This window comes from Sinorhizobium meliloti (genome assembly GCF_017876815.1).
GTDB lineage: Bacteria > Pseudomonadota > Alphaproteobacteria > Rhizobiales > Rhizobiaceae > Sinorhizobium > Sinorhizobium meliloti.
Window position 1 is genome coordinate 2449924 of sequence record NZ_JAGIOS010000001.1, and the last position, 55077, is coordinate 2505000.

A 55077-nucleotide genomic window follows, 5' to 3' on the forward strand; every position below is an offset into this window, starting at 1 on the left:
GCTTTCGAGGTCCGGATTGTTGCCCACAAGTGCCAGCTGCAGCTTGAACCGGGTCAGGATCGTCCTCAAGTCGTGGCTGACGCCGGTCAGCATCGCGGTGCGCTGTTCGATCTGGCGCTCGATCCGCTCGCGCATCAGGATGAAGGCGAGACCGGCCCGCCGGATTTCATTGGCACCCCGCGGTGCGAAATCGTCGATCTTCTGTCCCTTGCCGAAGCTCTCCGCTGCGCTTGCCAGCGCCAGGATCGGCCTGATCTGCCCGCGCAGGAAGAGAATCGCGATCGTCAGCAAGACGAGCGATGCGCCGACCATCCAGACGAGAAAGATGTGTGTGTTCGATGCATAGGCCTGATTGCGGCGGGCATAGACCCTGAGAATGCGGTCGTCTTCAAGCTTGATGCGGATTTCCACGATCTTCGAATTGCCGACGGTATCGATCCAGAAGGGACGCCGGATCTGGTCCGAAATCTCCTCGCTGAGGATCTGGTCGAGGATTTCGAAGAAGGGCTTGGGACGCGGCGGCGGCAGCTCTCCGCCCGGCTCGACGGTTATGTTGAGGTCGAGCTGATCGCGGGCGATGCGGACGATCTGGTCGATATCGCCCTCGCGCGGGAAGGTCGTGATCAGGTCGACGATGGCGGCGATGTCGTTGGTCACCGCCGAGGAGAGGCGCTGGGTGACGAGTTGCCAGTGCCGCTCCATGAACACGAAGGCGACCACGGACTGTAGCAGCACCATCGGGATGACGACGATCAGAATCGAGCGCGCGTAAAGACCCATCGGCAGCCGGCGCCGCAGCCAGCGGACCACGCGCTTCCAGCCGCCGTCCGCGGGTGTCGTTCCTTCGCGCTTCAAACCGTCAAAGCTTGCCATGGCCCTTGATCCGGCCCTCGTTTCTGGCCCATCGTCAGTCAACGCTCAGCCGGTAACCGATGCCGCGAACGGTCTGCAGCCATACGGGGTTGGAAGGATCGTCCTCGATTTTACGCCTTAGCCGGTTTATCTGCACGTCGATCGTGCGCTCGCCGACCTCGGCGTCGTCGCCGATCAGCTCGTGGCGCGGAATGGTTTCGCCGGCGCGCTGCGAAAACAGCGTCATGATCTCCTGCTCACGGTCGGTGAGGCGAATATGGTCGGCCCCGCGGCGCAGTTCCTTGCGCACTACCGAGAAGGTGTAGGGCCCGAAAATAACCTGATCGACCTTGTGTGTCTGTGTCGGCTGGTTGCGGCGCAGGATGTTGTTGATGCGGAGCACGAGTTCGCGCGGCTCGAAAGGCTTCGGCAGGTAGTCGTCGGCGCCCGCCTCCAGCCCTTCGATGCGCGAATTCGCCTCCGCCAGGGCCGTCAGCATGATGATCGGCACGGACTTGATCTGCCTGAGACTTTGCGTCAGAGCGATGCCGCTTTCCCCCGGCATCATCACGTCGACGACCAGAAGATCGAAATCGATGCCTATCAGCTTTCGCCGGGCCTCGTCGGCATCGGCTGCCGTCGTTACGCGAAATCCCTGTTCGACCAGATAGCGGTTGAGCAGGTCGCGGATGCGCCGGTCATCGTCGACGACCAGAAGATGCGCCGCATCGTCGGAGACTGTCGCCTTTGCTATCATCATTCGGTACCCTCATTGCCGGTCAAGCCGGAAAGGCTGCGCCAAAAATGCCGGAGACCGTGCAGCACATGCGCCGCGGTCACCCATTCTCATTCAAGGGGCTACCCGTTTTGCCACGAACGACGAGCCGACGTCCAATCAGACGCGCACAGGTCGCGTAACATTTTGAATCGTTGTGTGACTCTCGGGCGCCTTCCCTGCAGTGCCGCACGTCCGGCGGACGCGCAATGGCCGCTGTAGCACTTAAGCCGCTGCATGTTTTTCTCCTTCAATGGGCGAGGATCAAACGAAACATGCAGTGGATCAGCCCGCAACGTCATTCATCATATTGGCGAGAAACCGCTTCACGGTTTCCCGCGCACCCGGTCCGGCCTTTGCCAATGCATCGGCTATGCGGCGGGACTGTGGCTCGGCAAGCGCCCGCGCCAGGGCCTGGCCGTCCGGTGTCGTGTAGAGCATGCGCTGCCGCCGGTCTTCGGGACCGGTCACCTGCCGGATATAGCCGGAATCGATCAACTGCTTGAGGACGCGGGCAAGGCTCTGCTTGGTGATCTTCAGCGTTTCAAGAAGATCCGCGACCGTCATGCCGGGTTCGCGGTTGACGAAATGCACGACGCGATGATGCGCGCGGCCGAATCCGCTCTTCTCGAGAATGGCGTCCGGGTCGCCGGTGAAGTCGCGATAGGCAAAGAAAAGCAGCTCGATGATCTCGAAATCTATCGTGTCCACATCTTCGCCAGCGCTGTCGCTTATGCTCTTGTCCCTGATCTGGCCGACCACGCGGTCATATCCTTTCAATCGAAATGCCGTTCGAAACATACCGCAATATATGTCAGTTTGGTTGACATATTTCCATCGAGTCGCAGGCATCCAGATCGAAGACGTGCAAATTTACGCATATCGCGCCTCGGCGATACGCAGAAAAGGCGGCCGCAGCCGCCTTTTGCCTTGCGATGGATGTCGCCTGAAGGCTCACGCCTGCTTGCCGACGAACTGCCCGACAATGCCGTTGAGAACGCCGCCGCCGATGAGGGCGCCGATGGCCTGCATGGCCAGACCGGTCGCGGCGGCCTCTCCGCCAAGCATCTGGATCAGGAACCCGCCGCCGAGGCCGCCGATGGCTCCGACGATCGTGCGTGCCACGACTCCGAATGCCTGCTGCTTCAGCATGGCGCTGGCCGCGTTTCCGCCAGCTGCCCCCGCAATCAACTGGGTAATGATAGGCACTAATGCTTCCATCGATCCCTCCGTCCTGCGACCCCTCATCCAGAGCCGCGACATACCGGACAACCCGGCACGGGAAGGTTGAAGCCGAAGGGGAGATTTGTCAATTTTGCCACCACTGGTGTCGGCCACAGGTGACGATCCGGAAGCGGGGCTGGGGGATAGTCGTTTGAGTTGTTTCGGGAATTCGTTTCGGGGCGCGCGAGAGGGCACGAGGAGCCGCAAAGCCACACCACTCGTGCCCTCTACTCTCGACGCGTTTTGGACGGGTGATTCGCCGTGACGCAGCGTTTTGCAATTGACGCTGCGCCACCATGCCTTTTCCCTTTTCGCCTGACGCTCAGCGATAGACGTAGACGACCCTTCTTGTGCCCGGATCGACAAGGACGGGCTGCCCATTGATGGTCACGTACTGATACTCGTAATCAGGAATGGGCTGGACGGCCACCGTGTTCGGCAGCGTGGCACCGACCACGGCTTCGCCCTCTACATAGACGGTGTCGACCGGATTCTCGGTGATATAGGTGCGCACCGTGGGAGGCGGAGTCACCGCTTCGACCTCCTCGACCGGACCCACCAGTTCGAGCGGTTCGGACGGCGCCACCACGGTCTCGCCCTCATAGGCGACCGTAGGGACCGAGAGTTCCGTGCGGCGCTCCTGGATAATGGCGGTCGTGCCGCCCATGTCCGTCGCCAGGTAACGGGCGTAAGCCCAGCCGCGCAGGCCGTTGACGTCTATGCGGCACCAGTTGCTTCCCTCCATGCAGCCATCGAGCACGGCAGCGCTGCCGCGTGTGGCGACGCCGACCGCAGGGTATTGGGGGCCCGGTCCGGCACGCACATTAAGGTCCGTCAGCGTCGTTGCGCTCATTTCGGCATAGGCTGCGGGAATGGCGGCGAGCATCGCACCGGCTGCCAAAGCCGCTCTGAGCGAGGCCGCTTTGAACAGAGTCGGAGAGAGAGTCTTCATCATCTTGCTCCTCTTTCATTTGCAGGCCAGAACGCGCCGCGCCTCAGGGATGTTCCCCCCGTGACATCACGAAATGTGAGGATGAAACATATTGCCGTCGTCAAGCGTTGCCCGGGCTGACGGAAGCTGACGAAGTCTTCCCTATATTGTTCGCCGGCAATGCGCGGCCGATTTATCGATTTCTGCCCGACACAGGCTGGCTCCAGCCGGGAGTGACGAGATGCAAGGTGAGTTATCGGACGATGCCAAGCTTGCTGCCAAGCGGTTGCGTCCGCTGGTGGTGGTCGTCGTGACAGCGAAGCTCGTGGTTTCGGTGCTGCTGCTCGCGACGGTGCAATATTCGCCGCCGGCTTCGGAAATCGTGGCACTGCGCTGATTTGCGCTGTCATACCGCTCGCTTATCGCTATAGCTGGGAAAACGGCCTGGATCGGGAAGGGCTTCTCACTTCCAGGCCACCTCACGAGCAAGAGCGAGGCATGGTCCGATGTTACAGGCAGGCATTATCCCGGTAACGCATTTCGAGCAGAACTGTACGGTCCTGTTCGATAGCGAGACCAAGGAAGGCGTGGTCGTCGATCCCGGCGGCGACGTCGACATCATCCTGCAGACGATCCGCGAAAACGGCATCGCGTTGAAGGCTATCTGGCTCACACACGGCCATATCGATCACGCCGGCGGCGCCAAGGAATTGAAAGAAGCACTGGGGCTCGACATTGTCGGACCCCACAAGGACGACCTGCCGCTGCTCGAACGGCTGGAGGATCAGGCGGAGCGCTTCGGCCTCGCGATGAAGGTTCAGAACGTCGTGCCGGACCGCTGGCTTGAAGAGGGCGATACCGTCTCCTTCGGCGACCACGTTTTCGAGGTCTTGCATTGCCCCGGCCATGCGCCCGGTCATGTGGTCTATTTCAACCGGGCACAAAATTTCGCCCATGTCGGCGACGTGCTTTTTCACGGCTCAATCGGCCGTACCGACCTGCCGGGCGGCAATCATCAGCAGCTTCTGGATTCGATCCGGGACAAGATACTGCCACTCGGGGACAATGTGGGCTTCATCTGCGGCCACGGCCCGGGCGGGCAGATCGGCGAAGAGCGGCGCACCAATCCGTTTCTGCGCGGTCTTTGACCGGTGCGAAAATGAAAAGGGCGCATGACTTCTCCAGTCATGCGCCCTTTCGGTTCGTACGCGGCGGCTTTCAGCCGGCGTTGCAGAAATGGCTGCGGCCGTCATAGCCGACGAAGGTTCCGCTGTCCGGATTGAACGAGCGATAGCGCTGCGAACAATAGCGATACCAAGCCGGTGTCCAGGGCTCGAGGCCGTAGGTCTCGACCGCCACCGGACGATAGACGGGCCGATAAACCGGGCGCGGACGATAGACGGGGCGGGGCTCGTAATAGTCGGGCTCCGGATCGATATAGACCCGCTCGCCGTAATAGCGCGGCGGCGGCGGCGAGGCGATCGCGCTACCGATGAGCGCGCCCGCGGCCAAGCCAACTGCGCCCGCTACCCATGCATCGTCGTTATTGCGATGGCGGTGCCCTGCCTGGGCGGTGCCGAAGGTCGGGATAACGATGGCGGCCGCGGCGACCGACAGGACGGCTGCTTTGATGAATTTGTTCATGGGCTTCAATCCTATGCATGCGACCGGATGGTTTCCGGATTTCATGATGAACAAAGTCTATATAAGCCAAACTGAACGGAGCCTGAACGAAAAAACCCGGCAAAACTGCCGGGCTCGAACTTAACTTTCAGCAGAGAACAGCGTTAGCCGACGATCTGCAGGTTGACCGCCTTCGGTCCCTTGCCGCGGCGATCCGGCTCGGTGTCGAAGGACACCTTCTGGTTTTCCGTGAGACCGCTCAGGCCCGAGGCCTGCACGGCAGAAATATGAACGAAGATGTCCGCGCCACCGTTTTCAGGCTTGATGAAGCCAAAGCCCTTGTCTGTGTTGAAGAATTTTACAGTGCCAGTCTCGGCCATGCGTCAGGTCCTTTTCTCTCCACCCGCGTTGCGGGCAGCATTGCAGTTTTGCCCGATATGGGCGTGGGGGCAGTTCTCGACAATTGAGGAAAGGGTCCTGGTTATCGCGACCAGCCGCAGGAAGGAATAACAGCCTCCCCCCGTTGGCCGCCCGGAGTGGGTTGCGTCTCCGGCCCGCTTTTATTCAAGATCTTCCCGTGTTCGCAGATTGCCCGAACACAGTAAGAGTGATGGGTTTATTTTGAATTGGCAAGCAAAACTTTTCTGACGAGGTATTGCGTCTTCTCATTGCTCAAAAAGAGGTCAGTTGGTCGTTTTGACTCGCGTATTCAAAAAGCATTGCAAGCTGTTGAATTCAAAGCTTTTCGACCAAAGATTGGGGCGCGGCAGGATCATTTGCGCCAAATTCCGTCGCTCATGGGTATGCCGCAACTTTGTGCAGCCTGGTTTCCCGGTCCAAGCGCCTGATATCGCTTGTCGTTCACGCAGCGCACTGGTCCGAGGGACCATTGCCTTCATGCCTACAGAAAAACTGCAGGATATATTGCCGGCTCAAGCGAAATTCGCCGTTCCAAGCAAAATTGAGGGGTTTCGGAGAGTATTAGTAGTATTAACCCGGGCGCCAAGCGCGCGGAGAAATTGCACGGAACGGCTAGCAGAAGCCGCTGTTCAGACAGCAGCTTGCGCGGCTTCGCGACGTTTCTTCGTCAGTTCCGGCACGAGCTCGACCGCAAGCATCGCCAGGAAGATGACGGCGCAGCCGACGTAGCCGACCGGAGTGATGGTCTCGCCGAGCAGCAGCACCCCGAACAGGGCGGCGAAGAGCGCTTCGCTCGAGAGGAAGATGGCAGCCTGCGGCGCCGTCGTATAGCGTTGGCCTACGACCTGGCAGATGAAAGCGATGCCGCTTGAAAAAATGCCGGCGTAGAGGATCTGCGGGAGGGCGCCGTTGATCGCATCGAGGCTCAGCGGCTCGAACAGGCCGGCCAGTACGCATCCGGCAACGGCGCAGACGGCGAACTGCGTCATCGACAGGAGCATCGGCCGGCCCGTGGCCGGAGCGAACAAGCCGACCAACATCAGCTGAACCGCCCAGAACAGGGCGCAGACGATCGTCAGCATGTCTCCGCCGGTCAGCGCCGAGAGCGCGCCGCCGCTCAGGAGAAAGATGCCGAAAGCCGCGAGCAGGGCGGCCGGCCAGATGACCCAGTGCGGCCGGCGGCGCAGGAACACGACAGTCAGTACCGGCACGAATACCACGTAGAGCCCGGTCAGGAAGCCGGAATTGGTGACGGTGGTGGTGAGCAGGCCGTATTGTTGCGTGACGGCTCCGCCGAAAAGCGCCAGTCCGACGAAGACGAAGTTGCGCATGGCGTTTCGCGGCAAGGGCGTAGCGGCCTGCTTCTTTTCAAGGAGCGCCAAGGGCAGTGCCACGAGTGTCGCGATCGCAAAGCGCAGGCCGATGAACCAGAGCGGTCCGATCGCGTCCATCGCCGTCGACTGCGCTACGAAGCCCGCACCCCAGATTGCACCGGAGAACAAGAGGAAGAGATTGGCTTGAATGCGAGTCACCGCTTGGCTCCGGGGTCGTGGTCCTGCTCACGGGAGGCGCGCGATCTTCGCGCCATATTCCGCGACTTTCGAGAATCACCCCGAAGCCATGTTGCTCAGGTGATTGCGACCTCGCTCTATCAGTTGCGATTTTTGCGGGCAAGCCGCTCCGTGTTGCCGTCAGGCCCGACAGCCGTTCCCCAGCGGGCTCATTGCGTCGGAGCTTTGGAGACCCTGAGCACTGCGCCGTCCTCCTCGTCGGTGACCATGATCAGAGCCCCGTCGGAAGCGACGATGACGTCGCGGATGCGGCCGAATTCTCCGTCGAACAACCGTTCCTCGTTGGTGACGGCGCCGGTCTCGTCGCGGTCCAGGCGGGCAAGCAACTGGTACTTCAGTGCAGCGATCAAAAGGTCGCCGTTCCACTCCGGAAACATGCTGCCGCGGTACACGGCGATCGCGCCGGGCGCAATCGATGGGTCCCAATAGAAGAGCGGCTGCTCAAGACCTTCCTTCGCGGTGCCTTCGCCGATCTCGACTCCGGAGTAATCCTTGCCGAAGGTGATCACCGGCCAGCCGTAATTTTTGCCCGGCTGCGGATTGTTCACCTCGTCGCCGCCGCGCGCGCCGTGCTCGACGGTCAAGAGCTTGCCGCCTTCGGGGTCGAAGGTGATTCCTTGGGGGTTGCGGTGCCCTATGGACCAGATTTCCGCCAGCCCGCCGGTGCCGCCGCGATAGGGATTGGAGGCGGGAATGCTGCCGTCGGCGTTGATGTGGAGGATCGAGCCGGCGTGGTCGCGGGAGTCCTGGGCGCGTTCGCCTTCGCCGCGATCGCCGATGCCGAAGAACAGGCTGCCGTCCTTGTCGATGGCGATGCGCGACCCGAAGTGCTGCCCCTTCCGGGTGAACTTGTTCATCCGGAAGATCTCCTTCACTTCCGTCAGGCTCTGCTCGTCCTGCGAAAGAGCCGCCCGCACGAGGACGGTGCCGTAGCCGCCATCACCGCGGACGGAGAGAGTGAGATAGAGTGTCCTGTTCGTTGCGAATTGCCGATCGAGGGCGACGTCCAGAAGGCCGCCCTGGCCGTGTGCGGCCGCTGTGGGCACCCCCTTGATCGCAGCCGACAGCTTGCCGTCGCGCAGGATGCGCAGCCGGCCCGGTCGTTCGGTGACGATCAGCGCCCCGTCGGGCATGGCTTCGACCGCCCAGGGATGCTCCAGTCCGGAGGCAAGCGTCTCGACGAGGACGGTTCCTGTCTGCGTGGGAAATTCCCGCGTCTCCTGCGCGGCGGCAGGGGACGAGGCGAAGGCGAGAAAGAGCGAGACTGCAGCCGCCATCGGGAATGGAAATACTGTTGCTATGTCCCTTGAGCCGCCAGCATTCCAGCGCGTGTGCCGCATCGCATTCCTCCGGTCCGTCCGTCTGCGAAAATGCATCGTGCCGTCTCGGAGGTCCGAACGCGCGAGCAACGCACAAACTGGAGCGGCACGCACCGGCCTTCAAGTCAAATCGGATCAAAACGGCTTTATCGCACCGACCCTGTGGTGAGCGGTCCCGGCGCTTCTCGGATCGCCTCGAGGCGCGTCGGCTGGGGTTCGCGTTCCGTCGCGGGAGGATGTCGTGCTTCGTTTCTCTGGAGCAGGTACTGCGCGACCTCGTCCTTGGCCTTCATGTAGAAGCCTTTACCGACGAGCATCAGGCCGGCAAGGGCGAAAAGGGCGACAATCGCCACGACGACCGTCTGGATCGCCGACAGTCGTGCGAAGAGGTCGGCGCTCGGCTGCGACCCGTTATCGTTGTCAGCCATGGCGCCCGGCCTCGGACTGGACGTGAGCCGTCGCGGGCTGCTGCCCGATGTCGGCTTGCGTAGTCACCTGCGTCATCAATCCGAGGACCATCACGATGCAGGCCGCAAGTGCGGCGAGCGCGATATAGAACCCCCAGCGTGCCTCGTTGCGGCGGGTGCGCGAGGCGGCGACTTCATCATCGAGAAACATAGCATACCCCCAAGATGCCGATGCATCCGCATCGCGAATTGGCGCTTGGAAATCGGCTCTTGCGGGACGGAATTGCGGCGCGCTGAGACAGTTGTTGTGGCGAAAAAAAGGCACGCTCGGCCGCGAAAAAAGCGCCGGAGTGTCCGGGCGGAGGCGCGTCGACCGGTGTGCGTCGGCAGCCGCTCGGCCGCATGAGGTCATCCGGTTTCGATCGATCGCTTTGATCGCACCTATGAAACTTTGTCATGGTGACGCATTTTGCGCTGCCTTGCCGCCGTTTTTCGCCTGAAGCGCTTGCAAGACCGGGCGTCTTTCGACATAGACCTAACCGCTATGGAACCCTGGTTTTCCGTTCCCTAGCGTCTCACGCCGTCTCGAAACGATCAGGAAACACACCATGGCCTTCCTTGCCGATGCCCTTTCCCGTGTAAAGCCTTCCGCCACCATCGCTGTTTCGCAGAAAGCCCGCGAGTTGAAAGCGAAAGGCCGCGATGTCATCGGCCTCGGCGCAGGGGAGCCGGACTTCGACACGCCTGACAACATCAAGAAGGCCGCGATCGACGCGATCGATCGCGGCGAGACGAAGTACACGCCGGTCTCCGGCATTCCGGAACTGCGCGAAGCCATCGCGAAGAAATTCAAGCGCGAGAACAATCTCGACTACACCGCGGCGCAGACGATCGTCGGCACCGGCGGAAAGCAGATTCTCTTCAACGCCTTCATGGCGACGCTCAACCCGGGCGACGAAGTGGTGATTCCGGCACCGTACTGGGTCTCCTATCCGGAAATGGTGGCGCTGTGCGGCGGCACACCCGTCTTCGTCCCGACCAGGCAGGAAAACAATTTCAAGCTCAAGGCCGAGGATCTCGACCGCGCGATCACGCCGAAGACCAAGTGGTTCGTCTTCAACTCGCCGTCCAACCCCTCGGGTGCGGCCTATTCGCATGAGGAGCTCAAGGCGCTCACGGACGTTCTCATGAAGCATCCGCATGTCTGGGTCCTGACGGACGACATGTACGAGCACCTGACCTATGGCGACTTCAGGTTCGCGACCCCGGTCGAAGTGGAGCCCGGCCTCTACGAGCGCACGCTGACGATGAACGGCGTCTCCAAGGCCTATGCGATGACCGGCTGGCGCATCGGCTACGCGGCCGGGCCGCTTCATCTCATCAAGGCGATGGACATGATCCAGGGCCAGCAGACTTCGGGCGCCGCCTCGATCGCGCAGTGGGCGGCCGTCGAGGCGCTCAACGGTCCGCAGGACTTCATCGGGCGCAACAAGGAGATCTTCCAGGGCCGCCGCGATCTCGTCGTCTCGATGCTGAACCAGGCCAAGGGCATTTCCTGCCCGACGCCGGAGGGCGCCTTCTACGTCTATCCGTCCTGCGCCGGCCTGATCGGCAAGACCGCGCCTTCGGGCAAGGTGATCGAAACGGATGAGGATTTCGTCTCCGAGCTTTTGGAGACCGAAGGCGTGGCTGTGGTCCACGGCTCGGCCTTCGGCCTCGGCCCGAACTTCCGCATCTCCTACGCGACTTCCGAGGCGCTGCTGGAGGAGGCTTGCCGCCGCATCCAGCGCTTCTGCGCCGCCTGCAGATAATTCTCCTGCAGACCGACATGAAGAAGCCCGCCGTCACCGGCGGGCTTCTTCATGTTCAGAGCTTGATTCAGCGATCTGCCAGTCCGATTCAAGCAGCAGTCCTACCCCATTGAAACAGAATCATTTTCGCTTCCGGATCACTTCGACGACGGCGGAGATGTCGTCGCCGTGGCCGCCACTGTCGACGCGGTCGCCCGCCAGCCGCAACATGGGTCGCATGAAATCGGGGGCGACGCCCTGTTCTTCGCTTGCCCTAACGATGTTCTCGAGCGCGATCTTCTGCATGGCGATGTTGGAGACGACATCGCGGCCGTGCATGCCGCTGTCGATCTTGCCGGCGAGGTCGGGCAGGGTACCGCTCATCGCCTCGATCCAGGGCAGGAGCAGCGGCAGGAAGTCGACGGCCTTGCCTCCGGCGCTGGTCACCAGCGCGCTCGCATGCAGGAAGCCCGAGAAGAGCCCGTACATGCCTGATAGCAGCGCTATGTCGTAGAGCGAAGCCAAACCCTCGTCCTCACCGAGGTGACGGCTTTCGGCAAGGGCTTCGAGGGCTAAACTGTGCCTATCGAATAGCGCACGCGAGCCGCTGTAAAGGATCAGGGCGCCGGCCCCGCCGATCATCGGCGGGATCGCCATGATCCCCCCGTCGAGATAGATCGCTCCCCTTGCCGCCAGCCACGTGCCGAGTTCCCTGGCGTCACCCGGCGTGCCGTTCGTCAGGTTGAGGAGGTCACGGCCGGCAAGCGCCTCCTGCGCCTGTTCCAGGACCGCACGTGCGGCGGGGTAATCGACGAGGCAGAGGATGGTGAGCTCGCTCGCCGCAATTGCTTCGGCCGGGCTTTCCGCGATCTTCGCACCGGCGCCGGCAAGCGGCTCGGCGCGCGATCGCGTCCGGTTCCAGACTGTGACGGTATGGCCGTTCTTGAGAAGCGTTCGTGCAAGTGCCGTACCCATGGCGCCCAAGCCGAGAATTGAAATGCTGCTCATTGATTGTACCTTTCTCGAAATCATTCAGGCGCCGGTCGAGAGCTTCTGGCCGAGACCGCCGTCCACGGCGAGTTTCGCCCCGGTCGTGAAGGTCGCCTCGAAGGCGAGGAAGAGCACGGCGCGCGCCACTTCATCCGCGGTGCCGTTGCGCTTCATCGGCGTGATGTTGTCGCCGAGCGTCTTGAACTCGGCGCGCTCGGCTTCGGTGATGCCGGCGACGCCCTTGGTCGGCGTATCGATGAAGCCGGGGCTGACGCTGTTGACCCGGATACCGCGCGGCAGAAGCTCGGCGGCGAGCACGGATGCGAAGGAGACGAGTGCCGCCTTGCTTGCGCTGTAGACGCTCATGCCCGGATGGCCGCCCTCGTCGGCGACGGAGGAGGTGAAGACGATCGATCCGCCTTCGCGGATCAGAGGCGTCAGCCGCTGCACGGTGAAGAAGGCGCCCTTGGTGTTGACGGCAAACTGGCGGTCATAGGAAGCCTCGCTCACCTGATCGAAGGGCTCCAGTTCCGAGACGCCGGCATTGATGTGCAGGAGATCGATCGCTCCGAGCGTCTGACCGGCGGCCGCACCGAGCACGGCGATTTCGTTGAGATCGGCGATGTCCGAGCGCAGTGCATGCACGCGCGGGCCGAACTCCTCCCTGATGCGGGCGATGTTGCTCTCGTTGCGGCCCGTGAGCAGTACCTCGGCGCCGCCCTCTACAAGCCGTCTCACGGTCGCCAGGCCCATGCCGTGGGTCCCGCCGATGACGATCGCCTTCTTTCCCTGATAGTTGCCCATGTCCGTTTCCTTTCGGTTCAACAATGATGATGAATAGATGCACTTGTGGACGAACTTGTGCTAGATGGCTCTGTGTGGACCTATCGTCCATGTTTGTGGATGATGGAAAGCCATGGCCAATCTCAACGACTTCACGTTCTTCGTTCACGTCGTGGACCACGGGGGGTTCGCGCCCGCCGCGCGCGCGTTGAACCTGCCGAAATCGACGCTCAGCAAGCGCGTGGCCGAACTCGAAAAGGATCTCGGCGTGCGGTTGATCAACCGCACGTCGCGTCATTTCGCGGTGACCGAATCCGGCAAGGATTTTTACCGCCACGCGGCGGCGATGATGATCGAGGCGGAAGCGGCGGAGAATGTCGTCAGGGGCAGACTTGCCGAACCGAGCGGCACGGTGAGGATCACGGCTTCGGTGCCGACCGCGCAGCTGTCGCTGGCGCCGCTCTTGCCGCAGCTCGCACTTGCCTATCCGAAGCTGCGCGTGACGCTGCATGCGACGGACCGCTTCGTCGATGTCATCCAGGAAGGCTTCGATCTTGCCGTGCGAGACCATTTCGCACCGCTGCCGGATTCCGGCCTCGTCCAGCGCCGCATCGGATTCCAGGCTAAGCTGATCGTCGCCTCACCGCTCTATTTGCAAGGGAACGGCACTCCCGAACGCCCGGAGGATCTCGATCATCATGATGGACTGCTCACGTCGCTGGCGTCCGAAGGCTGGGTGATGGAGCGCGCCGATGGGTCGACCGTGTCGGTCTCGCCGAGGCCGCGTTTCGTGGCCGACGAATCCCGCGTCCTGCGAGAAGCAGCTCTCGCGGGTCTCGGCATCACCACCTTGCCCGGCAAGCTTTGTCAGCAGGAGATCGAAAGCGGCACGCTTATCCGCATTCTTCCCGAGTGGACCGCCGGCAAGGTGATGACGACGATCTTGATGCCGCACCGGCGCGGGCAGCTTCCCTCCGTGCGGGCAACGGTCGATTTCATCGCCGAGCGTCTCGTCGACGGCTGATGCAGGAAGGCCCGCACGAGGCGGGCCTTGAGAACAACTCAGCGCTCGGCGAGTGCCGGTTCGCCTTTCTTCTCGCGAATGAGATTCAGGAAGCGGCGGAAGAGATAATGGCTGTCCTGCGGGCCTGGCGATGCTTCCGGGTGATGCTGGACGGAGAAGACCGGTCTGCCGTCGACGCGCAAGCCGCAATTGGTGCCGTCGAAGAGCGAGATGTGAGTCTGTTCAACACCTTGCGGAAGCGAGTTCGCATCGACCGCGAAGCCGTGGTTCATCGAAACGATCTCGACCTTGCCGGTGGTGTGGTCCTTGACCGGGTGGTTGGCGCCGTGGTGTCCCTGGTGCATCTTCTCGGTCCTGGCACCGAGCGCCAGTGCCAGCATCTGGTGGCCGAGGCATATGCCGAAGACCGGGATATCCGTCTTGAGAAGGTCCTGGATGACCGGCACGGCATATTCGCCCGTCGCGGCCGGGTCGCCCGGGCCGTTCGACAGGAAGATGCCGTCCGGCTTGAGCGCCAGGACTTCCTCGGCGCTCGTCTGGGCGGGGACGACGGTGACACGGCAGTTCAGGCCGGCGAAGAGGCGGAGGATGTTGCGCTTGACGCCGTAGTCGAGAGCCACGACGTGATAAGCGGCGTCGGTCTCGCCCAGCGTCGAGTAGCCCTCGTTCCAGACCCAGGGCTTCTCGTTCCAGCGGTAGGACTGGCCGGAAGTGGCGACCTTGGCGAGATCGAGGCCCTCGAGGCCGCTCCAGGCCTTTGCCTCGGCTTTCAGCGCCTCGACGTCGAAGACGCCTGCCGGGTCGTGGGCGATGACGGCGTTAGGCATGCCGTTTTCGCGGATCCAGGCCGTCAGCGCCCGGGTGTCGATGCCGCAGAGCCCGATGATGCCGCGCGCCTTCAGCCAGGCGTCGAGGTGCTTGGCTGCGCGGTAGTTGGAAGGCTCGGTGATGTCGGCCTTGAAGATGACGCCGACGGCACCGTGGCGGGCGGCAGGCGTCAGATCCTCGATGTCCTCGTCATTGGCGCCGATATTGCCGATATGCGGAAAGGTGAACGTGACGATCTGCCCGAGATAGGAGGGGTCGGTCAGGATTTCCTGGTAACCGGTCAACGCCGTGTTGAAACAGACCTCGGCCTGAACCGTCCCGGTCGCGCCGATGCCCTTGCCTTCGATCACCGTGCCGTCGGCCAGAACGAGCAGGGCAGTGGGTTTCTGGATTGTCCATGCGGGTGTCGCGGTCATCGTCTCTATCCCGTTGTGGCCGAAAGCGAGGCTTGAAAGCCGGTCGGTTCAGGGCCATTTCAGATCGCATGCGGCATGGCGCGCGGAAACCCCGCGGGAGAAAGTTCATGCCGATGTACGTGCAGGTGCCGGAAAATAGCCAAAGGCTCTGGCAAGGTCAACCAGCCGCTGTGAATTGTATGGAAATAAAATGCCTTATAATTCAATCGGTTGCCAAAGACGTTTGATTGTACCTGCCGCACTGGTTTAAGACGATGACAAAAGAACGCATCGAACCGGCCCCGCAGATAAAGCCCTGGGGTCGGTTTCGACATGGAGTTAAGACATGCGCGAGCATTTCGCCAATGCACTGAAAGAAGCCCTCAAGGCCAAGGATACCCGGCGCGTCTCGACCGTCCGGCTCATCCAGGCCGCGATCAAGGACCGCGACATCGCCAATCGCGGCCACGGCAAGGACCCGGTCGGCGACGACGAGATCCTGCAGATCCTTGCGAAGATGATCAAGCAGCGCGAGGAATCGGCCCGCGTCTATGACGAGGGCGGGCGGCCGGAGCTTGCCGAGCAGGAGCGGCAGGAAATCGCCATCATCAACCAGTTCCTGCCGGAGCAGCTTTCCGAGGAAAAGGTCAAGGAAGTCTGCGCCAAGACCGTCGCGGAAATCGGTGCGCACGGGCTGCGCGACATGGGCAAGTGCATGAACGCCCTGAAAGAGCGCTATCCGGGCAAGATGGACTTCGGCAAGGCCTCCGGGGTGGTCAAAGACCTCCTGAAGTAAGCCGCAGCGCCCGCTTCGGCGGGCGCGCCTTCCCTGGGCGGCTGACGGCAAACGACCCGCGCCGCGCCGGCCGACAAGCGTTACCCCTTGGCTTTAGCGCATGCCTGTGAATAGCGGGCAAGGCGCAGGCTGCCTGTGGCTTCCTTCGGCCATGCCGCTTATATGGAGGTTTGCGTGCATGTCGTTGCCCGAAGCCGCTGCACGGGCTCGGGCGACATGCAGTAGAGGTAACCATGCGCTTTTCACCGTCCTTTCTCGATGAGATACGCGACCGCGTCCCCATTTCGGACGTGATCGGCAAGCGCGTCACCTGGGACCGACGCAAGACCAATGTTTCGCGCGGCGATTATTGGGCCTGCTGCCCGTTCCACGGCGAGAAATCGCCGAGCTTCCACTGCGAGGATCGCAAGGGCCGCTATCATTGCTTCGGCTGCGGCGTTTCCGGCGATCATTTCCGCTTCCTGACCGAGCTCGAGGGCCTGAGTTTTCCGGAGGCCGTGCAGCAGATCGCCGATCTGGCGGGCGTCCCGATGCCGCAGCCGGATCCGCAGGCCGAGCAGCGCGAGCGCGAACGTACGAGCCTGCTCGACGTCATGGAACTGGCGACGCAGTTTTTTCAGGATCAGCTTCAGACGGCGAACGGGGCAAAGGCGCGCGCCTATCTGCGCGAGCGCGGACTGACCGGCCGCACGATCGAGACGTTCCGTCTCGGTTTTGCACCCGACAGCCGCAATGCGCTGAAGGAGTTTCTGGCCGGCAAGGGGATCGGCAAGGAGCAGATCGAAGCCTGCGGCCTCGTCGTGCACGGCGACGGCATTCCGGTCTCCTACGACCGCTTCCGCGACAGGATCATGTTCCCGATCCCGTCCGCGCGAGAAAAGGTGATCGCCTTCGGCGGGCGCGCCATGTCGCCGGACGCCCCGGCCAAATATCTGAACTCCAACGAGACCGAGCTCTTTCACAAGGGCAATGTGCTCTTCAATTTCGCCCGCGCCCGGCGGGCCTCGCAGGGTGCCGATGGCGCAGGCACGATCATTGCCGTCGAAGGCTATATGGACGTGATCGCGCTTCATCAGGCGGGGATAGAAAATGCCGTTGCGCCGCTCGGTACGGCGCTTACCGAAAATCAGCTCGATCTCTTATGGAAGATGACGACCCAGCCGGTGCTCTGCTTCGACGGCGACGGCGCCGGTGTCCGCGCCGCCCATCGGGCCGTCGATCTCGCGCTGCCCCATTTGAAGCCGGGCCGGTCCGTGCGCTTTGCCCTGTTGCCGGAGGGCAAGGACCCGGACGATGTGGTGCGCCATGACGGACGCGAGCCCTTCGACAAGGTGCTCGCCAATGCCCGCTCGCTGGCCGACATGGTCTGGCAGCGCGAGGTGCAGGGCGGGGATTTCGACACGCCGGAAAAGCGCGCCGAACTCGAAGCGCGGCTGCGGCAGGTGACCTCGGTAATCGCCGACGAGAGCGTGCGCCGCCACTATGGGCAGGACATGCGCGACCGCCTGAATGCGTTTCTCCAGGGGAGCGCGCCGTTCAGAGGCGAAAGGCGGCCGTTCGAGCGGGGCGGGAGGCAGGCGGGCAGGCAGGGCGGCAGGGGCTGGTCGCCGGCTCCCAATCCGGTCATGGGCGCGGCCGTGGAGGCTGGGACCGCCGGTAGTTCCAAACTCAATCAGATGCTGAAGGCCGGCGGCTCGCTTCGCCCGCCGGTACTTCGCGAGAGCGTGCTTGCATTGACGATCGTCAATCATCCGCAATTGCTGTTCGACGAGTATGACGAGATCGCCACGATCGAGTTCGACCACCGTGATCTGCAGCGCTGCTGGGCTGCGGTTCTGAACGCCGCGGCGGCCAACGGATTGCGGCTGACGCGGGAAACCCTGATGGAGCAGCTCGAGGCGGAGGGTTTCTCGGCGCTGATCGGCGCCCTGGACCAGCAGGTGCGCTATGCGCGGCTCTGGACGGCAACGGCGGCGGCGGCTCCGGAGGATGCGCGCGAAGGTTATCTCCAGGCCCTGACGCTTCATCGGCGGACGAAGGCGCTGCTCTGGCAGAAGCGGGAGCTCGAGCGGGAGATCGCGGAAGCCACGGCCTCCGAAGACGTGGAGCAGGGTCAGCGGCTCGTGCGCGCCATGGAGGAGGTGCAGCTCGAGCTGCACCGGATGGACAAGCTCGAAGCGATCATCGAAGGCTTCGGCGTGCTTTCCGGCCGCGTCAAGGGGCCGGCGGCTCGGTAGCCGATACTCTCACGACGGGCAGGTTGAGCAGCGGCCCGAGCGGGTTTGCCTTCGATCAGCCTCGACTCCATACTGCGTGCTCCCGATGAAAGCGATTCCATGCCCGAAAGCCACAACACCGGCCGCCTGTTCGAAACGGAAGGCGTCAGCAATCCCCTCGATCTCCTGAAGCGTATCTACGGTTATTCCACCTTCCGCGGCCAGCAGCAGGCGGTCGTCGACCATGTGGTTGCCGGTGGCGATGCCGTCGTGCTCTTTCCGACGGGGGCGGGAAAATCGCTCTGCTTCCAGATCCCGGCGCTCTGCCGCCGGGGCGTCGGCATCGTCGTTTCGCCGCTGATCGCCCTGATGCGCGATCAGGTGGAAGCGCTGAAGCAGCTCGGCATCCGGGCCGCGGCACTCAACTCTTCATTGACGCGGGACGAGGCGATTGCGGTCCGCCGCGCACTTTCGAGAGACGAACTCGATCTCCTCTACGTGACGCCGGAGCGCGCCGTCACCGATGGCTTCGCCGAAATGATCGCCGATGCCGATATCGCCCTTTTCGCGATCGACGAGGCCCATTGCGTATCGCAATGGGGACATGACTTCCGCCCGGAATATCGCGGCCTCGGCTGCCTCGCCGAGCGCTTTCCCGGTGTGCCGCGGATCGCGCTTACCGCCACCGCGGATCCCCACACGCGCGACGATATGATCGAGCGGCTGGGACTCGGCGGGGCGCGCGTTTTCGCCTCCAGCTTCGACCGCCCGAATATCGCCTATGAGATCGTGGAACGCGATCAGCCTCGCCAGCAATTGCTGCGCTTCCTGTCGCGCTTCAAGGATGCAAGCGGCATCGTCTATTGCCTGTCGCGCGCGAAGGTCGAGGACACGGCGGAATGGCTCGATGCACAGGGCATCCGTGCGCTTCCCTATCATGCCGGCATGGAGCGGGCGGCGCGCGACGCGCATCAGGATGCATTCCTCAAGGAGGAAAACCTGTGCCTCGTCGCAACCGTCGCTTTCGGCATGGGAATCGACAAGCCGGATGTGCGCTACGTCGCCCATCTCGATCTCCCGGGCTCGGTCGAGGCCTACTACCAGGAGACGGGGAGGGCGGGTCGCGATGGTCTGCCTTCTGAAGTGTGGATGGCCTATGGCATGGCGGATGTCATCCAGCGCCGGCGGATGATCGACGAGGGCGGAGCGCCCGAGGAAATCAAACGCATCGAGCGGGCGAAACTCAATTCGCTGCTTGCCATTTGCGAGACGGCAGGCTGCCGGCGCCAGGCCATCCTCGCGCATTTCGGGGAGGCTCATCCGGGCGGCTGCGGTCATTGCGACACCTGCCTGAAGCCGGTCGAGACCTGGGACGGCACGGAAGCGGCGATCAAGGCCCTTGCCGCCGTCTACCGCACCGGAGAGCGCTTCGGAACCGGCCATCTGATCGATGTGCTTACCGGCAGCGTCAACGAGAAGACGGAGCGCTTCGGCCATGTCGACATGCCGGTCTTCGGGGCCGGCAAGGACCTGCCGGCGCGCACCTGGCAGTCGATCTTCCGGCAATTGCTCGCCGCAGGGCTGATCTCCGTGGACCACGCCGCCTTCGGAGCGTTGAAGCTCGAGCCTGAGGCCCGCAGCGTCTTTCGCCGCGAACGGCAGGTGCTCTTCCGCAAGGACCGTCCGAGTTCCGGCAAGGCCAAAACCGCACGCGGGTCGAAGCCGGCCAGCGAACGATCGGACCTCGCGGGATCCGATCTCGAACTGTTCGAGCGGCTCCGGTCCGAGCGCCTGTCTCTCGCCCGCGAGATGGACGTGCCGCCTTATGTCGTCTTTCCGGATACGACCCTGATTGCGCTTGCCAAACGGCGTCCGCGCGATTTCGAGGAGCTGCTCGACGTTCCCGGCATCGGCGAGAGCAAGCGGGAGAGATATGGCGAAGCGTTTCTCGCTGTGATCGAGGCGTTCGAGGGCTAATGTCGAATGATCATCCGCCCCTCATCCCGCTGCCGCGACCTTCTCCCCGCAAGCGGGGCGAAGGAGAATCGGCATCAGCACGTGGCGTCGAAACAAATTCCATGAGCGGTGCCATCGTGTTAGTCCTCTACAGCGCCGCGCGTCTTATCAGGCGCGCAAAGGTCGCTGTAGCACTTTGATCTGCTGTGTCCTTTAATCGGATACGATTAAAGGAAACATGCAGTAGACGGTGATGTCCTTTGATCGCGAGCACCCAGCCATGACCACGGCCTTCCTCTCCCATCTCCGTTCGGAACTCGAAGACCTCAAGCAGGCCGGGCTCTACAAGTCCGAGCGTGTCATCACCTCCAAGCAGTCGGGCGAGATCGAAGTCGCTTCCGGCGGGCGTGTCCTGAATTTCTGCGCCAACAACTATCTCGGCCTCGCCGACAGCGAGGAGCTTGCGCAAGCCGCGAAGAGCGCGCTCGACCGTTACGGCTACGGCATGGCCTCGGTGCGTTTCATCTGCGGCACGCAGGAGGAGCACAAGGAGCTCGAAGCGCGCATATCCTCCTTCCTCGGCATGGAGGACACGATTCTCTATTCCTCCTGTTTCGACGCGAATGGCGGTTTGTTCGAGACGCTGCTGGGCGAGGACGACGCGATCATCTCCGACGCGCTGAACCATGCCTCGATCATCGATGGCGTGCGCCTCTCCAAGGCCAGGCGCTTCCGTTATGCCAACAACGACATGGCAGCACTGGAAGAAGAGCTGAAGAAGGCGGAAGGCAGCCGTTTCAAGATGATCGCCACCGACGGCGTCTTCTCGATGGACGGCATCATCGCCAATCTCCAGGGCGTTTGCGATCTCGCCGAGAAATACGGCGCAATGGTCATGGTGGACGACAGCCATGCGGTCGGCTTCGTCGGCAAGCATGGGCGCGGCTCCGCCGAACATTGCGGCGTCGAAGGACGGGTCGATATCATTACCGGCACGCTCGGCAAGGCGCTTGGCGGCGCTTCGGGCGGGTATACGTCGGCGAAGGCCGATGTCGTCGAGTGGTTGCGCCAGCGCTCGCGGCCCTATCTGTTTTCCAATACGCTCGCGCCCGTCATCGCCGCCGCTTCTCTCAAGGTTTTCGAGCTGATCGAAAACGGCGACGCTCTGCGCAACCGCCTTTACGCAAACGCGGCGCTCTTCCGGAGCGAGATGTCCGGCCTCGGCTTCACGCTTGCCGGCGAGGGCCATCCGATCATTCCGGTCATGCTTGGGGATGCGGCGCTCGCACAGGAGATGGCGGCGCGCATGCTGAAGAAGGGCGTCTACGTCGTCGGCTTCTCCTTCCCGGTGGTGCCGAAAGGGCAGGCCCGCATCCGCACGCAGATGTCCGCCGCGCACAGCGAAGCGGATGTCCGCCGTGCCATCGCGGTCTTCGAGGAGGTGGGCCGCGAACTGGGCGTGATCTAATTGGCACAGGCAGGATCGAGCGATGACCAACATGATGAAGGCACTGGTCAAGACGAAGCCGGAGGTAGGGCTCTGGATGGAGCGCGTGCCGGTGCCGGAAATCGGGCCGAACGACGTCCTGATCCGCGTCAGGAAATCGGCGATCTGCGGCACCGACGTCCACATCTGGAACTGGGATCAATGGGCGGAGAAGACGATCCCAGTGCCGATGGTCGTCGGACACGAATTCATGGGCGAGGTCGTCGAGGTCGGGCCGGCCGTCAGCAAGCATCATGTCGGCGAGCGGGTTTCCGGAGAAGGTCACATCGTCTGCGGCAAATGCCGCAATTGCCGCGCGGGCAGGGGGCATCTCTGCCGCAACACGCTCGGCGTCGGCGTCAACCGCCCCGGATCCTTCGCCGAGTTCGTCTGCCTTCCCGAATATAATGTCGTGTCGATCCCCGACGACGTGCCGGACGAGATCGCCGCAATCTTCGATCCCTTCGGCAACGCCGTGCATACGGCGCTCTCCTTCGATCTCGTCGGCGAGGACGTTCTGGTCACCGGTGCCGGGCCGATCGGCATCATGGGGGCGATGGTGGCCAAGCGTTGCGGTGCCCGCAAGGTGGTGATCACCGACATCAATCCCGTTCGTCTCGATCTCGCGCGCAAGCTCGGCATCGACCACGTCGTCGACGCGTCGAAGGAAAATCTTGCCGACGTCATGCGGGTGATCGGCATGACCGAGGGCTTCGATGTGGGGCTGGAAATGTCGGGCGCGGCGCCCGCTTTCCGCGACATGATCGACAAGATGAACAATGGCGGCAAGATTGCGATCCTCGGCATTGCGCCGGCGGGCTTCGAGATCGACTGGAACAAGGTCATCTTCAAGATGCTCAACCTCAAGGGCATCTACGGTCGCGAAATGTTCGAGACCTGGTACAAGATGATCGCCTTCGTCCAGGGCGGGCTCGACCTCTCGCCGATAATCACCCACCGTATCGGCATCGACGATTTTCGCGACGGCTTCGAGGCGATGCGCTCGGGCAATTCCGGCAAGGTGGTGATGGACTGGTAGACGGAGCCGCAGCCGCGATCGATTGCCAGGGCATTCTTCCGGAAAAACCGTGCAACCCTTGTCTTTCTTTGGGGCGCTCCTACATGTTGAGCGAAAGCTGATAAACAGCGCAAAAACCCGTCCATGAGCGTTTTTTGCCGATTTAGGCGGTTTTTCGCCGGAAACGCTTGACGGGATGAAAAATTCTGGGAATCACCATTTCAAGCAGAAATGGCGACATGGTACGGCGGATAGGAAATCATGCCAGGGACGTTTCAGTGGCAGGACTTGTCGAAGCTTGCCCGTTCATCGCTGTCGTGGTTAATCAGGAATTAAATATCATCCCGTTACGTCAGGGGAAATAATCGGTGGCGGGTACGCGGCGTGCCCGGACCTCCGAGTGGCATTGATTACCGGGCGCCGGCCGGTTGCGACAAGGAAAGCGACGAATAAATGGCAACAAAAGTCAAAGAAAACGAAGAAGCCGACGTTGAACGTGAAGGTGCACCGGACGGTCCGCTTCTCGATCTTTCCGACGATGCTGTCAAGAAGATGATCAAGGCCGCCAAGAAGCGCGGCTATGTGACCATGGACGAGCTCAACTCCGTTCTGCCCTCCGAAGAAGTGACTTCCGAGCAGATCGAAGATACGATGTCCATGCTTTCCGACATGGGCATCAACGTCATCGAGGACGAGGAAGCCGAGGAGGCTGCCGCCAGCGACGACGATGACGGCGCCGACGAGGGCGAAAGCGAAGGCGGCGAACTCGCGCCTGCTAGCGGCACCGCACTTGCAGCCAGCAAGAAGAAGGAGCCGACCGATCGCACCGACGATCCGGTGCGCATGTATCTGCGCGAGATGGGCTCCGTGGAGCTTCTCTCGCGCGAAGGCGAAATCGCCATCGCCAAGCGTATCGAGGCCGGCCGCGAAACGATGATTGCCGGGCTCTGTGAGAGCCCGCTTACCTTCCAGGCGTTGATCATCTGGCGCGACGAGTTGAACGAGGGCCAGACGCTGCTGCGCGAGATCATCGATCTCGAGACGACCTATTCCGGCCCCGAGGCAAAGGCTGCACCGCAGTTCCAGAGCCCGGAAAAGATCGAAGCCGACCGCAAGGCGGCGGAAGAGAAGGAAAAGGTCCGCAGGACCCGAACTGCGGCGAACGACGACGACATCACCAATGTCGGCGGCGAAGGCCAGGCACCCGAGGAAGAGGAGGAGGACGACGACGAGTCGAACCTCTCGCTCGCCGCGATGGAAGCGGAACTGCGCCCGCAGGTGATGGAGACGCTCGACGTCATCGCCGAAACCTACAAGAAGCTCCGCAAGCTGCAGGACCAGCAGGTGGAAGCGCGCCTTGCCGCGACCGGCACTCTGTCGCCGGCGCAGGAGCGCCGCTACAAGGAGCTGAAGGACGAGCTGATCAAGGCCGTGAAGTCGCTGTCGCTCAACCAGAACCGCATCGACGCCCTGGTTGAGCAGCTCTACGACATCTCCAAGCGCCTGACGCAGAACGAGGGCCGCCTCCTGCGCCTGGCCGAATCCTATGGCGTCAAGCGTGAGGCGTTCCTGGAGCAGTATTCCGGCGCCGAGCTCGATCCGAACTGGATGAAGTCGATCAGCAATCTCGCCGGCAAAGGCTGGAAGGAGTTTGCCAGGGCCGAGAACCAGACGATCCGCGACATCCGCCAGGAGATCCAGAACCTTGCGACGGAGACCGGCATTTCCATCGCCGAGTTTCGCCGCATCGTATCCATGGTGCAGAAGGGCGAGCGTGAAGCGCGTATCGCCAAGAAGGAGATGGTCGAGGCCAACCTTCGTCTGGTGATCTCGATTGCCAAGAAGTACACGAACCGCGGTCTGCAGTTCCTCGATCTGATCCAGGAAGGCAACATCGGTCTCATGAAGGCGGTCGACAAGTTCGAGTATCGCCGCGGCTACAAGTTCTCGACCTATGCCACATGGTGGATCCGGCAGGCGATCACCCGTTCGATCGCCGACCAGGCCCGCACGATCCGCATTCCGGTGCACATGATCGAGACGATCAACAAGATCGTCCGCACCTCGCGCCAGATGCTGCACGAGATCGGCCGCGAGCCGACGCCCGAGGAACTGGCGGAAAAGCTCGCAATGCCGCTCGAGAAGGTGCGCAAGGTCCTGAAGATCGCCAAGGAGCCGATCTCGCTCGAAACGCCGGTCGGCGACGAGGAAGATTCGCATCTCGGGGATTTCATCGAGGACAAGAATGCGTTGTTGCCGATCGATGCGGCCATTCAGGCGAATCTGCGCGAGACGACCACGCGCGTGCTCGCCTCGCTCACGCCCCGCGAGGAGCGCGTGCTGCGCATGCGTTTCGGCATCGGCATGAACACCGACCATACGCTGGAAGAAGTCGGCCAGCAGTTCTCGGTTACCCGCGAACGCATCCGGCAGATCGAAGCGAAGGCGCTGCGCAAGCTCAAGCATCCAAGCCGTTCGCGCAAGTTGCGCTCGTTCCTGGACAGCTGATCCCTGGACCTTTTCATCGACGACAAAGCCGGGCCCAGTGCCCGGCTTTGTTATTTCGGCTCTACTCCCGGCGCAAAACCGTACGTCATTTTCCTCGAATTGCTTTATACTTTGCGTCCCGAGGCCGCACATGAATGCGTGAATGCGCGCCGGCCTTTTTCAGATACAGGGCATCTTGAGCGCCTTCGGCCGAAGGCGGGATGCTTTGCGGGAGGTGTGAGATGACGACTTACGTTCTGCTTCTCAATTGGACTGAGCTCGGTATCAGAAATGTGCGCGAGTCCCCGAAGCGGCTCGATGCGGCAAGGAGGCAGCTCGAGGAGATGGGCGGTTCCTTCAAGGACTTCTACCTGACGATGGGCGAACACGACATGGTTGCGATCTGCGAAGCGCCTGACGACGCAGTCGCCGCGCGGTTCGCTATCACGCTCGGCATGAACGGCAATGTGCGTACGCGTACGCTGAAGGCCTTCCCAGAGGCCGCTTACCGCGAACTGATCGGCACGCTCTGATAGAGCGCCTCCGGATCGCCCCTCATCCGCCTGCCGGCACCTTCTCCCCGCAAGCGGGGCGAAGGGGACTCGCGGCGCCTGCCGCATATATTCTCCCCCACAAGGGGGGAGACGACAAGCGGCTTGACCTTCACCTATCCCAAACGATGCCGTCGGCAGACCGTATTGGAAGCGAAAGCCAGGCGGTTTCTCTCCGTGGCAACGGCTCCCGCCAGAGGAGCAGATCCGCATATGCCCTAGCCCGCAAGCGAGGTCGAGGGTTATTCCTCGGGTTAAAGGGGTGAGGGGCAGACCACCTTCGCCTACGCGTAAAAACCGATCCTTAAGATTTACGTCTTATCAACCTCTCTCAAACGAGAGGTTCCGCGATGCGTTGGGTTTTTGTCGTCGTCCTCCTGTTGTTGGCCGGCTGCGGAACGGTGCCGAGAGAAACCCGGAACGCCTGTGCGGTTTTCGAGCAGCGAGATGGTCTTTTCAACAATTGGCGCCGGGCTGCTTATGCGGCAGAGCGCGAATATGGCGTGCCCGTCCCGGTGCTGATGGCGACGATCTATGCGGAGTCCGGCTTCCGCCATAATGCCAGGCCGCCGCGGACGAAGCTCCTCGGCTTCATCCCGTGGACAAGGGTCTCTTCAGCCTACGGCTATTCGCAGGCGCTTGACGGCACCTGGGCGCGCTACCAGGCCGAGACGGGCCGATGGACGGCGCGCCGGTCGGATTTCGGCGACGCGATCCGCTTCATCGCCTGGTATCACAATCAGAGCCACCAGCGGAACGGCATCGCCCTGAACGACACCTACAGGCTCTATATCGCCTATTATCACGGCCACAGCGGCTATGCCCGCGGCAATTGGAGCGATACCGCAAAGGCCGGCGCCAAGAGAGCATCCGGCATGGCCGCGAACTACGCGCGCCAGTTGCGCGGCTGCGGCTCGTGACGCGAGCGGGTGGCGGCAGCCATCAAAATGTCGTTCCCCTGTCGGAACCTGTGCTCTTCGATCGTCCTGGTGATGTCTTTCAACACGTGGAGGAGACGAAAATGGCGTATGTGGACGGTTTTCTCGTTGCAGTACCGACGGCCAACATAGAGGCCTACAAGAAGCTGGCGAGCGCGGCGGGCGCGGTGTGGAAGGAGCATGGCGCGCTCAATTACGTCGAATGCCTCGCAGACGACGTGCCCTATGGCGAACTCACATCATTCCCGCGCGCGGTTCAGGCAAAGGACGACGAGACCGTCGTCTTCTCGTGGATCGTCTACCGGTCGCGTCAGGACCGGGACGCGATCGTCGCCAAGGTAATGGCGGATCCGAGACTCCAGGGCGACGAATGGAAGTCCATCTTCGATGGAAAACGCATGATCTATGGCGGGTTCGAGCCCTTTCTCGAATTATAGGATCGGCGTTGCCGGCTGCTGTACGATCCGCCCATCATGGAGCGAACCGGATGCCGGGCGGGCCCCGTACGTCTCTGGACAAGCGGGGCCACCACAAAGCAGGCGGAGGGGGAATGGCGCAGACCGTCATAACCATATCTACGAAGGGGCAGGGGCTTTACGAGTTCACCGCCGAGGCTGACGGCTTCGTGCGTGCGTCCGGCGTGGCCGAGGGATTGCTCACGGTGTTCGTCCGTCATACTTCCGCTTCGCTGATCATCCAGGAGAACGCAGGGGAATCGCATTTAGCAAATAAGCGGTTGTTTTGTTGCGGCAAATCGATTCTTGGAGTTCTCCGCTGACTTGGAGGTCTCGATGAGTAGATTTGCCGCTTGCTTTGAAGATTTGCCCGATCCGCGCGGTCGCAATGCGCGCCATCCGTTGACGTCGATCCTGTTCATTGCCGTTGCGGCGATTGTCTGCGGTGCGGAAAGCTGTACCGATATGGCCGATTTCGGCGTTGCCAAGAAGAAATGGCTGAAGACAATCGTGCCGCTGCCCTATGGCATTCCCAGCCATGACACCTTCTCCACCGTCTTCCGCCATCTCGATCCGGATGCCTTTGACGCGGCCTTTCGCCGTCTCACGGCGAGCTTTGCGCAGGGTCTCGAAGGGGTGGTAGCGATCGATGGCAAGGCGGTGCGCGGTGCCTACCGGCGCGCCGCCAAGGCCACGCCACTCCACTTCGTCAATGTCTGGGCTGCCGGTCCCGGTCTGGTCATCGGCCAAAAGCTCGCGCCGGGCCGCAATGAGGTGCAAGGGGCTCTCGATGCGCTCGCGCTGCTGGCACTGGAGGGCTCTATCGTCACCGCCGATGCCCTGCATTGCCGGCCCGACACCGCCCGCGCCATCCTCGCTGCCGGCGGCGATTATGCTCTGGCACTGAAGGCCAACCAGCCCGGCCTCTTGGCCCAGGCGCTCGCCCGCATCGAGGACGCCGACCACGTCGAGAGCATCCAGATTGCAGCCGAGACTGCCCATGACCGCACCGAGACACGCCGCGCCAGCGTTGTGGCTGTCGACGATATCAACTTTCCGGGCCTGCAGGCCATCGGCTGCGTCGAGACCACAAGCCGTCATACCAACGGCCATTTGACCAGCCATGTCCGCTACTTCCTGCTCTCCACCACCATGTCGCCGAGCGCGCTGATCGAGGTTGTAAGAACCCATTGGCAAATCGAAAACAAACTGCATTGGGTTCTGGATGTCCACTTCCGCGAGGACGCCGCCAGAAACCGCAAGGACAACGGCCCTCAGAACATTGCCTTCTTGCGCAAGATCGCTCTCAACCTCTTGCGATCTCACCCCGACAAGGCCTCCATCCGCCGGAAAATCAAAAAGGCGGGCTGGGATGACCAATTCCTCACTTCTCTTATCGCTCATATGCGATAGCCCTGCAGGAGAACGCCGATGCGGACGTGAAGCGTGACCTCCATGCCTTCTTCCACCGGCTGGTGCCGCCGTCCTCCGATCCATCGATGAGCTGGGTCGTCCACACCATGGAGGGGCCGGACGACATGCCGGCGCATATCAAGGCGGCACTCACGCAGGTTTCGCTCGGCATTCCCGTCATGCAGGGGCGCCTGGCGCTTGGAACCTGGCAGGGGCTTTATCTGTTCGAACACCGCGACCGGCCGCACCGCCGCGAGATCGTCCTGCATCTCGGCAGCTGACGAGGCGCAGGTCCGGCAGTAACCGTCCGGGCGGACGTTGCCATTTTCTCTTTCCGCGCCGCCCGCGCTCTGCGGTAGAGTGAAGCGGAGGCCAATTCGGAGGAGAGAATGACAGACGCCCAGACGATAGCCAGCCATTTCATCGAAGCTCTGAACGACCGCGACTTTGACACGCTTTCACGCCTCGTCGGCGAGGACGTCGCGTTCGACTCGCTGACCGGGGAGCGGACCCTCGGCGCCGGCGCGCTCAGGAGCTGGGTGATGAATTATTTCCGCCATTTCGACGAGAGCTTCGGCGACGTCGTGTTGATGCGAGACGCCGCCGGTGAGCGCGTGGCGGCGGATACGACCGCGCGCGGCACCTACCGCGAGACGATGGCCGGCTTTCCCGAAGCCTCCGGTCAGGCCTATTCCATTGCGAGCGTCTTCGTCTTCGAGATCGAGGACGGCCTCATTGCGCGCCTCAGCCACTACCGCAATAGCCGCCTCTTCGAGCGGGAGCTCGCGGGTTGAGCCCGATCTAGCCGCTTGACCCAACGGGCTTCCGGACGGAAAACTGTTACAAATTTTTCCTGGAAGTACTCTTTCCTGCCGGATCAATAACTTAGCCTGCCGGAAAGCGCCGGGGGATGAAGCGATTCGTCGCGCGTCAGGGGCGTGATCAACCTGAATACTGCATGAACGGAGGGTTCCGGTGCCGTTCAGTTTGGCCGGCCTATGTTTGCCTCAATCGTCAACCAGAACCGCTTCGTCACACCGGAGAAAAGCAATGAAAAAGTTCCTCGTTAACGCCGCCGTCGCTGCCGTGATCGGATTGACCGGTCTGGTTTCCACGGCCTCGGCTCAGTCGCTCACCCTGGAATTGGGTCCGGGCGGCGGCGTCCACTACCGCGACCACGACCGCCACGACGACTGGCGCGATCGCCGGCACTACGACCGCCGCGACCGTCGCGGTCGCTGTGCACCAGGCCTCGCGGTCGACAAGGCACGCGACCGTGGCCTTCGCCGCGCCTATGTTGCGGATGTGACGGGTCGCCGCGTCGTCGTCGAAGGCCGCCGTCACGGCCACCGCCAGGCGATCGTTTTCGCCAACGCCCGCGGATGCCCGATCATCGGCCGCTGGTAAATCCACGGATTTCCGTCCCGTCTCCCCCGGCCGACGGAAATGGAGCCCTCACGCCCTGGCGTGGGGGCTCTTTGCTTTGCGACCGCGTTACTGATTGACGGCGAAGGTCACGTTGACGGTGACGTTGTAAGCATTTTCGCCGGTCGCCATCGGAACCGAATCGGCGGCGGCAAATTCCTTGGCCATGCTGCGGACCACGGGGATCGGCTCGGGCCGGGAGGGCTGCTCCGCGATCTCGATCACGCGTCCGAGCGAGACCCCCGCCGCCTCGGCCAGAACCTTGGCCTTGTTGATGGCGTCAGCGACCGCGGCCTTGCGGGCTTCCGTGATCACGGCATCCGGCTTGTCGTTGGTGAACTCGATCCCGCCGCCCTGATTGACGCCGAGGGTGACGGACTTGTCGAGGATCTCGCCGAGCTGCCCCAGATCCCGCACGCGCACGCCGACGCCGTTGACGACCTGATAGCCCACCAGTTCCGGCGGCCGATTACCGCCGTCATTGTTCGGCGGATAGTGATACTGGGGATTGATCGAGAAGCCGCTCGTCTGCAGATCGCGCTCGGCGATCCCGGCCTGCTTCAATGCCGAGAGCACGTCTGCCATCGCCTTGTTGTTGGCATCGAGCGCTTCGCGCGCGGTCTTGGCGTCCTTGACGACGCTGAGCTGCAGGATCGCCATGTCCGGAGCGGTCGTCGAGCGGCCCTCGCCGGAGACCTTGATCACCGCCTGACGGCCCCTGACGCCGTCCGGACGCCCCTTGCCATCCCCCTTGCCGGCGGTGCTCTCCTGCGCCGCCGCTGCGGCTGCAAAGGCGCCGGCAAAGGCGGCTGCGACTGCGGCGACATGAACGGTACGGGCAATGCGTGTAGAAAACATGGACGTTTCTCTCCGGTTGTTTATCCTCGATTCCATGCTTACCGATTGTGTAGCTATTGCGGCAATGGCTTGTCGGCAAAAAGGTTTTACGCTAGAGCCTGCACAGCGGACTGCCATTGGTCCGCAACCGCCGGCGACGACGGCAGGGCCTGTAGCTCAATGGTTAGAGCCGGCGGCTCATAACCGCTTGGTTGGGGGTTCGAGTCCCTCCGGGCCCACCAATTTCTTTTGTTTTCAAAGGGTTACGGGGTGGTTTTCTATAGAAGACTAGAAAACTTTGGAAAACTAGAAAACCGAACCACCGGCCCGCCACATGAAACGGCGGGCTTTTTCTATTTCCTCGGCCCGAGCGGGCCGGTTCCGGTATGGCCGTGATAGAACGCCGGAGCAGGAAAGATCTCGTATTCGGCGGTCAATCGCTCGGCCAGCCGCTTTGAGATATCGCGCTTCACGGCATCCCGCCGCGTCGCATCGATCCCGACGAGCACGACGAAATCCTCGACCGGGATATCCCAAATCACTGTCGCCAGAAGTTCCTCGACCACCGCATCGCCGACCGGCTCGCCCTGCCGCCGGAAACCGATCTGCCGCCGGAGCGATTGAACGATGTCGCGGGCAAAGAGCGTGGCGCTATACGGATCGCGGCGGCGGCGTTGGCCTTTGGCGGCGAGACCGTTCAGCACCGGAGGACCGACCATCGCGAAACGGATGAAGATCGCGCTTTCGACATCGTATGAAAATGGCTCGTTCATGCCTCGGCTCTAGCAGCGGGAAGAGGTGAGAGCAATTTAGCGCGGCAGAAAGGGGCTATAGCGGCGCACACGCGCGAAATCTCGGGTTCGGTGGCGTGGTAGTAGCCGGGAAGCCCTTAAAACGCGCTGCGCGCGCCCTTACGAAAATCCGAGCCTGATCCTGGTCGGCAAACAAAGGATTGCGATATCCCCCCGGCTTCCGCCCCTGACGCGAATCCTTTTCTTTTGATCTCGCATGGAACACTTTCCGAGCTTGCGCGATATCATCCCGCAATGGAGCGGGATGATTCTGCATGAATAGAACAGCACTGGTGACAGTCGTGACGGCGGCGGTGGCGCTTACGGGCGCGGCGGTTGCCCTGTTGCTGATGAGCCACGTCCATGAGCACGAGGCACAGCCGCCGGCATTATCCACTCGGTTCTAAATACCCCGCCGAAAGCAGATAGACCGCGCCTTCACTATCGTTCACCAGCAGCTTCACTTTCCGTCATCGCGTCAGCGAAGTCGGGCCGGTAGCCGTCACTGCCGATCTCGTTTTCTATTGTTCGGGGAAAAAACCGCCGCCGGGAGGGAACAACCCTTTTTCCCCCTGGGCGGCGATTGACGAGGGTGTTGCACATGAAACGAAGAGTTTACGGACAAGCCGCATCCGCCCTTTCATTCCTCGCTTGGGGGAGTTGATAATAATACTTTTGAAAAAACAAGTGGCCAAAAGTCCTATGATATAAACCTGAAAACCCGTCAGATTTTACGGTCCTGTTTCCGGCTTCACCTTCAATTTCGATGGGTTAATTGAACCGTCAATCAACTCTTCCTCGGCAACGTTTCACGAAACCGTGATCACAAGGGCGGCGCGCGGGTTTCCGGTGGTGCAGTCGGATTGGAAAAACAGATCGAGAAGAGCTGTCCGTAACGTTGCTGCTGGCGATTGCGCTCATGTTCCAGGCTATAGGCCCCGATCAGCAGAAAGAGGGCAGTCAGCAGCACCACCGCGAGGCAAGATGGATTGCTTTTCATCGCGTCGGCCAAGTTTGCCACGGTCTTCTGAATTTCTTCCGGGACGTTGCTCATGGTTCGACCGGAAGCGGTTCGGGCATCGGCGGCGGCGGTTCCAGCGTGATCTCGCCAGCCGCCAGAGCGCGCTGGTATTCGGTCCGCCAGCGGTCGCTATCGCCGTAGTGGTCATCCGCCGTCAAGGTAAAGGGCACCATCGCCGTTTGGCCGGTATAAACCACGATCAGCTCGATATAGCTGCCGTAGTCATAAGCCTTGACGACCTGCCCCGGCGGTGGCGGCGGCGGCGGCTCTGGTAGTATTTCGGGTTCGTCAGTCATTTTCCTTGTCCCTGAAGATCACGCGGCACGTTGAAGGAGATAGATATGTTCGCCTTCATCCGTTTTTCCCCGAGCGCGCCATGTGCCAGCAAGCGCGGCTCCCGCGCCCGACATGCCAGTTTCTATAAATCTTTGGCTGTTCACGGTGTCGATGCAGACGATGACCGTGGAATTTCGGGCTTTTACGCCAGTGCAATGCGTTGCGACCATCGATCCAATCGGGAAACTGGTGTTCGTTGTGCTTGTGCCGGTATAGACCTCGGCACCGACAAGCCCATCCAACACCGCCGCAACCTGAGCCGGTGTTGATGGCCGGATGTAATTGTTACTGACGGTATCGACCTGCGTCATGATGAAGCCGATTGTCGAGTTCGTGGGATCGTATTCCGACCTGAACAAGCGCGCGTGGATGTCGCCCATGGCATCGCGTTGGGCAACCGAGTTCCCGGTGGATGTCATCGAGGCGGCAGGATAATTCGCAGCGGTGAGAACGTCGGCAGTTGTCGTCCCGTTATAGAAGACCAGTTCGCCGGTCGCCCGGATGGCGATATAGCCAATTGCTGCCCCGAGAGTGTCACGCGCATAGATGACGAGGCCGTAGTTCGCGTCCCAATACATATCGAGGCGGCGCTGCCCGTCCGCTTCCGTCATGCGGAAAACTTGCGTTGTCGGCTGGTTCGTCAACTGGCGGAAATTGAGCGTCGTATTCGATAGTTCAAGCTGCGCATCGATAGTGCCCGTATCGTCAAAGGACTGGACGTAAGCAACGCCGCCGCCCGCCGTCGTCTTCGCCTGGAACAGCCCGCGCCGGACGCCGTTGAATCCGGCTGAAACTTGGAAGCTGAGTGCATCCATGTAACTTCCGACAGAAAGCACGCCGGTCGGATAGAATTTGGCGCGCGTCGTGCCGGTCGAAGTCCCGTAGGTGCCGCCGCTGGTGATCGTCAGCGCCTGATCGGTATCCCATGCGACAAGCGCCCAGCTGAGGCTGGTGCTGGTCAGGAACAGCCGCCCTGAATGCGCATCCGATTGCCCGATCTGCAAGCCCATGACCGCCGAAGGCGGATCGATGACCAGCCCGCCGGAAAGCTCGAATGCCCCGGACGTGTTCATGTTCAGATATTCGGTGAAGACGCCGGAGACCCATTTGCCGAACCGCAGCGCCGCGTTGTTGTTGCCGATCAGTGCCGCGCCGTTGCCGTCGTTGCCGAGCATCAGGCCATGGGTGGCGCTGTTCTGCTTGTTGATGGCAAAGACCGCGTTGCCTTCCTCGCCTACAGTCGTGCGGGCATCCTGTACGGCGATCAAACCGGTTCCGACGCCAGCGCTCGTGCCGGTAAAGGTCATCGGCGACGAGACCGTGATCGAGCCGCCGAGCGAACCGGTCAAGGATTGCCAGGCGGTATTGGCGCTGTTGCGGACCTGCAGCACGCCGCTGCTGCTGTTGAACCAGAGTTGACCGGCAGCTTTTACGGTCGGTTCCGCCGCGCCGGATGACGACGAGAACAACGCCGCCAGCGCCGCATTGATGTCGTTGCGGAAAGCCAGTCCGGCAGCGTCGGCAATGATCTGGTCGTGTTGCGCCATGGCATTTCCCCTAGTGAAGCCGTTTCCGGCTTCCGGACGCCGCCGCCATCCACATCTGATCGGTCTCCTCCGGCGTCATGCCGAGCATCTCGCCGACTTCGATGACGAATGGCTGCAGGCGTTCGAAAAACGTTGCGTATTCCCACTCGATTGCGATGGACTCCTTCTCCGGGCCATCAGGAAGGGCGGCGATGGCGTCGGTCACCTCTTGCGGGCTATGGCCCGCGCCGACCAGCCCTTGCCGATATTGCGCCGCCGAAAGCGACGGCATCGCCTCGCGCTGTTCTTCCGGCGTTGGCGGCACATAGGGATCGATTGGAAAATCCGGGTTAGCTGCCAGCCATTCACGGACCTGCGGATTGACGCCATAAGGGTCGTCGGGACGCGAACAAAAATCCGTGTCGTAAGTGATCCCGTCGACTTCGGTGATGTTGCAGCGAACGACGTAAACTTGCGGCTCGGCTGTGGCCGTGACTTTGGAGATCGAGTTCAAGATCGGCGGTGCCATTATGCCGTCCTTTCAAAAACGCCAAACCTGTCGCCGCTTGCGGTGAAGCCGCCGCGCGAGCGCCAGGTTCCGGCCAACGGGGTTGTTGTGCCGACAACGTAACCAGTGGTTCCCGATAGCGAGATGGTTTGTGCGCTGTTGTTGTCGTAGCGCGCGGAACCAAGGGCCACGAAAATCGTGTGCCCCAATGGCAAGACCGTATCGCTGGCACCCGTTCCGGCGTAGACCTCCGCCGCCGTGAAACCGAGCGCATGCGCGTGCGTGTCAGCGCCGACAGAGTTCGTTGATGAATTGGTAATGTTCCCCGGCGTGCCGACATTCAATGTGACGTTGGCGGAAAGCGCACCGCCGCCGGTCAAGCCGTTCCCGGCGATCACCTGCGTCGTCGGCGACACGATGGCGGCGGCCGTCGTCATGATTTCGGAGCCGAACAGAAAACCCTTGTTCGTATCGGCTTCCAGCGTCAGCGGGTGTGGCGTTTCATATGCGCCGTTGCCGTCACGATCCACCAGCACATACCAGTTCTGCGCATCGACATGCATCCAGAAGTCATAGGCGCTTGCGGTCGTGTCGGTCATTTTGATGCTCGGCGCGGCGCCTGCAACCTCGATCCCGCCACCCGCACCGCCGATGATCACCTGCTGCGTCCCGGCGAAGGTGAAAATCCCCGCCGACGTCATGTTCAGGTATTCGGTGAAGACGCCGGAGACCCATTTGCCGAACCGCAGCGCCGCGTTGTTGTTGCCGATCAGTGCCGCGCCGTTGCCGTCGTTGCCGACCATCAGGCCATGGGTGGCGCTGTTCTGCTTGTTGATGGCGAAGACCGCGTTACCTTCCGCGCCTACAGTCACAACGCTATCGCGCACCGCGATCAGACCGGTTCCGACGCCAGCACTCGTGCCGGTGAACGAAAGCGGCGAAGTCAGCGTGATCGAGCCGCCGAGCTGGCTGGCAACGCCGACCCATGCGGTATTGGCGGCATTGCGCAACGACAGCAGTCCGCTTGACGTGTTGAACCACAGCTGACCGGCAACCTTCGTTAGAGGTTCGACGGTGCCGGAAGATGACGAAACGAGCGCCGCCAGCGCTGCGTTGATGTCGGTGCGCACGGAGAGACCGGGAGCATTGTCGACCACCATGTCGTGCTGCGCCATGTCTTAATCCTTTCCTAGTAGCCTGCGGCGATCCAGTCGAAGGTGCGCGCTGCGGTGATGATCGCTCCCGTCGAGTTTTTCAGTTCCAGATCGAAACCGGTGTTGCTCTTGTTCGAGATGACAAAGAAATCGCCGAGCGCAGCGTTCTGGATGGCAATCGAAACCGCCGGAACGTATTTGAACTTCACCAGAAAATTGATCCGCTGCTTCGCCGGTTGCCAAACGGTATCGGCACCTGATTCCTGCTTGGCGGTGACGTCGGCGATGATGCAGAGTTGTTCGATGGCGACGTTCTGGTCGGGTGGTGCATCCATCAATGCCCGGAACTGGAAACCGCGAGCGACATATTCACCAGCGATGAATTGCGTCCAGGCGCTCCAAACCGAGGTGCCCAACGCCGGATCGCCATCGGTCTGGCGGACCTGCACCGTAACCATGCCTTCGCCGTCGTCGATCGCCGAATCCCAGCTCTGCCAGTCGTCGACGAGGCCGGGACGTGCATCGATGAAGACGTCGCCTTCGTAATAGGGAAAGGCCAGCATATCGACCGAGAGAACGACCGGGAAGACGCCACCCATGTCGATCTGATTCTTGAAGGTATATGTGCCGAGACCGGCTTGTTCGTCGGTGATGATCAGCCATTCCTGCGGCAGCTGGACCTTACAATTGACCTTGGTTCCAAGCCATGCTGGCTGTTCGCAAATCCGCACGAACGATTGTGTCGCGCCGACGATGTTCGTTATGACGGCGACGGCAGTGGCCGAGTACGTACCACCGGCATCGCGGGCCTTGAGCATGTAGGTTCCACGCCGATAAGGCAGTTCGACGGTGGTGGCAGTGCCCGGTATCGATGTCAGCACCGTGCCCGCTGACGCCCATGTCGCGCCAGCCGTCTGCGGCGAATAGCGCATCTCGTAGGAACCGCCGATGATCATGTCGATCTCGGTGGCCGGAGCCCACTGGAACATCGCCACGTTCTCGACGAGCTGGATGCGGAAGTTCACCGGATCGGCTGGCGGCGCGACCTTGCCGACGACGGTGTAGCGGATTTTCGTCGTCACGCCGCGACGACCGATGACGTTCAACGGCGTGATCCAGATATCGTAATCGCCTTCCTCGACCTCGACATCGTGCGCCGTCTGGTCGACCCGCACCCGTATCCAGTTGCCGTTGACCGGGCGATAGGCGAGATCGAATACCGGTGCCAGCGATTGCCACGAGATCAGCATGCGGACGCCGAGCGAGATAGGCGACAGCACCACCAGATAATCCTTGGCGTTGAGCCCTTTGACCGGCGGGATGATGCCGATATTGGAGATGTCCGGCTGCGACAGCGGTTTGTCGCGTTCGATGTAGTCCCATTTGCCGGGAAGGTGCCGCTGCGCTACGACCTCGTAACGGTCCGTGTCAGTCTGCCGCGCGGTGAGCACCCGCCACAGCGTTGGCTGCAGGTCGGAGGAGGCCAGTACCCAGACCGTGTCTTTCAGCGGCGCCTGGGCGAAGGCGGCAACGGTCAACTTCGTATGCGAGCCGCCGCCGGTCGATACCTTCCGGGTGACGACCGCGCCGTCCGGCAGGATGCAGGAAAGATAATAGGTCTGGCCGACAATCAGCGTCACGGCGGCATCGAGCGTGATCGCCGTTGTCGTCGCCGAGACGATCCTGCCGCCCCGGCGCTCGCCGCCGACATTGACATCGGCGATCTGGATGATGTCGCCAGGCCGCGCCCATGCCGCTTCAAGCCCCGGCACGAAGTCGACCGTCTGGCCCTCATAGACGTCGGTATAGATCGCCCATTCGCCGACGCGCTGCGCCTGTCCTTCCGACGTGCAGCCGATGGCGATGATCTCGTCGCGCTTGATGCCGAATTTCGCGATGCCGGTCTGGTCCTCGACCAGCGCCCGTCGCGGCTCGCCGAGATTGGTCGGATCGTTCCAGCGCACCAGGTATTGGGTCTTGCGGGCGAAGATATCGGCGTCGTGGTAGGAGAACGCGCCGTCGAGCACGTTGGCGTTGGTGTACTGCGCCACCGGATCGGACGGCTTGTCGGCCATGCCGACCATCTGGCCTCCAGCCCAATACATCCCGCCGCGAAACACCGAGGCGACCGCCGCCAGCAAATCGAAAGCCTCCTGCTGCGACGAGATCACGCCGTTGAACGTCCAGCGCGGTTCCTGTCCGCCGCGCCCGTTCGGCACCAACGCGTCGCACCATTGGCCGATGCTGTAGAGCCCCCATTTGTCGATGTCGTTGATCGAGACGAAATCGCCGAGGCCATAGCGGTTCTGCGTCACCAGATCGTAAAGCACCCACGCCGGATTATCCGTCCACGCCTGCTTGAACGTGCCGCTCCAGGCGCCGGTATAGACGCGGGTGATCGGATCATAGTTGACCGGCACCGAGACGATCAGCCCGCCGCAATCGACGACGCGCTTCGGGATCGTCTGGAACTGCTCGGCATCGATGGTGTAGCCGATCACTGCCGAGAGCGTGTAATTGATCTTCTGGTCGATGATCTCGGTGAAGCTGTCCCAATATAGATCGTTCTGCAGGTTGTTCTTCGTCAAGTCGGCGGTGACGCGCTCGACGCGGATGTCCCACGGCGGATCGCCGGTCAGCGGAAATGCCAGCGCCCGCTGATAGCGGGTGTTCGTCTTGCCGCTGATCGTATGTTCCGTCACCAGCGCAAAGCCGCCGCCGTTCGATTGCAGATAGACGCGGAAAACGACGGACGTTCCCTTGATGTCGCCGGTCGTGGTGTTCTGCACCTGCAGCGACGGCACCGAGACGGTGACCCGGCAGCGGTTGACGTCGCCGTTCAGGATCGTCCTGGTGATCGGCGTGCCCTTCTTGATCTGCAGCGACACCGCGACTTCGCCCTGCTGCTGCGCGAAACCCGGCAGCACCGGCTGATCCGGCCAGCCGGAGTTCCCGGCAATCGTCCAGTTTTCGAAGTTCGGCGTGCCGTCGTCGCCAAGCACCGGCACGCCATCGAAGTAGACCGACTTTGCGCCATCCCACGGTCCGACGATTGGTCCTTCCGACAGGAGATCGATGATCCGGGCGATCTGCCTCGATTTCAGCGAGTTCGGCGCTTCGGACCCGCCGCCGCCGCCGCGTCCGCGCTTGCCGCCGCCGCCACCGCGACCGGCAATCACAAAAGGATGATGCGGCGACTGGTTCATCATGCATTCTCCGGCCACCAGCGCGGGCTTCGACCGCGCGGATAGGTTGCCTCCGGTTCAGCGGGCGGTTCCTGCACCAGCGCAGCGCGTGCCATCGCCGGATCGTCGAAGCTCATGTCCAGAAGACCGGCGGCTGCTGCCATCTGGTTCCAGACCCATGAATTGCCGGTCTCGGTCGTGACGTCGTCGGCGACCTCAAGTCCAGCTGAGATGACCACCGAGCCGACGAAGCAGCGGCCATAGATCAGCGGCACCGCCACGCCCTGCTCGGTGACGTTCTCCGGCCCGGAGAAGATGTAGTTTTCGCTCTTGTTGCCATCGTCGCCGGTCGGTCGCTTTGGCTTCGGCGACAGTAAGAGCGATGCCCCGAGCAGCAGACCGACGGTGATGCCGCCAGCAATGACGGTCGCCGCGACTCCGGTGATCGCGCCGCCGGAGATCGCCGTGATGCCCGCCGCGATCCACGACACCGGGTCGATCCGCCCTTCGATGACCGGGCAGATATCGATCTCCTTGGCGACCGGCGCGTTCGCCACGTCAGGACAGTTCTTCTCGTCGCGCCAGTCGCCGTCGCAAATCAGCGCGTAATTCTTGACAGCGAGGAAGTCGCGGCGGAAACCGGGATAGTTGGCCTCAAGCGCGGCAATCGCCTCGCGCGGCGAGTTGATGGCGAACTGATGCTCCGGCCCGTATCGTTCGGCCAGGACGCCGTGCAGCCGGACGTCGATCATCGTCATGGCTCACTCCATGGCGAATAGCTGGCCGGAAGTTCGATGGGTGTTTCCTGAAGCGTCTCGTGCCGGAGATGCAGCACCGTCGCTTTCATGTAGACGCCGCCATAAACCTCCCGCACCGACAGCCGACCGAGCATCTGGTGGAGCATGACGTTCGGGGAAAGGAACAGCCCGAGGTGATTGACGACGTTCGACGGCCAGATTTGCATGGCGATGACGTCGCAATGCTGCCAATCGTCCTCGACCTCGTGGAATCCGGCGTCCTTGAACTGGGTGGTGATGATGTCCTCGCCGTGCTCCCACCACAGCCACTTGCGTTCGAAATCCGGAATCTCGATCCCGGCATAGTCCTTGATGGCGTCGCGGATCAGCCCGAAGCAATCATGCGTTCCCCACGCCCATTTGCGACCGATCAGCGGCGCCCGCCAGCCAGAGGGCTCGAGGACGGCATGAGAACCAAGTGGCCACGAGACGATCAGCCAGGGCTTGCCGGTCGCCTCGCACATCGCCCTGTCGGCGTCGGATGCGACCGGCGGGCCATAGACGTGACTGTGAACGATGGCGTCGATCCGGTGCTCCTTCGCCAGCGCCACGTATTCCTTCATGTCCATGACGAAGGTATCGAACTGTGTCGCCCGGTTGGTGACCGGATAGAACCGGTCCTCGGCGATGACGCCGCAGGATTCGAGCGGCTGGCATGCCTCGGCATGGGCGAGAGCGGCGGCAAGAGCGGTGTCGGACGGTTCGAACATGTCGTTCATTGCCGCACCAGCAACGACGCCGGAAACGCCGAGGTCCTTAGTACACTCTTGCCGAACCGCGCCTTGCAGGCGTCAAGCGTCTTGCGGCAGCGGTCGAGATTGGGATCGGTGGTCGGATTGCCGTTGATGTCCTCGACCGGTGGTCCGGCATAGGAGCATTCGGCGGATCGATAGGCCCACTGGCAGATACCGGCGATCACCTGTCGACGCGGCAGCATGACGCCATGCACGTCGAACTTCACCGCCAGTTCGATCTCGACGAAGATCGGGTTCTCGTTGACCTTGCGGGCGACATAGAAGGTTTCGTCCGGGAATGCGGTCGCCGGATTGGCGTAGGGATTGCCATCGGGAAAGTTGGCCGCGTCGAGATATTTGCCGAGCGTCCGCTTGCGGATCACCTTGGCCTTGAGGCCGTCGCCGATAGACCTCAGATAATTGCCAAGCACGCCGCCGATGTTGGCCGCCGTCAAGGTTGGCCGCGGCAATTTCCCGGTCGCAGTGATCTCGAAACCGTCCACCATGATCGGGATCGGATTGTAGGTCTGGCCCTGCCAGATCACCGCGCCACTGGTGATGGTCGTGCCCGGATGCCAGCGCAGCACCCCGCCGCCGATGGCGATGGCGTCGAAGACGAACATCTCGACCATCTCCATCGCGCCAAGCTGTGTGACATCGGAGCGGACCGTCGTCATGCGGTCACCCCGAAAGCCTGGACGAATTCCGCCGAGAGCGTGCCGCGCAATTCGGTGCGGTTGCCGCTGGCGGCGAATTTGGCGCGCAGCCAGTCGACCGTCCATTCGTCGCAATTGACCTGATAGTATTTTCCCGACGACGGGTCGTAATAGGAAAACGAATTGCCGCGCTGCGCTTCGAGATAGGCAAGCATGTCGGCAATGACGTCGTCGGTCTTCATCTCGAAACGCAGCTGCCAACGACGCCGCTGGAAATTGATGCCGTCGAGCGTGCGCTGGGCATAACCGTCGCCGAACTGCGCGACGCGCAGGCGAAAACCGTCCGCCATCTGCGCAGGAAGCGCCGGACACCAGTCCCTGTCGGTGCCATCGAACGCCATCACGCCACCTGCCTCAAGATGCCACCGGGTTTCGATTCCTTGACGAGGATTGCCTGCACCGCCTTCTCGATCTGCAGCCCGAGCCGCTTGCGGTCCTCGGTGGTCGCCGTCACCTGTCCGCGCGGCATGTCGATATTGATATCGCCGATGTTGTTGTTGATCGTTTCGCCACCGGCTGTCGGGCTGATACCGCGTCCGGCGATGTTGGCAAGACCGCCGAGCCCGGTGGCGGCAGTATCGAGGCCGTAGGGGATGGTGCCACCGCCGCCCGCTGCAGCGTTCAGTCCCGCCGGAGCCGTGGCCGAAGCGCCGGGAAAGAGGCCACTGAACAGCGGTCCCATCACGAACTTCTGCAGCGCCATCTTGGCCAGATCCGCGAGGATGCCCGCCAGCACGTCACGGAAGTCCTCGCCCGCAATGGCCGCATCCACGAAGCCCATCACGGCATCCTCGGCCCATGCCGAGAATTCGCTGTTCATATCGACGGCGGTCTCGGACATCGCCGATAGATTGTCATTCGCCGCCGTCGCCGAACTCACCAGTTCGTCGGTGCCCGCCGAGGCGGTTTTCATCGAGGTGGTGATCGTCTTGCTGGCCGCTTGCGTCGCCGCCGCCGCGCTCTCCACCTGCTTTTCATATTCCTTCCAGCGGAACAGGATCTGGTCCATCTGCGCCGTCAGACCGGTGCCGATATTGCTGTTGGCGGCGCGTGGCGCGGCGCGACCGGAAAGGCCGGAGTAGGGGTTCTGATATAAAGCGCCTGCGGCCCGCAGACCGATGCCTCCGCCTGCGAACGGCATCGGCACCGATTGCCGCTGCGGTTGTGGCACCATGCCGCCGATGGCAGCGCCAGACCCTGCAGCGCGGATCGCCCGCATCCTTTCTTCGAACCAGTCGGCAAACGCCAAAAGCGCCGATTTGACCTTGGCTATCCCGGCGTTGACCGCGCCGACCGCCGCGTCCCACACGGCGTTCCAGCCGGTGATTGCCGCCTGGACGAGTTGATCGAACATTGCCTTGAACGCGGCGAGCACTTCGGTGGCAGCTTTGCTGATCAGCTGCGGCAGGTTGCGCACGACCTCCGCCGCCGCATTGACGTGGTTGGCCATCGCGCTGACCATCGCCGGCAGAGCGTTCGTTGCCTCCTGAAAGGCCTGACCGATGCCGGTCAGTTCCAGCCACGCGTTCCAGAGATTACCGGCAGCGGTCGTCAGCTTTTCCCACGACGCGGCCATGGTTGAATTCCATTTATCGGTGGCCGCCGCCTGCTTCTGGTACTTGCTGATCTCTTCGGTAAGCTTGCCGACATCGATCGTCGCGCCATCGAGGGCGGTATGGATCTGCGCCAGCGTTTCGACCGAGGCACTCGGAAACAGCTTTTCCAGCACCGCCTTCTGCTGCAACGCATCGAGTTGCTTGTAGGAGCCTTGTATAGAGGAGAGGAAGTTCGCCACCGATTGCGCATTGGCCGGGTCGAGCGCCGCCAGGTCACCGCCGAGCGTCTTGACGATGGCGGCGAGCTGGCGGGCCGGTTCGCCGCCTTCGCGGAGGGTGACGTTCAGTTCGCCCATCGCCTGGGCCATGTCGGTTGCGGCTTCCTCGGACAGGCCCAACGCCTTGCCGAGACCCTCGAAGGCACGCAGCTGGCTGACTTCGAGACCAGCGGAAAAGGCATCGCGAATAGCCTTGGCGCTCGCTGCCGCCGCGCCGGAAATCTTGTCGAACAGCTTCTGGAACTGCTGATAGATGGTATAGCCGAGCGCGATGATCGCACCGATGGCGGTCAGTTTCAGGCCGGTCATGATTGCCGTGCCCAATAGCCGTCCGGCGGCGAGACCGGCTCGCGCCAGACCGGTGAAGGCCTGCGAAAACCCGCTGGCGAGCGTGCGGCCCATGGTCGACATCACCCGACCGAGCCGCTGCATCCGCGTCTCGACTATTGCGGTCGAACGCGAGGCGACGAGTGCCGCGTCGCCGATGGCCTCTATGCCTTTCGCGTCGGCGGGCGTCGGCAGCGCCGCCTTGACGCCTGCGAGCGAATCGCCCCACAGCGACGCCTGCTTGGCCGCGACGCTGGTGGTGTCCTCCGCCGCCTTGCCGACTGCCTCGATGTCCTTTTCGAGATCCTTGATGCCCTTTTGCGCGTCGGATGTGTCGGCGACGACATTGATTTCAAGCTTGTTCGCCATCGCCGGTCCTCACTTCAGCATGCGGCCCACGGCCTCGGAGAGCCGCTTCTGCGCGGCCTTGAGGGCGTCGGCCTGCTTTTCGGAAAGCGCCCGCATGAAAAACGGCACCGGCGGCATGAAGCGCGAGCCGAATTCGACGATAAGGGCGTACCAGGCACCGCCAGCCTTTGCGGCGTCGAAGGCGATCTTGGCCGAGACGATCGAGCCCTTGTTGGCCTCGACGAATGCGTAGATGCCCTGCGGGATCTGGCCCTTGCGGTCATAGATCCGGCCCGACGGCATGCGGTGCGGCCCCTTGGCCGAATAACCGACCTCGACGGCGTTCTGCACCGCGTCGTCGCGAATGATGTTGGCAGCCTCGGCCACGACGCCACGCATCTCCTTCTCGGCGAGATATTTCGTGTCCCGTTCCAGTGCTGCGACGATCTCGTCGGCATTGACCTTGATTTTCAGCATCAGTGCCTCGTTGCGATTTTCGCGCCGAAGATGGCGGCGATTTCCTCCTTGCTGGCGCTGCCGAGATCGACGGCCTCGGATTGATCCTCGTCGATTGCGGCCTTGCCTTTCCTGCGGCGCTCCTCGTCGGCTGCCGCCTCGAAATAGGCGCTCCAGCCTCTAAGCTCGTGCCACGTCATGTTCTGCGTCAGCTGCTCGACCGTCATGCCGAGCTTCAGCGCCAGCCCGTACACCGCCATCGTCAGCGGTGACGGCCTTTCCTTTTTTTTTCGATTTCGGCTGGCCTGCTTCGTCGCTATCGATACCGATCAGCCGGTTCATCGCAGGCTGCGTCTGCATCGCCAGCGCATAGACGATCGACGAATCGAGCGCCTGCATCTTCGGCCAGGTGACGCGCTCGCCATCGATCCAGAGGAAGCTCGCCAGCAGCCGCAGTCCGTATTCCTGCCCGGAGAGATCGCCCTTCTCCTGAGCGAGATTGAGAACCATCGTTTCGCCCAGCGGCGGGTCGCGCAGCTCGGCCTCGAAGGCGATCACATCGCCAGTGGTGGTTTCGATCCTGACCGGCACCACGACCGAGCGCCGCGCCATGAGTTTGTCGAGCGTTCCCATGGCAAGACCTCAATCGGTGATGAACAGGGGAACTTCGTTGACGACGGCCTCGCCGGAGAACGAGACGGCCTCGTTGGTCTCCATCGTCATGGTGTAACCGGAGATCGTCACCGGCAGGACGATCTCGCCGCGGTCGCCGGGAAGCACGATTTCCATCACCCGGCGCTGGCCGTCGAACACGGCGTTGCGCCATTCGGTCTGCGCCGCGACGTCGAAATCGGTAAAGCCCTCGATCGAGATGTTGCCCGGTTGCGGTGTGCCAGCGAGCGATTCCGAGCCGCAGAAGGTGGTGACGTCGATGGCATCGGCTGCCTCGACTTCCCATTCCCACGACGCCAGACAGAAGCGCAAAAGGTCGGCGGCGGCGATCGGCGTCGCCTTGCCAGCGGTGACCGGCGTCGTGTTGCCGGAAAGATCCGAGCCTTCGAGGGTGAAGCTATTGGTCGGCGTGCCGACGGCGGCAATCGGAAAGGTCTTGCCTTCGAGCGCCGAACCGGTGCCGGACATGGTGACCAACTGGCCGTCGGCGAAATTCGCGATGTCGGTCGATGAAACCGTAACGACGGCGGGTTTGGCATTGGTGACGCCGGTCACGGCGTAGCCGGCGGGAGCGGGGGAAGCGATCTTCTGCAGGTACACTTCGGTTCCCTGAGCGGTGAATTTCGTCATGGGACGGTCCCTTTCGCGAAAGAGGAGCACCCTGAAAAATATTCCTATTCCGGATGCGAATTTGACTGTGAAAAATTTACGGTTTCGACGCCTCGCGGCAGCGATACGAGGCATGCGCGTATGAGATCGGGCGGCGGTCCATCGACGCGTTTCGTCTGGGAATGTGAGGCGGATGCGATAGCGCACCATCCTTACAGACCCTCACAAATCCAGCATGTTGTGTGTGTTGTGAGGTCGCGATAGACATACAACCATTTGGTACGAATCGAACTGCGATCATCCATAAGGCGAAGAATGAAAATTTACTCAGTAGAGGTCGAGAATTTCAGGGGCATTCGGTTCGCAAAAGTGGTCTTGCCTGACCATGCGGTCCTGATCGGAGACAACAATACCGGCAAGTCTTCCTTGCTTGAGGCCATTGATCTCGTGTTGGGTCCCGACAGGCTGAGTCGACGCCCACCCGTCGATGAACATGATTTCTATGAAGGCAAATATCGTGCGATTGCTGTGGAGGAAGGCGGCGACGGAGCCGGGCCTCCCGTGGCACCAAAGATCAATGTTGAGGTGACGATAACAAATCTCTCGGATGAGCAGCAGGCGCGCTTCGGCGACCATATCGAATGGCTGAACACCAGCAGTGGAGCACTATATGACGCACCCGACCCTGCGGGCGTTGATGCCGCCGACGTTACTGCCGCTCTCCGATTCACGTTTGTCGGCGAATACAAATCCGACGAGGACGACTTCGACGGTGCGACCTATTTCAGCCGCAGCCTTGACGACGACACCCCAACATCCTTCTCAAAAAAGGACAAACAGCACTGCGGATTCCTGTTCCTGCGGTCGCTGCGAACAGGGTCACGAGCGCTTAGCCTAGAGCATGGGAGTCTTCTCGACATCATCTTGCGTCTAAAGGAGATTCGCCCACAGATGTGGGAAGACACGATCTCGGCACTCGCCAGTTTCGACGTTGCAAGCGATCCGACGCTGGGCATCTCGGGAGTGCTTGAGAGTATCAACAATTCGCTGAAGAAGTATGTCCCCCGAGAATGGGGTGTGAAGCCGCACCTCAAGGTTTCGAGCCTAACCCGCGAGCATTTGCGCAAGGTTGTGACGGCATTTATTGCGACGGGCAACGGCGACCATGCCGCACCGTTCTTTCGCCAAGGGACGGGCACGATCAACATGCTGGTTCTGGCGATGCTATCCCAAATCGCAGAGGATAAGCAGAACGTGATATTTGCTATGGAGGAGGCAGAGACGGCGATTCCTCCCTACGCGCAGAAGCGCATCGTCCATGAACTGCGCAAGCTCTCCGCGCAGTCGATCTTCACCTCACATTCGCCCTATGTTCTGGAAGAATTCAGCCTCGACGAAACCGTCATTCTGTCTCGTTCTGACGATGGGGTCCTGGGTCAGTCTAGGATCACACTTCCGGATAGCGTGAAGCACAAGCGCTATAGACAAGAATTTCGGACGCGTTTCTGCGAGGGCCTGCTTTCACGTCGTGTACTTATCGCCGAGGGAGCCACCGAGGCGACATCCTTCCCCGTCGCTGCGCGGAGATTGGCGGAGTTGAACCCGGCGACTTACGCGCCCATCGAAGCGCTGGGTGTCTGCGTGATCGACGCTGGCACGGAAAGCCAAATCGCGGATCTCGCTGGTCTCTATAGAAGTCTTGGCAAGCGCACGTTCGCCATTTGTGACAAGCAAACGGAAGAGGCCAAGGCTGCCATCGAGGCTCAAGTCGAGCATCTTTTCATGCACGAGGAGAAAGGTATTGAAGACCTAGTCCTGAACAACACCACTGCCGAGGCGCTAGAACGGTTCGCGGATGCACTTCCATGGCCGCCTCATCTGCTTGCGAAATTTCCCAATCCGAAGGCGGAGGCCGCTGCCGCCTTGAAGGAGTACTTCATCAAATCGAAGGGTAATTGGGGCATCGCCGAATTCCTTGCTCAATGCAGCGAGGACGAGATACCGGAATGGCTACGCGATGCCTGCCTCACGCTGAAGAATTTGTGCGATCCTCCTCCGCCGCCACCCGACGATGACGAGGAAGACCAGTTTGCTGATGTCTTCGGTTAGGGCTTAGGTCGCGATGGTTGACCTCACCGAAGCGCAAAAGGAAGTAATCCGCACGGACGGTTATCAGCTCGTTACCGGAGGACCGGGGTCCGGGAAAACGACAGTCTCAATCCTAAAAGCTGCCAAAATCGCGCGCGAGGCGCTACGTCCCGGACAGCGCGTTCTCTTTCTGAGCTTTGCACGCGCAACAGTCTCGCGTGTGCTGGAGGCCATCGACGAAGAAAACGAAATCTCAAGGGAAGAGAAGCAGAGCATCGAAGTCGATACTTATCACGCTTTCTTCTGGCGCATCCTGAAGACCCACGGTTATCTCGTCGGCCTTCCTCGGCGCATGACGATTCTGACGCCGCCAAACGAGGCGATTGCTTTGTCCTCAGTGCGTAACGGCTACAAGGCGCAGTCAAGACTCTCGCCCGAGGAGAAGGTGGAGAAGAAATCACGCGAAGAAGCTGAGCGTATGCGGCTTGCGACGGAAGGCAAGATCTGTTTCGACCTGTTCGCAGATCGGGTGGCAACCCTGCTGCATGGATCACAGAAGGTGCGGGCGCTGATCTCCACAATGTATCCGTTTATCATTCTGGATGAATTTCAGGACACGAGCCGCGACCAATGGCGGGTCGTGCATGCTCTCGGGATGGAAAGCACGCTCATCGCCCTTGCTGACCCTGAGCAGCGCATTTTCGATTTTATCGGCGCTGATCCGGCGCGACTGGACCATTTCAAGGCAGCCTTCAATCCGTCTATTCACGATCTCGCTGGCGATAACCACCGCAGCAAAGATACCGAAATCGTGTTGTTCGGAAACGACATCTTAGCTGGAAGATTTCGCCAAGGCGACTACCAAGGAGTCGAATGCGAGGGATTCGAATCGAACAACAACCAGGCGTTCGCGACTTTGGTGACACAGGTGCTCCAAGCGCGTAGACGCTTGATTGATAGCGGCAAGCGCAACTGGTCACTGGCGATACTTGTCCCAACCAAACGCATGACGCGCCTAGTTTCTGATGTGTTGCGCGAGCCTTTTGGCAACTTGCCAGCAATCAGTCATACAGCTTCCGTTGACATGGAAGGGCCGATCCTCGCGGCGGACATTCTCGCTTTTCTGCTGCAAAAAAGGCTCGACCCCGGCAGCTTTGACGAACTCGTGCGGCTCTTGTGCAGCTATTTCCACGGACGCGGTGGTAACGCGCCAACAAAAACGGACATGGGCGAAGCAGCTCGCCTTCAAGGGGCATTGGTAAAGTGGAATGAACGTCTGACCAAGGGAAGGTCGGCGCCTGGAAATAGTGTGTTGAACGCGACTGCTTTGGTCTACGAAGCGGCAATGGCGGAAATTCTAACGGGCGATCCGGATAAGGACTGGCGAGCGCTGCGTGCGGTGCTGGAGAGCGGCGCATGTTCCCGCTTCCAAGAGGTCGCCAAAGAGGTGCGGAATGTGCGCTTGCTTGAGCGTGGAACGCAACTTCGACAGGGGCTCGCTCAGGACTGGCGAGACTTTGGGAGCTATCGCAACGCCTTGGCGATAACCCGGCAGTCATTTATGCAAGAGCACTTTGCCACGGCACACAAGCCCGAATCCGGAGTGGTCGTGATGAATATGCACAAGGCGAAGGGAAAGCAATTCGACGAAGTAATAATCTTCGAGGGCTGGCCGAGGCGCGTCAAGCGTAAGATCGTTGCCAATCCAGATCGCATCATCACCTCGAACGTGCGCAATGGCGCGATGACCCAAGCACGTCAGAATTTTCGGGTTAGCGTGACGCGCGCCAAGCAACGGACTACTATACTCACCCCGCAAGATGACATCTGTGTGCTGCTCATAGCGGACGAAGATTGAATGGTTCTCGGCCATGGCTGACCTTACTTTGTTGGCCGGTTTCGACCCGCAGCGATGTTTTCGGTCACGAGTCGCAGCATGCGCGCCTGCGTTTTTACACCCGGCTCCTTGCGGCGGTTAACGACGTCGATCACCGACTCCGGCGAGGCCGAACCATAGGAATGCGCGAAGGCATTGATGCCGATCTCGCGGATCACCTGCTTCACCGCGACCCGCAGCTCGCCCCATTCAATGTAACGGAATTCGATCACAAGCGGCTTGCGCGGCGCGCCGAGCGCGTCGGTTTCGACGTGATTGTTTACAAGTTCGAACAATGCCTTTTCGAGAATCCGCGCAGCGCGGGTGCGATCCGCTGCCATCGGAAACGACAGCGTCACGGCAAGCATCGCTTCGTCCAGGCGGTCGCTCAATTCGGTTCGTCCTCCTTCACGACGGACACGTCGCGCCACAGGTAGAAGACGGTTTTCTCGCCCTCGACATGGAACCGCTGCTGCAGGACCGGCTCGCCCTTGACGCGTTTCTTCCATCTGAGTTCGGCAAGCGGGGTCAGGACCGCACCTTTCGGAATGTCCTTTTCTTCCATTTCGTCACCCTCCGGCGGATAGCCGATGTCAGGAAAGCGCTGGTGAATAGTCCGCCATGTCCCATCTCTGCTGGACGCGCCAGCCGCGACTTTCCTCGTCATAATAGGAGATCTCCGAATCCAGCAGTCCGCCGCCAGCCGACGAGGCGACCAGATCGCGAAGCGCGATGCGGCCCTGATCGGCGAGCCTGCGAGCGCCCTCGGCGGTTTCGTCGTAATAATCCACCTGAATGCCGGGGCGCGACAAATCGGTGTCGGTGCCGAAAAAACCGCCATACCAAACCGAAGCGACACGGTTGACGATCACCACCGGCAGCGGCGCGGGAATGTTGTCCGGCGGCTGCGGCTGCATGCCGTAGTAGACCTCGGCTGCAAGGCGAGCATCGAGCAGATCGACGATATCCTTCTCGATCATCGTTTCGCGCCTCCGTGCTTGCAGTTCAGCAGATAGTCGTTGCGGCTCGCCGTCGGCTGCACTTCGACGATTTCGTAGACATCGCTGGTGTCGACATCGACCAGCCGCCACGCCGGATCGATCCTCTGGCCGGGAATTTCGCGAAGCCGGATCCGGGTGGTGCCCTCGGCGAGTTCGGTGGCGGTCGCGAAATATTCGCGACCGGCTCCCGCTTCGAGGATTTGGCAATTGACCTCGGCGACCAACGCCCATGTCTTCTTGGCCGCGCCCATGGCATCGTCTGCGGTGGTGAACCGCTCGACCCGCACCCGGTGGCGCATGACACCCGCCTTCATGGCTCGACCTCCTCGACGATCACCTTGATCTCGACGCCCGCCGGTCGCTGGATCGTCACATAGACCGTCGCAATCGCCGGTTCCGGCGCTGGGGTTGGCGCGGCGGGCGCGAGCCATTCTCTGAGGCTCTCTTCCGTCCCGTTCCAGCGATTTCCGTCGACAGGCTCGGGGATACCGGCGACCGGAGCACTGTCGGTATATTGCCAAAGCGACCAGCAAGGCCATGTGGCTTGAGGCCATGTCGGCGCTGCGTCCTCGGAGTACTGCGCGATCCATAGTGACGTGTTTTCCGCGAGATAGGCATCTCTCGACTCGCCGAGCTGTTCCTTGATGGTATGGCCCGAATAAACCGTCACCTGCAGGTCTCGGCGGCAGTCGCGAATGTATTTCACCGCCGCGACCAGTTCGTCGAGCGTGGCGTCGGCTTCGTGATCGATGCAAATGCGTTCGCCCGCTTCGGGCAGGACGACGGCGAGGTAGTGTGCCATCTGCGCCTCGATCTGGCCTCCATGCAGGTAGTGATAGGACGAGACCAGCAGTCCAGCCGCCTGCGCGTCGATGCGCCGCTCGAAAAACGTCGGGTCGATATAGGTCGTGCCCTCGGACGCCTTCATGATCACGCCGACGGTGCCAAAGCCCATGAGCGTCGGCCAGTCGGGCTCGGAATTGTGATGCGACAGATCGACGACGATCGGATTCATGCGCGCGGCACCCAATAGGCGGTGATCAGGGAATTGGCATAGGGCGCGACGTCGACACCGCCGATCGAGACCATCTCGCGGTTCTCGTAGAGGAAAGCGCCGATCCTGAAACAAATATCGAGGATGCCAGGCGGCAGGTCGGCTCCGGTCTCGTAGCCGGTGGCAAGCGTCACCACCGCTAAGGCGGGCCAGCTCGCGCCCGCAACCGGCTGCAGCCACTGCCGCTCCATCTGGTCGGTGCCGACCGTGCCGACAAGCTCGAAGTCGGCGGAAACATCCCCGCCGTCCTGATCGGTGACGACGAAATCGTCAATCGGCTGCAACGGCACTTCGACGCTGCCCGCCACGCCGGAGGGCAGGCTCCAAACGAAGCTGGCGGCAAACACATGGAATTCCGTCAACCGCTCGAAGGTATCGAAGGCGCGCGTTAACGCGGATTTCAGGTAATCGTCGTCGCGCGAAAATTCGACACGGCAATGGCTCTTGAACAAAGGCAGCAGTTCGCTGGCGAGCGCCTTTCTGTCGATGGAAATTCGCTCAAGTTTCATCGCTCACGCCCCGAGTTTGTCGACCGTCGCCGGAATGACGACTTCCACCCATTGGCCGTTCTTCCGCGCATACATCTTGCCGTCCGATGGCGCGTCGCCGAGCTTGCTATTGATGGATGTTTGCAGTGCGGCAATCCCGGCGTCATAGGTCGCCTTCGTAACGCTCGTCACCCATGCGCCGCCTTGACGCCCATAGATATTCGTGTCGTTCGGCGCGTCATTGATCTTCCCGGCGAGCCCGGTGTTGATCGCGCTGATGTCGGTATTGTACTTCGTCAACGTGACGGTTTCGGTCCATGTGGCATTGAAGCGCGCATAGATTTTGCTGTCCGATGGCGCGTCGGAAAGCTTCGACGCCATGCCGGAATCGAACGCCGCCTTGGTGATCGACTCGATCCATGCCGCATTGCGGCGCGCATAGCTCTTGCTGTCGAGCGGCGCTTCCTCGATGCCGCCACCAGTGCCGCCGCCTTCGCCCGGCGGTCCCTGCGGACCTGTGAGATTCTGGCCGGTGTCGCCCCATATGCCAGCGCCGCCCCATTGCCAGAGCTGGCCGGTCAAACGGTCGAGATAGGTATCGCCGAATTCCTGCCCCGGCGTGATCGGATCGCCGTCGCCCGAATACATTGAGACGCCGTCCATGCCCGACGGTCCCGTCGCACCCTGCGGTCCGGGCTGGCCTTGCGGCCCTTGCGGCCCTTGAAGCCCCTGCGGTCCAGGCTCGCCCTGACTGCCCTGCGCTCCCGGTTCACCAGGCTCGCCTTGCGGTCCAGCCGCGCCGACGGCGCCCTGTGGCCCCGTTGAGCCTTGCGGTCCCGGCGGTCCCGGTGGACCGGGCGGACCGGGGATTCCTTCGCCACTATCGCCGCCGCCGCCACCGCCGCCGCCTGATGTCCGCGCGACCGGCACCCACTCGCCGTTGCGGCGCGCATAGGCGGTGTCGTCGAGCGGCGTATCCTCGACCAGCGGTTCGTCGTCGACCAGCAGCTTCATTCTCTGCCCATCGAAGATCAGGGCGTCGCTGCCCGACAATCTGCCGTCGGCATCCCAGACCGCCACCTGATCTTCGGAACCGGAACCGACCATGGCGCGACGTCGAAAGGAAAGCGGCTGATCGTTCATGCCCCGCGCTCCCGATGATAACGGTCGAAGGCCGGTGAGAGATCGACTATCACGGCGCGGCCATCGTCGAGCGTCAGGCGCAGCGTGAAGCCGTCGCAGGTGCCGCCCTTGACGCCAATGCCCGGATCGCCCTTTGCTCCAGGCGGGCCGCGCTCGCCGGGTTTGCCGCGGCTGCCTGCCTTAACGGCGAGCATCCAGTCGTCGCCGGGAAGCGGGCCGGGATCGTCACGGCGGGCGATCCATTCGGAGCCGTCGAAGGCGACGCGGTCGAGCTTCAGGTAACCAGCCTTCGGATCGTAAAGCCCGCGCGCCTCGCCAGCGTGAGCGTCCTTGCCCTTTAACGCGACCGGCGACCAATCGTCGTGCGGCGGGCGGCGGGCGGTGTCGCGGCGCGCACAAAAGGTCGAGCCTTCGCAATGGACGAGCTGGCCGCTATGAAAGACGCTGCCGTCGATCCATTCGCTCGGCGGCTCGAATGTGCCCTTCTCGCCGCGTTCGCCCTTTTCGCCGCGCGGTCCCGGCGGTCCGGTCTCGCCGCGAAGGCCGCGCGGTCCCATTTCACCTTGCAGGCCCTGATCGCCGCGCTCGCCCTTTTCGCCGCGTTCGCCCCGTTCACCCCGTTCGCCGCGCTCGCCTTGATCTCCGGGCGGTCCCTCTTTTCCATCCGTACCATCTTTGCCTGGTGCCCCGTCGTCCCCATCTTTACCCGGTGGGCCGGGATCGCCTTTTTCGCCCTGTTCGCCCTTTTCGCCTTGAGGGCCGGTCGGGCCGGTTTCGCCCTGCGGGCCGGGATCACCCTGAAGTCCCGGCTCGCCGGTTTCGCCGCGTTCACCGCGCTCGCCATTTTCGCCGCGCTTGCCGTTATCTCCGGGCGGTCCCTCTTTTCCATCCGCACCATCTTTGCCTGGTGCCCCGTCGTTCCCATCTTTACCCGGCGGGCCGGGATCGCCTTTTTCGCCCTGTTCGCCGCGCTCGCCTTGCGCTCCGGGCATGCCGTCGCGAACCGCCGCGACACGTTCGGAAAGATCAAGAACAATCGTCTTCTGCTCGGCCCTGAGCTCGGCGATGACGGCTGCCACCGCATTGCTCACCCGGTCGCGTTCCTCGGCGAAACGTGTTCCGAGAAAGCGCAACATTTCATTGAAGCGGTCGCCAGCCATCATGGTCCTCCATGCCAGCGAAGAACGCCGTGAAATCCAGTTGCTGTTTTTCCTCTTCCGGCTCTTCCGGCTCCGCTGCTGGCGGCGGCGCGGGCGCGGCTGGCGTTGCCGGTTGTTCCGCTGTCCTCGCCCATGCGGACAATGGCACCACCTGCTGCTGCACGCGCGGCTCGTTGCCGTAGGGAGTCGTCGGCAGATCCTCGCTGTTGCGCGCTTCGTCCGGTGCGAAGACGCCACCCTGGACGCCGCGCACCAGGGCTTCGATTCGGTCCTTGTATGCCACCCGCAAAAGCGCTCTCGTATCGAATTCAACATATTCGTCGGGCCATCCCTTTAGGCCGAAGAACTGGTCGAACGCCACCTCGATATGGTTGATGGCGAAGCCAAGCCCGCGCGACAGCCAGAATTGCATCAGCGCTTCTGTCGAGGAAAACGTGCCTTGCTCCGCGAGGCCGAGGATCGCTGGCGGCACGCCGTAGACCATGAAAATTTCGTTTTGCGTCAGCTTCAACGCCTCGGCGACTTCCGCCTCCTTGGCGCTCATGGCGATGCCGCGGAATTTCAGGCCGTTGGTGAGGATCGGCGGACCGCCGCCGAGATTGTCGACGCCACGCCACGCATCGTTCAGGCGCTGGCGCAATTCGGTCACCTGCGCCTTGGTAAGATTGAGTTCGGTTTCGACGACGCCAGGCGGTCGGTTCATGTTGCTGAAAAAGTTGATGAGTTGCGATCCGATTGCCGCC

The 55077-nt window shown here is 61.9% G+C and carries 60 protein-coding genes, 1 tRNA gene and 2 pseudogenes (2 of these 63 cut by a window edge); 23 read left to right on the plus strand and 40 right to left on the minus strand.

Translation table 11 applies throughout. The features are described 5' to 3' along the window. The 5 genes from JOH52_RS11580 to JOH52_RS11600 form a co-directional block, all read right to left on the minus strand. On the minus strand, positions 1-873 hold the 5' portion of the coding sequence (locus tag JOH52_RS11580; protein WP_003532899.1) for an ATP-binding protein. 510 nt of this gene lie to the left of the window's left edge; only the first 873 of its 1383 coding nucleotides appear in the window; it begins with the start codon at positions 871-873; the stop codon falls past the left edge of the window. Between the two features lie 34 nt (positions 874-907). Further along, entirely contained in the window at positions 908-1612 is a 705-nt protein-coding gene (locus JOH52_RS11585; protein WP_003532900.1) for a response regulator, read from the minus strand. A gap of 300 nt (positions 1613-1912) precedes the next feature. Then, positions 1913-2428 (minus strand): MarR family winged helix-turn-helix transcriptional regulator, encoded by a 516-nt coding sequence (locus JOH52_RS11590; RefSeq protein ID WP_017263267.1) that lies wholly within the window; start codon positions 2426-2428, stop codon positions 1913-1915. A 153-nt stretch (positions 2429-2581) separates the two neighbouring features. After that, a complete protein-coding gene (locus JOH52_RS11595; protein ID WP_010969864.1) occupies positions 2582-2848 on the minus strand; it encodes a hypothetical protein in 267 nt (88 codons plus the stop codon). A gap of 325 nt (positions 2849-3173) precedes the next feature. Then, positions 3174-3803, minus strand: coding sequence for a DUF1236 domain-containing protein (locus tag JOH52_RS11600; protein WP_013844741.1), 630 nt, complete (start codon positions 3801-3803; stop codon positions 3174-3176). A gap of 220 nt (positions 3804-4023) precedes the next feature. On the opposite strand from JOH52_RS11600, the gene JOH52_RS11605 reads away from it, so the two are divergent. Next, a complete protein-coding gene (locus tag JOH52_RS11605; RefSeq protein ID WP_003532904.1) occupies positions 4024-4179 on the plus strand; it encodes a hypothetical protein in 156 nt (51 codons plus the stop codon). A 109-nt stretch (positions 4180-4288) separates the two neighbouring features. Next, positions 4289-4930, plus strand: coding sequence for an MBL fold metallo-hydrolase (locus tag JOH52_RS11610; RefSeq protein WP_003532905.1), 642 nt, complete (start codon positions 4289-4291; stop codon positions 4928-4930). Between the two features lie 70 nt (positions 4931-5000). On the opposite strand, the gene JOH52_RS11615 is transcribed toward JOH52_RS11610, so the two are convergent. From JOH52_RS11615 to JOH52_RS11640, 6 genes are all read right to left on the minus strand, one after another. Continuing rightward, a complete protein-coding gene (locus tag JOH52_RS11615; RefSeq protein WP_003532907.1) occupies positions 5001-5426 on the minus strand; it encodes a BA14K family protein in 426 nt (141 codons plus the stop codon). Between the two features lie 143 nt (positions 5427-5569). Beyond that, positions 5570-5785 carry a cold-shock protein gene (locus tag JOH52_RS11620; protein ID WP_003532915.1) on the minus strand — a complete coding sequence of 72 codons (216 nt, stop codon included), beginning with the start codon at positions 5783-5785 and terminating at the stop codon, positions 5570-5572. 669 nt (positions 5786-6454) lie between these two features. After that, positions 6455-7357 carry a DMT family transporter gene (locus tag JOH52_RS11625; protein ID WP_010969863.1) on the minus strand — a complete coding sequence of 301 codons (903 nt, stop codon included), beginning with the start codon at positions 7355-7357 and terminating at the stop codon, positions 6455-6457. Positions 7358-7545: 188 nt separating this feature from the next. After that, positions 7546-8736 carry a PQQ-dependent sugar dehydrogenase gene (locus tag JOH52_RS11630; RefSeq protein ID WP_010969862.1) on the minus strand — a complete coding sequence of 397 codons (1191 nt, stop codon included), beginning with the start codon at positions 8734-8736 and terminating at the stop codon, positions 7546-7548. A 125-nt stretch (positions 8737-8861) separates the two neighbouring features. After that, the gene (locus tag JOH52_RS11635) at positions 8862-9143 is read right to left on the minus strand and encodes a hypothetical protein (RefSeq protein WP_003532922.1); all 282 of its coding nucleotides are present in this window, start codon (positions 9141-9143) and stop codon (positions 8862-8864) included. Continuing rightward, positions 9136-9333, minus strand: a complete 198-nt coding sequence (locus JOH52_RS11640) for a hypothetical protein (RefSeq protein ID WP_003532924.1) — start codon at positions 9331-9333, stop codon at positions 9136-9138. The genes JOH52_RS11635 and JOH52_RS11640 overlap by 8 nt, the downstream gene beginning before the upstream one ends. Positions 9334-9730: 397 nt before the next feature. On the opposite strand from JOH52_RS11640, the gene JOH52_RS11645 reads away from it, so the two are divergent. Beyond that, positions 9731-10933: a pyridoxal phosphate-dependent aminotransferase gene (locus JOH52_RS11645; protein WP_010969860.1), complete on the plus strand. Its 1203-nt coding sequence runs from the start codon at positions 9731-9733 to the stop codon at positions 10931-10933. Between the two features lie 120 nt (positions 10934-11053). On the opposite strand, the gene JOH52_RS11650 is transcribed toward JOH52_RS11645, so the two are convergent. Together JOH52_RS11650 and JOH52_RS11655 are read right to left on the minus strand one after the other, a co-directional pair. After that, positions 11054-11920 (minus strand): NAD(P)-dependent oxidoreductase, encoded by an 867-nt coding sequence (locus JOH52_RS11650; protein WP_013844739.1) that lies wholly within the window; start codon positions 11918-11920, stop codon positions 11054-11056. Positions 11921-11944: 24 nt separating this feature from the next. Further along, positions 11945-12706, minus strand: a complete 762-nt coding sequence (locus JOH52_RS11655) for an SDR family oxidoreductase (RefSeq protein WP_014529157.1) — start codon at positions 12704-12706, stop codon at positions 11945-11947. Positions 12707-12818: 112 nt separating this feature from the next. Between JOH52_RS11655 and JOH52_RS11660 the strand changes: the two genes are divergently transcribed. Next, the gene (locus JOH52_RS11660) at positions 12819-13709 is read left to right on the plus strand and encodes a LysR substrate-binding domain-containing protein (RefSeq protein ID WP_003532933.1); all 891 of its coding nucleotides are present in this window, start codon (positions 12819-12821) and stop codon (positions 13707-13709) included. A 38-nt stretch (positions 13710-13747) separates the two neighbouring features. On the opposite strand, the gene carA is transcribed toward JOH52_RS11660, so the two are convergent. After that, entirely contained in the window at positions 13748-14953 is a 1206-nt protein-coding gene (gene carA / locus JOH52_RS11665) for a glutamine-hydrolyzing carbamoyl-phosphate synthase small subunit (protein WP_010969856.1), read from the minus strand. A 325-nt stretch (positions 14954-15278) separates the two neighbouring features. Here carA and JOH52_RS11670 point away from each other — a divergent pair, with 325 nt between their 5' ends. From JOH52_RS11670 to JOH52_RS11735, 14 genes and pseudogenes are all read left to right on the plus strand, one after another. Further along, positions 15279-15728, plus strand: a complete 450-nt coding sequence (locus JOH52_RS11670) for a GatB/YqeY domain-containing protein (RefSeq protein WP_003532937.1) — start codon at positions 15279-15281, stop codon at positions 15726-15728. Between the two features lie 233 nt (positions 15729-15961). Then, positions 15962-17965 (plus strand): DNA primase, encoded by a 2004-nt coding sequence (gene dnaG / locus JOH52_RS11675; protein ID WP_010969855.1) that lies wholly within the window; start codon positions 15962-15964, stop codon positions 17963-17965. 45 nt (positions 17966-18010) lie between these two features. Further along, positions 18011-19921, plus strand: coding sequence for a DNA helicase RecQ (recQ, locus tag JOH52_RS11680; protein ID WP_010969854.1), 1911 nt, complete (start codon positions 18011-18013; stop codon positions 19919-19921). Between the two features lie 259 nt (positions 19922-20180). Then, the gene (locus JOH52_RS11685; protein ID WP_010969853.1) at positions 20181-21368 is read left to right on the plus strand and encodes a glycine C-acetyltransferase; all 1188 of its coding nucleotides are present in this window, start codon (positions 20181-20183) and stop codon (positions 21366-21368) included. Between the two features lie 22 nt (positions 21369-21390). Continuing rightward, positions 21391-22425, plus strand: coding sequence for an L-threonine 3-dehydrogenase (gene tdh, locus JOH52_RS11690; protein ID WP_013844736.1), 1035 nt, complete (start codon positions 21391-21393; stop codon positions 22423-22425). Positions 22426-22857: 432 nt separating this feature from the next. Continuing rightward, positions 22858-24912, plus strand: a complete 2055-nt coding sequence (rpoD, locus tag JOH52_RS11695) for an RNA polymerase sigma factor RpoD (protein ID WP_003532953.1) — start codon at positions 22858-22860, stop codon at positions 24910-24912. 221 nt (positions 24913-25133) lie between these two features. Then, complete coding sequence (locus JOH52_RS11700) at positions 25134-25424, plus strand: GYD domain-containing protein (RefSeq protein ID WP_003532955.1); 291 nt, start codon at positions 25134-25136, stop codon at positions 25422-25424. Positions 25425-25792: 368 nt separating this feature from the next. Further along, entirely contained in the window at positions 25793-26362 is a 570-nt protein-coding gene (locus JOH52_RS11705; RefSeq protein ID WP_003537532.1) for a transglycosylase SLT domain-containing protein, read from the plus strand. A gap of 101 nt (positions 26363-26463) precedes the next feature. Further along, complete coding sequence (locus JOH52_RS11710; protein WP_003537534.1) at positions 26464-26817, plus strand: DUF1428 domain-containing protein; 354 nt, start codon at positions 26464-26466, stop codon at positions 26815-26817. A gap of 113 nt (positions 26818-26930) precedes the next feature. Beyond that, positions 26931-27089 (plus strand): annotated as a pseudogene (locus JOH52_RS11715) (YjbQ family protein); the annotation flags it as partial. Between the two features lie 82 nt (positions 27090-27171). Beyond that, positions 27172-28248, plus strand: coding sequence for an ISAs1-like element ISRm21 family transposase (locus JOH52_RS11720; RefSeq protein WP_010969728.1), 1077 nt, complete (start codon positions 27172-27174; stop codon positions 28246-28248). 2 nt (positions 28249-28250) lie between these two features. Further along, positions 28251-28529: pseudogene (locus tag JOH52_RS11725) on the plus strand (secondary thiamine-phosphate synthase enzyme YjbQ); the annotation flags it as partial. Positions 28530-28637: 108 nt separating this feature from the next. Continuing rightward, positions 28638-29042, plus strand: coding sequence for a nuclear transport factor 2 family protein (locus JOH52_RS11730; protein ID WP_003537547.1), 405 nt, complete (start codon positions 28638-28640; stop codon positions 29040-29042). A gap of 256 nt (positions 29043-29298) precedes the next feature. Continuing rightward, positions 29299-29655, plus strand: a complete 357-nt coding sequence (locus JOH52_RS11735) for a hypothetical protein (protein ID WP_003537549.1) — start codon at positions 29299-29301, stop codon at positions 29653-29655. 87 nt (positions 29656-29742) lie between these two features. Here the strand turns inward: JOH52_RS11735 and JOH52_RS11740 are convergent, their stop codons facing one another. After that, positions 29743-30531, minus strand: a complete 789-nt coding sequence (locus tag JOH52_RS11740; protein ID WP_003537551.1) for an SIMPL domain-containing protein — start codon at positions 30529-30531, stop codon at positions 29743-29745. Positions 30532-30676: 145 nt separating this feature from the next. Here JOH52_RS11740 and JOH52_RS11745 point away from each other — a divergent pair. Further along, positions 30677-30752 (plus strand) — tRNA-Ile (locus tag JOH52_RS11745). Between the two features lie 111 nt (positions 30753-30863). Here the strand turns inward: JOH52_RS11745 and JOH52_RS11750 are convergent. Then, entirely contained in the window at positions 30864-31283 is a 420-nt protein-coding gene (locus JOH52_RS11750) for a hypothetical protein (protein ID WP_107010519.1), read from the minus strand. A 293-nt stretch (positions 31284-31576) separates the two neighbouring features. Between JOH52_RS11750 and JOH52_RS35900 the strand changes: the two genes are divergently transcribed. Beyond that, complete coding sequence (locus tag JOH52_RS35900) at positions 31577-31708, plus strand: hypothetical protein (RefSeq protein ID WP_017271688.1); 132 nt, start codon at positions 31577-31579, stop codon at positions 31706-31708. A gap of 416 nt (positions 31709-32124) precedes the next feature. On the opposite strand, the gene JOH52_RS11755 is transcribed toward JOH52_RS35900, so the two are convergent. The 15 genes from JOH52_RS11755 to JOH52_RS11825 are packed head-to-tail and all read right to left on the minus strand — an operon-like array spanning position 32125 to position 45545. Beyond that, the gene (locus JOH52_RS11755; protein ID WP_017271689.1) at positions 32125-32355 is read right to left on the minus strand and encodes a hypothetical protein; all 231 of its coding nucleotides are present in this window, start codon (positions 32353-32355) and stop codon (positions 32125-32127) included. After that, complete coding sequence (locus JOH52_RS11760; RefSeq protein WP_014529163.1) at positions 32352-32618, minus strand: hypothetical protein; 267 nt, start codon at positions 32616-32618, stop codon at positions 32352-32354. The genes JOH52_RS11755 and JOH52_RS11760 overlap by 4 nt, the downstream gene beginning before the upstream one ends. A gap of 18 nt (positions 32619-32636) precedes the next feature. Then, a complete protein-coding gene (locus JOH52_RS11765; RefSeq protein ID WP_014529164.1) occupies positions 32637-34205 on the minus strand; it encodes a hypothetical protein in 1569 nt (522 codons plus the stop codon). A gap of 10 nt (positions 34206-34215) precedes the next feature. After that, a complete protein-coding gene (locus JOH52_RS11770; protein ID WP_014529165.1) occupies positions 34216-34713 on the minus strand; it encodes a hypothetical protein in 498 nt (165 codons plus the stop codon). Continuing rightward, positions 34713-35867 carry a hypothetical protein gene (locus JOH52_RS11775; protein WP_014529166.1) on the minus strand — a complete coding sequence of 385 codons (1155 nt, stop codon included), beginning with the start codon at positions 35865-35867 and terminating at the stop codon, positions 34713-34715. Before JOH52_RS11775 ends, JOH52_RS11770 begins: the two co-directional genes overlap by 1 nt. Positions 35868-35881: 14 nt before the next feature. After that, positions 35882-39055: a TipJ family phage tail tip protein gene (locus tag JOH52_RS11780; protein WP_014529167.1), complete on the minus strand. Its 3174-nt coding sequence runs from the start codon at positions 39053-39055 to the stop codon at positions 35882-35884. Then, entirely contained in the window at positions 39052-39789 is a 738-nt protein-coding gene (locus JOH52_RS11785) for a tail assembly protein (RefSeq protein WP_014529168.1), read from the minus strand. The genes JOH52_RS11780 and JOH52_RS11785 overlap by 4 nt, the downstream gene beginning before the upstream one ends. Further along, complete coding sequence (locus JOH52_RS11790) at positions 39786-40547, minus strand: NlpC/P60 family protein (RefSeq protein WP_014529169.1); 762 nt, start codon at positions 40545-40547, stop codon at positions 39786-39788. The genes JOH52_RS11785 and JOH52_RS11790 overlap by 4 nt, the downstream gene beginning before the upstream one ends. Next, the gene (locus JOH52_RS11795; protein WP_014529170.1) at positions 40544-41239 is read right to left on the minus strand and encodes a phage minor tail protein L; all 696 of its coding nucleotides are present in this window, start codon (positions 41237-41239) and stop codon (positions 40544-40546) included. The genes JOH52_RS11790 and JOH52_RS11795 overlap by 4 nt, the downstream gene beginning before the upstream one ends. Further along, positions 41236-41619 carry a phage tail protein gene (locus tag JOH52_RS11800; RefSeq protein WP_014529171.1) on the minus strand — a complete coding sequence of 128 codons (384 nt, stop codon included), beginning with the start codon at positions 41617-41619 and terminating at the stop codon, positions 41236-41238. The genes JOH52_RS11795 and JOH52_RS11800 overlap by 4 nt, the downstream gene beginning before the upstream one ends. Beyond that, positions 41619-43808: a hypothetical protein gene (locus JOH52_RS11805; protein ID WP_014529172.1), complete on the minus strand. Its 2190-nt coding sequence runs from the start codon at positions 43806-43808 to the stop codon at positions 41619-41621. Before JOH52_RS11805 ends, JOH52_RS11800 begins: the two co-directional genes overlap by 1 nt. A gap of 9 nt (positions 43809-43817) precedes the next feature. Next, positions 43818-44264 (minus strand): HK97-gp10 family putative phage morphogenesis protein, encoded by a 447-nt coding sequence (locus JOH52_RS11810; protein ID WP_014529173.1) that lies wholly within the window; start codon positions 44262-44264, stop codon positions 43818-43820. Next, the gene (locus JOH52_RS11815; protein ID WP_020479474.1) at positions 44264-44470 is read right to left on the minus strand and encodes a hypothetical protein; all 207 of its coding nucleotides are present in this window, start codon (positions 44468-44470) and stop codon (positions 44264-44266) included. Before JOH52_RS11815 ends, JOH52_RS11810 begins: the two co-directional genes overlap by 1 nt. Then, a complete protein-coding gene (locus tag JOH52_RS11820) occupies positions 44424-44876 on the minus strand; it encodes a hypothetical protein (RefSeq protein WP_014529174.1) in 453 nt (150 codons plus the stop codon). The genes JOH52_RS11815 and JOH52_RS11820 overlap by 47 nt, the downstream gene beginning before the upstream one ends. A gap of 9 nt (positions 44877-44885) precedes the next feature. Continuing rightward, positions 44886-45545 (minus strand): hypothetical protein, encoded by a 660-nt coding sequence (locus tag JOH52_RS11825; RefSeq protein WP_107010516.1) that lies wholly within the window; start codon positions 45543-45545, stop codon positions 44886-44888. Positions 45546-45839: 294 nt separating this feature from the next. Between JOH52_RS11825 and JOH52_RS11830 the strand changes: the two genes are divergently transcribed. Further along, a complete protein-coding gene (locus JOH52_RS11830; protein WP_014529176.1) occupies positions 45840-47633 on the plus strand; it encodes an ATP-dependent nuclease in 1794 nt (597 codons plus the stop codon). Positions 47634-47646: 13 nt separating this feature from the next. Further along, complete coding sequence (locus JOH52_RS11835; RefSeq protein WP_014529177.1) at positions 47647-49470, plus strand: UvrD-helicase domain-containing protein; 1824 nt, start codon at positions 47647-47649, stop codon at positions 49468-49470. A 23-nt stretch (positions 49471-49493) separates the two neighbouring features. On the opposite strand, the gene JOH52_RS11840 is transcribed toward JOH52_RS11835, so the two are convergent. Genes JOH52_RS11840 through JOH52_RS35015 form a run of 8 tightly spaced genes read right to left on the minus strand, consistent with a single transcriptional unit; the run spans position 49494 to position 53731 of the window. Continuing rightward, positions 49494-49880 carry a hypothetical protein gene (locus JOH52_RS11840; protein WP_017271695.1) on the minus strand — a complete coding sequence of 129 codons (387 nt, stop codon included), beginning with the start codon at positions 49878-49880 and terminating at the stop codon, positions 49494-49496. Then, the gene (locus JOH52_RS11845) at positions 49877-50053 is read right to left on the minus strand and encodes a hypothetical protein (protein WP_017271696.1); all 177 of its coding nucleotides are present in this window, start codon (positions 50051-50053) and stop codon (positions 49877-49879) included. The genes JOH52_RS11840 and JOH52_RS11845 overlap by 4 nt, the downstream gene beginning before the upstream one ends. Before the next feature lie 28 nt (positions 50054-50081). Next, entirely contained in the window at positions 50082-50468 is a 387-nt protein-coding gene (locus JOH52_RS11850; RefSeq protein WP_017271697.1) for a hypothetical protein, read from the minus strand. Continuing rightward, a complete protein-coding gene (locus tag JOH52_RS11855) occupies positions 50465-50803 on the minus strand; it encodes a head-tail adaptor protein (protein WP_017271698.1) in 339 nt (112 codons plus the stop codon). The genes JOH52_RS11850 and JOH52_RS11855 overlap by 4 nt, the downstream gene beginning before the upstream one ends. After that, positions 50800-51504 (minus strand): glycoside hydrolase family 25 protein, encoded by a 705-nt coding sequence (locus JOH52_RS11860; RefSeq protein WP_014529180.1) that lies wholly within the window; start codon positions 51502-51504, stop codon positions 50800-50802. Before JOH52_RS11860 ends, JOH52_RS11855 begins: the two co-directional genes overlap by 4 nt. Continuing rightward, a complete protein-coding gene (locus tag JOH52_RS11865; protein WP_014529181.1) occupies positions 51501-52052 on the minus strand; it encodes a head-tail connector protein in 552 nt (183 codons plus the stop codon). Before JOH52_RS11865 ends, JOH52_RS11860 begins: the two co-directional genes overlap by 4 nt. A 3-nt stretch (positions 52053-52055) precedes the next feature. Next, positions 52056-53174 (minus strand): collagen-like domain-containing protein, encoded by a 1119-nt coding sequence (locus tag JOH52_RS11870; protein WP_014529182.1) that lies wholly within the window; start codon positions 53172-53174, stop codon positions 52056-52058. Beyond that, the gene (locus tag JOH52_RS35015; RefSeq protein ID WP_234705610.1) at positions 53171-53731 is read right to left on the minus strand and encodes a collagen-like domain-containing protein; all 561 of its coding nucleotides are present in this window, start codon (positions 53729-53731) and stop codon (positions 53171-53173) included. Before JOH52_RS35015 ends, JOH52_RS11870 begins: the two co-directional genes overlap by 4 nt. Before the next feature lie 6 nt (positions 53732-53737). Here JOH52_RS35015 and JOH52_RS35020 point away from each other — a divergent pair, with 6 nt between their 5' ends. Continuing rightward, positions 53738-54367 (plus strand): hypothetical protein, encoded by a 630-nt coding sequence (locus JOH52_RS35020; protein ID WP_234705611.1) that lies wholly within the window; start codon positions 53738-53740, stop codon positions 54365-54367. Here JOH52_RS35020 and JOH52_RS11880 read toward each other — a convergent pair. Further along, positions 54312-55077, minus strand: partial view of a phage portal protein gene (locus tag JOH52_RS11880; protein WP_014529184.1) — the 3' portion only. It continues 653 nt past the right edge of the window; only the last 766 of its 1419 coding nucleotides appear in the window; its start codon lies beyond the right edge, outside the window; it ends in the stop codon at positions 54312-54314. The two genes, JOH52_RS35020 and JOH52_RS11880, sit on opposite strands and share 56 nt — an antisense overlap.

Bases quoted from the DNA above. Each gene is read 5' to 3' on its own strand.
- JOH52_RS11585 (WP_003532900.1), bottom strand. From the start codon at position 1,612: ATGATGATAGCAAAGGCGACAGTCTCCGACGATGCGGCGCATCTTCTG.
- JOH52_RS11590 (WP_017263267.1), bottom strand. From the start codon at position 2,428: ATGTTTCGAACGGCATTTCGATTGAAAGGATATGACCGCGTGGTCGGC.
- JOH52_RS11595 (WP_010969864.1), bottom strand. From the start codon at position 2,848: ATGGAAGCATTAGTGCCTATCATTACCCAGTTGATTGCGGGGGCAGCT.
- JOH52_RS11600 (WP_013844741.1), bottom strand. From the start codon at position 3,803: ATGAAGACTCTCTCTCCGACTCTGTTCAAAGCGGCCTCGCTCAGAGCG.
- JOH52_RS11605 (WP_003532904.1), top strand. From the start codon at position 4,024: ATGCAAGGTGAGTTATCGGACGATGCCAAGCTTGCTGCCAAGCGGTTG.
- JOH52_RS11610 (WP_003532905.1), top strand. From the start codon at position 4,289: ATGTTACAGGCAGGCATTATCCCGGTAACGCATTTCGAGCAGAACTGT.
- JOH52_RS11615 (WP_003532907.1), bottom strand. From the start codon at position 5,426: ATGAACAAATTCATCAAAGCAGCCGTCCTGTCGGTCGCCGCGGCCGCC.
- JOH52_RS11620 (WP_003532915.1), bottom strand. From the start codon at position 5,785: ATGGCCGAGACTGGCACTGTAAAATTCTTCAACACAGACAAGGGCTTT.
- JOH52_RS11630 (WP_010969862.1), bottom strand. From the start codon at position 8,736: ATGCGGCACACGCGCTGGAATGCTGGCGGCTCAAGGGACATAGCAACA.
- JOH52_RS11635 (WP_003532922.1), bottom strand. From the start codon at position 9,143: ATGGCTGACAACGATAACGGGTCGCAGCCGAGCGCCGACCTCTTCGCA.
- JOH52_RS11640 (WP_003532924.1), bottom strand. From the start codon at position 9,333: ATGTTTCTCGATGATGAAGTCGCCGCCTCGCGCACCCGCCGCAACGAG.
- JOH52_RS11645 (WP_010969860.1), top strand. From the start codon at position 9,731: ATGGCCTTCCTTGCCGATGCCCTTTCCCGTGTAAAGCCTTCCGCCACC.
- JOH52_RS11650 (WP_013844739.1), bottom strand. From the start codon at position 11,920: ATGAGCAGCATTTCAATTCTCGGCTTGGGCGCCATGGGTACGGCACTT.
- JOH52_RS11655 (WP_014529157.1), bottom strand. From the start codon at position 12,706: ATGGGCAACTATCAGGGAAAGAAGGCGATCGTCATCGGCGGGACCCAC.
- JOH52_RS11660 (WP_003532933.1), top strand. From the start codon at position 12,819: ATGGCCAATCTCAACGACTTCACGTTCTTCGTTCACGTCGTGGACCAC.
- carA (WP_010969856.1), bottom strand. From the start codon at position 14,953: ATGACCGCGACACCCGCATGGACAATCCAGAAACCCACTGCCCTGCTC.
- JOH52_RS11670 (WP_003532937.1), top strand. From the start codon at position 15,279: ATGCGCGAGCATTTCGCCAATGCACTGAAAGAAGCCCTCAAGGCCAAG.
- dnaG (WP_010969855.1), top strand. From the start codon at position 15,962: ATGCGCTTTTCACCGTCCTTTCTCGATGAGATACGCGACCGCGTCCCC.
- JOH52_RS11685 (WP_010969853.1), top strand. From the start codon at position 20,181: ATGACCACGGCCTTCCTCTCCCATCTCCGTTCGGAACTCGAAGACCTC.
- tdh (WP_013844736.1), top strand. From the start codon at position 21,391: ATGACCAACATGATGAAGGCACTGGTCAAGACGAAGCCGGAGGTAGGG.
- rpoD (WP_003532953.1), top strand. From the start codon at position 22,858: ATGGCAACAAAAGTCAAAGAAAACGAAGAAGCCGACGTTGAACGTGAA.
- JOH52_RS11700 (WP_003532955.1), top strand. From the start codon at position 25,134: ATGACGACTTACGTTCTGCTTCTCAATTGGACTGAGCTCGGTATCAGA.
- JOH52_RS11705 (WP_003537532.1), top strand. From the start codon at position 25,793: ATGCGTTGGGTTTTTGTCGTCGTCCTCCTGTTGTTGGCCGGCTGCGGA.
- JOH52_RS11710 (WP_003537534.1), top strand. From the start codon at position 26,464: ATGGCGTATGTGGACGGTTTTCTCGTTGCAGTACCGACGGCCAACATA.
- JOH52_RS11720 (WP_010969728.1), top strand. From the start codon at position 27,172: ATGAGTAGATTTGCCGCTTGCTTTGAAGATTTGCCCGATCCGCGCGGT.
- JOH52_RS11730 (WP_003537547.1), top strand. From the start codon at position 28,638: ATGACAGACGCCCAGACGATAGCCAGCCATTTCATCGAAGCTCTGAAC.
- JOH52_RS11735 (WP_003537549.1), top strand. From the start codon at position 29,299: ATGAAAAAGTTCCTCGTTAACGCCGCCGTCGCTGCCGTGATCGGATTG.
- JOH52_RS11740 (WP_003537551.1), bottom strand. From the start codon at position 30,531: ATGTTTTCTACACGCATTGCCCGTACCGTTCATGTCGCCGCAGTCGCA.
- JOH52_RS11750 (WP_107010519.1), bottom strand. From the start codon at position 31,283: ATGAACGAGCCATTTTCATACGATGTCGAAAGCGCGATCTTCATCCGT.
- JOH52_RS35900 (WP_017271688.1), top strand. From the start codon at position 31,577: ATGAATAGAACAGCACTGGTGACAGTCGTGACGGCGGCGGTGGCGCTT.
- JOH52_RS11755 (WP_017271689.1), bottom strand. From the start codon at position 32,355: ATGAGCAACGTCCCGGAAGAAATTCAGAAGACCGTGGCAAACTTGGCC.
- JOH52_RS11760 (WP_014529163.1), bottom strand. From the start codon at position 32,618: ATGACTGACGAACCCGAAATACTACCAGAGCCGCCGCCGCCGCCACCG.
- JOH52_RS11765 (WP_014529164.1), bottom strand. From the start codon at position 34,205: ATGGCGCAACACGACCAGATCATTGCCGACGCTGCCGGACTGGCTTTC.
- JOH52_RS11770 (WP_014529165.1), bottom strand. From the start codon at position 34,713: ATGGCACCGCCGATCTTGAACTCGATCTCCAAAGTCACGGCCACAGCC.
- JOH52_RS11775 (WP_014529166.1), bottom strand. From the start codon at position 35,867: ATGGCGCAGCACGACATGGTGGTCGACAATGCTCCCGGTCTCTCCGTG.
- JOH52_RS11780 (WP_014529167.1), bottom strand. From the start codon at position 39,055: ATGATGAACCAGTCGCCGCATCATCCTTTTGTGATTGCCGGTCGCGGT.
- JOH52_RS11785 (WP_014529168.1), bottom strand. From the start codon at position 39,789: ATGACGATGATCGACGTCCGGCTGCACGGCGTCCTGGCCGAACGATAC.
- JOH52_RS11790 (WP_014529169.1), bottom strand. From the start codon at position 40,547: ATGAACGACATGTTCGAACCGTCCGACACCGCTCTTGCCGCCGCTCTC.
- JOH52_RS11795 (WP_014529170.1), bottom strand. From the start codon at position 41,239: ATGACGACGGTCCGCTCCGATGTCACACAGCTTGGCGCGATGGAGATG.
- JOH52_RS11800 (WP_014529171.1), bottom strand. From the start codon at position 41,619: ATGGCGTTCGATGGCACCGACAGGGACTGGTGTCCGGCGCTTCCTGCG.
- JOH52_RS11805 (WP_014529172.1), bottom strand. From the start codon at position 43,808: ATGGCGAACAAGCTTGAAATCAATGTCGTCGCCGACACATCCGACGCG.
- JOH52_RS11810 (WP_014529173.1), bottom strand. From the start codon at position 44,264: ATGCTGAAAATCAAGGTCAATGCCGACGAGATCGTCGCAGCACTGGAA.
- JOH52_RS11815 (WP_020479474.1), bottom strand. From the start codon at position 44,470: ATGACGGTCGAGCAGCTGACGCAGAACATGACGTGGCACGAGCTTAGA.
- JOH52_RS11820 (WP_014529174.1), bottom strand. From the start codon at position 44,876: ATGGGAACGCTCGACAAACTCATGGCGCGGCGCTCGGTCGTGGTGCCG.
- JOH52_RS11825 (WP_107010516.1), bottom strand. From the start codon at position 45,545: ATGACGAAATTCACCGCTCAGGGAACCGAAGTGTACCTGCAGAAGATC.
- JOH52_RS11830 (WP_014529176.1), top strand. From the start codon at position 45,840: ATGAAAATTTACTCAGTAGAGGTCGAGAATTTCAGGGGCATTCGGTTC.
- JOH52_RS11835 (WP_014529177.1), top strand. From the start codon at position 47,647: ATGGTTGACCTCACCGAAGCGCAAAAGGAAGTAATCCGCACGGACGGT.
- JOH52_RS11845 (WP_017271696.1), bottom strand. From the start codon at position 50,053: ATGGAAGAAAAGGACATTCCGAAAGGTGCGGTCCTGACCCCGCTTGCC.
- JOH52_RS11850 (WP_017271697.1), bottom strand. From the start codon at position 50,468: ATGATCGAGAAGGATATCGTCGATCTGCTCGATGCTCGCCTTGCAGCC.
- JOH52_RS11855 (WP_017271698.1), bottom strand. From the start codon at position 50,803: ATGAAGGCGGGTGTCATGCGCCACCGGGTGCGGGTCGAGCGGTTCACC.
- JOH52_RS11860 (WP_014529180.1), bottom strand. From the start codon at position 51,504: ATGAATCCGATCGTCGTCGATCTGTCGCATCACAATTCCGAGCCCGAC.
- JOH52_RS11865 (WP_014529181.1), bottom strand. From the start codon at position 52,052: ATGAAACTTGAGCGAATTTCCATCGACAGAAAGGCGCTCGCCAGCGAA.
- JOH52_RS11870 (WP_014529182.1), bottom strand. From the start codon at position 53,174: ATGAACGATCAGCCGCTTTCCTTTCGACGTCGCGCCATGGTCGGTTCC.
- JOH52_RS35015 (WP_234705610.1), bottom strand. From the start codon at position 53,731: ATGGGACCGCGCGGCCTTCGCGGCGAGACCGGACCGCCGGGACCGCGC.